Origin of the sequence: Candidatus Thiosymbion oneisti (assembly GCF_004359955.1) — a bacterium.
GTDB classification, from domain to species: domain Bacteria; phylum Pseudomonadota; class Gammaproteobacteria; order Chromatiales; family Chromatiaceae; genus Thiosymbion; species Thiosymbion oneisti.
Window position 1 is genome coordinate 97672 of the sequence record NZ_SMSC01000008.1, and the last position, 44792, is coordinate 142463.

Annotated in this window: 34 protein-coding genes (1 of these 34 running past the window's edge); 19 read left to right on the forward strand and 15 right to left on the reverse strand. The window is 57.6% G+C overall.

The window, feature by feature from the left end; all coding sequences use genetic code 11:
* A protein-coding gene (locus E1958_RS06115) for an IS110 family RNA-guided transposase (protein WP_133511087.1) crosses the window boundary here: on the reverse strand, positions 1 to 609 show its 5' portion. It extends 102 nt beyond the left edge of the window; 609 of the gene's 711 nt are visible here — the first part of the coding sequence; the start codon lies at positions 607 to 609; its stop codon lies off the left edge, out of view.
* A 196-nt stretch (positions 610 to 805) separates the two neighbouring features.
* Here E1958_RS06115 and E1958_RS06120 point away from each other — a divergent pair, with 196 nt between their 5' ends.
* The 4 genes from E1958_RS06120 (at position 806) to E1958_RS06135 (ending at position 6434) form a co-directional block, all read left to right on the forward strand.
* Positions 806 to 1480 (forward strand): molybdopterin molybdotransferase MoeA, encoded by a 675-nt coding sequence (locus tag E1958_RS06120; protein ID WP_133511088.1) that lies wholly within the window; start codon positions 806 to 808, stop codon positions 1478 to 1480.
* Positions 1477 to 1764 (forward strand): molybdopterin converting factor subunit 1, encoded by a 288-nt coding sequence (moaD, locus tag E1958_RS06125; protein WP_133511089.1) that lies wholly within the window; start codon positions 1477 to 1479, stop codon positions 1762 to 1764. Before E1958_RS06120 ends, moaD begins: the two co-directional genes overlap by 4 nt.
* Positions 1765 to 2443: 679 nt before the next feature.
* Positions 2444 to 4195, forward strand: a complete 1752-nt coding sequence (locus tag E1958_RS06130; RefSeq protein ID WP_208108573.1) for a vWA domain-containing protein — start codon at positions 2444 to 2446, stop codon at positions 4193 to 4195.
* Between the two features lie 127 nt (positions 4196 to 4322).
* Positions 4323 to 6434 (forward strand): ATP-binding cassette domain-containing protein, encoded by a 2112-nt coding sequence (locus tag E1958_RS06135; protein ID WP_133511090.1) that lies wholly within the window; start codon positions 4323 to 4325, stop codon positions 6432 to 6434.
* Between the two features lie 442 nt (positions 6435 to 6876).
* Here E1958_RS06135 and E1958_RS06140 read toward each other — a convergent pair whose 3' ends face one another.
* Positions 6877 to 7227, reverse strand: a complete 351-nt coding sequence (locus E1958_RS06140) for a hypothetical protein (RefSeq protein WP_133511091.1) — start codon at positions 7225 to 7227, stop codon at positions 6877 to 6879.
* 124 nt (positions 7228 to 7351) lie between these two features.
* Between E1958_RS06140 and E1958_RS06145 the strand changes: the two genes are divergently transcribed.
* The 5 genes from E1958_RS06145 (at position 7352) to E1958_RS06165 (ending at position 14805) form a co-directional block, all read left to right on the forward strand.
* Complete coding sequence (locus tag E1958_RS06145; RefSeq protein WP_133511092.1) at positions 7352 to 8758, forward strand: hypothetical protein; 1407 nt, start codon at positions 7352 to 7354, stop codon at positions 8756 to 8758.
* Between the two features lie 171 nt (positions 8759 to 8929).
* Positions 8930 to 9460 (forward strand): hypothetical protein, encoded by a 531-nt coding sequence (locus E1958_RS06150; protein WP_133511093.1) that lies wholly within the window; start codon positions 8930 to 8932, stop codon positions 9458 to 9460.
* A 40-nt stretch (positions 9461 to 9500) separates the two neighbouring features.
* Complete coding sequence (locus tag E1958_RS06155) at positions 9501 to 10922, forward strand: hypothetical protein (RefSeq protein WP_133511094.1); 1422 nt, start codon at positions 9501 to 9503, stop codon at positions 10920 to 10922.
* 2 nt (positions 10923 to 10924) lie between these two features.
* On the forward strand, positions 10925 to 13054 hold the full coding sequence (locus E1958_RS06160) for an AAA family ATPase (RefSeq protein ID WP_133511095.1): 2130 nt from the start codon (positions 10925 to 10927) through the stop codon (positions 13052 to 13054).
* Positions 13051 to 14805 (forward strand): TAXI family TRAP transporter solute-binding subunit, encoded by a 1755-nt coding sequence (locus tag E1958_RS06165; protein WP_133511096.1) that lies wholly within the window; start codon positions 13051 to 13053, stop codon positions 14803 to 14805. The genes E1958_RS06160 and E1958_RS06165 overlap by 4 nt, the downstream gene beginning before the upstream one ends.
* Positions 14806 to 14824: 19 nt before the next feature.
* On the opposite strand, the gene E1958_RS06170 is transcribed toward E1958_RS06165, so the two are convergent.
* From E1958_RS06170 to E1958_RS06185, 4 genes are all read right to left on the reverse strand, one after another.
* Positions 14825 to 16135: a hypothetical protein gene (locus E1958_RS06170; protein ID WP_133511097.1), complete on the reverse strand. Its 1311-nt coding sequence runs from the start codon at positions 16133 to 16135 to the stop codon at positions 14825 to 14827.
* Positions 16136 to 16371: 236 nt separating this feature from the next.
* Complete coding sequence (locus tag E1958_RS06175) at positions 16372 to 17640, reverse strand: hypothetical protein (RefSeq protein WP_133511098.1); 1269 nt, start codon at positions 17638 to 17640, stop codon at positions 16372 to 16374.
* 150 nt (positions 17641 to 17790) lie between these two features.
* Complete coding sequence (locus tag E1958_RS20185) at positions 17791 to 18486, reverse strand: tetratricopeptide repeat protein (protein WP_165741845.1); 696 nt, start codon at positions 18484 to 18486, stop codon at positions 17791 to 17793.
* A gap of 610 nt (positions 18487 to 19096) precedes the next feature.
* Positions 19097 to 22300: a toll/interleukin-1 receptor domain-containing protein gene (locus E1958_RS06185; protein ID WP_133511100.1), complete on the reverse strand. Its 3204-nt coding sequence runs from the start codon at positions 22298 to 22300 to the stop codon at positions 19097 to 19099.
* A gap of 1003 nt (positions 22301 to 23303) precedes the next feature.
* Here E1958_RS06185 and E1958_RS06190 point away from each other — a divergent pair.
* Positions 23304 to 23609 (forward strand): GIY-YIG nuclease family protein, encoded by a 306-nt coding sequence (locus tag E1958_RS06190; protein ID WP_133511101.1) that lies wholly within the window; start codon positions 23304 to 23306, stop codon positions 23607 to 23609.
* Between the two features lie 374 nt (positions 23610 to 23983).
* Here E1958_RS06190 and E1958_RS06195 read toward each other — a convergent pair whose 3' ends face one another.
* The 8 genes from E1958_RS06195 to E1958_RS06235 all read right to left on the reverse strand — a co-directional run bounded on the left by E1958_RS06195 (position 23984) and on the right by E1958_RS06235 (position 36043).
* Positions 23984 to 24442, reverse strand: a complete 459-nt coding sequence (locus tag E1958_RS06195) for an SPOR domain-containing protein (protein ID WP_165742405.1) — start codon at positions 24440 to 24442, stop codon at positions 23984 to 23986.
* Positions 24443 to 24908: 466 nt separating this feature from the next.
* Positions 24909 to 27317: an ATP-binding cassette domain-containing protein gene (locus E1958_RS06200; protein ID WP_165742172.1), complete on the reverse strand. Its 2409-nt coding sequence runs from the start codon at positions 27315 to 27317 to the stop codon at positions 24909 to 24911.
* 22 nt (positions 27318 to 27339) lie between these two features.
* The gene (locus E1958_RS06205) at positions 27340 to 27615 is read right to left on the reverse strand and encodes a type II toxin-antitoxin system RelE/ParE family toxin (protein ID WP_133511104.1); all 276 of its coding nucleotides are present in this window, start codon (positions 27613 to 27615) and stop codon (positions 27340 to 27342) included.
* A 3-nt stretch (positions 27616 to 27618) separates the two neighbouring features.
* On the reverse strand, positions 27619 to 27882 hold the full coding sequence (locus E1958_RS06210) for a prevent-host-death protein (protein ID WP_133511105.1): 264 nt from the start codon (positions 27880 to 27882) through the stop codon (positions 27619 to 27621).
* Positions 27883 to 28087: 205 nt separating this feature from the next.
* Positions 28088 to 30547 carry a hypothetical protein gene (locus E1958_RS06215; RefSeq protein WP_133511106.1) on the reverse strand — a complete coding sequence of 820 codons (2460 nt, stop codon included), beginning with the start codon at positions 30545 to 30547 and terminating at the stop codon, positions 28088 to 28090.
* 178 nt (positions 30548 to 30725) lie between these two features.
* Entirely contained in the window at positions 30726 to 33641 is a 2916-nt protein-coding gene (locus tag E1958_RS06220; protein WP_165742167.1) for a hypothetical protein, read from the reverse strand.
* A 221-nt stretch (positions 33642 to 33862) separates the two neighbouring features.
* Positions 33863 to 35014, reverse strand: coding sequence for a hypothetical protein (locus E1958_RS06230; protein WP_165742170.1), 1152 nt, complete (start codon positions 35012 to 35014; stop codon positions 33863 to 33865).
* 102 nt (positions 35015 to 35116) lie between these two features.
* The gene (locus E1958_RS06235; RefSeq protein WP_165742168.1) at positions 35117 to 36043 is read right to left on the reverse strand and encodes an Rpn family recombination-promoting nuclease/putative transposase; all 927 of its coding nucleotides are present in this window, start codon (positions 36041 to 36043) and stop codon (positions 35117 to 35119) included.
* A gap of 438 nt (positions 36044 to 36481) precedes the next feature.
* Between E1958_RS06235 and E1958_RS06240 the strand changes: the two genes are divergently transcribed.
* Together E1958_RS06240 and E1958_RS06245 are read left to right on the forward strand one after the other, a co-directional pair.
* The gene (locus tag E1958_RS06240) at positions 36482 to 37243 is read left to right on the forward strand and encodes a hypothetical protein (RefSeq protein WP_133511111.1); all 762 of its coding nucleotides are present in this window, start codon (positions 36482 to 36484) and stop codon (positions 37241 to 37243) included.
* 37 nt (positions 37244 to 37280) lie between these two features.
* A complete protein-coding gene (locus tag E1958_RS06245) occupies positions 37281 to 37949 on the forward strand; it encodes a hypothetical protein (RefSeq protein WP_133511112.1) in 669 nt (222 codons plus the stop codon).
* A 507-nt stretch (positions 37950 to 38456) separates the two neighbouring features.
* Here the strand turns inward: E1958_RS06245 and E1958_RS06255 are convergent.
* Positions 38457 to 38666, reverse strand: coding sequence for a hypothetical protein (locus tag E1958_RS06255; RefSeq protein WP_133511114.1), 210 nt, complete (start codon positions 38664 to 38666; stop codon positions 38457 to 38459).
* Positions 38667 to 38879: 213 nt separating this feature from the next.
* On the opposite strand from E1958_RS06255, the gene E1958_RS06260 reads away from it, so the two are divergent.
* The 7 genes from E1958_RS06260 (at position 38880) to E1958_RS06290 (ending at position 44616) form a co-directional block, all read left to right on the forward strand.
* Entirely contained in the window at positions 38880 to 39731 is an 852-nt protein-coding gene (locus E1958_RS06260; RefSeq protein ID WP_133511115.1) for a MotA/TolQ/ExbB proton channel family protein, read from the forward strand.
* Between the two features lie 11 nt (positions 39732 to 39742).
* Positions 39743 to 40231, forward strand: a complete 489-nt coding sequence (locus E1958_RS06265; protein ID WP_133511116.1) for a hypothetical protein — start codon at positions 39743 to 39745, stop codon at positions 40229 to 40231.
* Positions 40232 to 40285: 54 nt separating this feature from the next.
* Positions 40286 to 40993: a hypothetical protein gene (locus tag E1958_RS06270; RefSeq protein WP_133511117.1), complete on the forward strand. Its 708-nt coding sequence runs from the start codon at positions 40286 to 40288 to the stop codon at positions 40991 to 40993.
* Positions 40984 to 41994 (forward strand): hypothetical protein, encoded by a 1011-nt coding sequence (locus tag E1958_RS06275; protein WP_133511118.1) that lies wholly within the window; start codon positions 40984 to 40986, stop codon positions 41992 to 41994. The genes E1958_RS06270 and E1958_RS06275 overlap by 10 nt, the downstream gene beginning before the upstream one ends.
* A 17-nt stretch (positions 41995 to 42011) precedes the next feature.
* On the forward strand, positions 42012 to 42539 hold the full coding sequence (locus E1958_RS06280; protein ID WP_133511119.1) for a hypothetical protein: 528 nt from the start codon (positions 42012 to 42014) through the stop codon (positions 42537 to 42539).
* A gap of 186 nt (positions 42540 to 42725) precedes the next feature.
* A complete protein-coding gene (locus E1958_RS06285) occupies positions 42726 to 43853 on the forward strand; it encodes a penicillin-binding protein activator (protein ID WP_133511121.1) in 1128 nt (375 codons plus the stop codon).
* A 406-nt stretch (positions 43854 to 44259) separates the two neighbouring features.
* Positions 44260 to 44616, forward strand: a complete 357-nt coding sequence (locus tag E1958_RS06290) for a DUF4124 domain-containing protein (RefSeq protein WP_166664606.1) — start codon at positions 44260 to 44262, stop codon at positions 44614 to 44616.
* Positions 44617 to 44792 lie beyond the last annotated feature (176 nt).

A 44792-nucleotide genomic window follows, 5' to 3' on the forward strand; every position in this document is an offset into this window, starting at 1 on the left:
CCGGACCAGGCGCTTGATCCAACGACTCCGGGCGTCTGACTTGTCTTTGCTCATCACTGCTTGAACCACCGAACGCGCCCCGTGGACCAGCAAGGTACGCAGATGCCGATTACCCCGTTTGCTGATCTCCAACCGCCGCACTTTGCCGCCGGTCCCGGGTTGGCGCAGCACCCGCCCCAGGGCCACGGCAAATTGCCGCTCGTCGGGGAACTGATGCCCATCACCGAAGGTGCCGACTAAGGCGGTAGCAGTCAGGGGACCGATGCCTTCGATTGCCGCGATCCGTTGGCACGCCTCCGGCTGCTCGAACACGGCGTTGAGCTGCGCATCGTAGCCCTGGATGCGTGCATCGAGCACCAGCAGTTGCTCGGAGACCTGGGCCAACAGCGGCCGTAGCAGCGCCGAGAGTTGGTTCTCGCTGTCTTCGAGCATCTCCGGCAGCGCCCGCCGCCGCGGCCCCACCCCCTTGGGCACCACCAGACCATACTCGCCCAGCAAGCCGCGCATTTGATTGACCACGGCCGTACGCACCTTGACCGCGGCCTGACGCATCCGGTGCAACGCTTGCAAGTCTTGCTGCTCAACCGTCTTGACCGCAACGAAACGCATGTTGGCTCGTCACACCGCCTCGCACATGCCCGCCGCATCCTTGTCGTCGTTCTGGTTGCTCTTGACGTAGCCCGTGACCAATTGCGGTGCCATCAGCCGCACCTCGTATCCTTGCGCGCTCAGCTCGCGCGCCCAATGGTGGGCACCGCCGAGCTGACCGTCCGTCGCCGTCTTCTCCAGCGGCGACGAGTTGGTTATGCCCGGTACTCCTCTGGGACCCGGGCAGATCTACAACTCCAACCGTTTCATCCTGATCGGCTTGCTGGAAGAACTGGGCTGTGAGGTCCGGGATCTGGGTATCGTCAGGGACACACTGGACGCCACTATGGAGGCCCTGGCCGACGCGGCCGAGCACTCTGACCTGATTCTGGCCAGCGGCGGTGTCTCCGTGGGCGAGGAGAACCATGTCAAGCCGGCGGTGGAGCGCCTGGGCAGCCTGGATCTGTGGCAGATTGCCATGCGTCCCGGCAAGCCGTTGGCCTTCGGCCATATCGGTGGCCACATCGACGGGGAGCGGACCCCGTTCATCGGCAGTCCCGGCAATCCCGTCTCCCTGTTCGTCACCTTCTGCCTGTTCGCCCGACCCTTCATCCGGCGCATGCAGGGCATTGCGGGCTCTGTCCGACCCGCTGTGGTGACGGCCGAGGTGGGCTTCACATGGCCGCGACCGGCCAAGCGCCGCGAGTTCCAACGCGCGCGCCTGGAGCCGGATGAGAGTGGTCGGTGCCGGGTAAGTCTCTACCCCAACCCTTCCTCCGCCGTGCTCTCCTCCGTGGCCTGGGCCAATGGTCTGGCCGTCATCCTCGAGGGTCGGTCCTTGCAGGAGGGAGACCCCATCGAGTTCATTCCCTTCAGCGCGCTCACCGGATGATCAAGGTCCTCTACTTCGCCCGCCTACGTGAACAACTGGGGACCGCCGGCGAGGAGCTCCCGGCCGCGGCCGGGCTGGCGACGGTCGGTGACCTCGCGGCCTTGCTGCGAGGACGCGGTGGCGCTTGGTCCGAGCTCCTGGCAGAAGACGAAACCATCCTGGCAGCGGTCAATCAGGAGCTGGCCCGTCCCGAGACGCCAATCAAGGACGGCGACGAAGTGGCTTTCTTCCCGCCGGTTACCGGGGGTAGACCCGGCGCTCAATGTCCGGATCGAATCGGGTAGAGCGTGGGCCGGAGACGCCGGATAGCTACAGCTGGTGGACATCAGCTTTGAACCCAATGTCATTAAGTTAAGCCTCAAAGCCCCTCTCCCGGCGGGAGAGTGTCGTAAAACCGGTGGTGTCAGCTGCCAGTCTGTGAAGTTTAAACCACAGAGAACACAGAGGACGTAGGGAATCGGCCTGTGCCCTTCTCTGCGTTCTCTGTGTCCTCTGTGGTTCGAAAGGACTTTTGCGACACCTTCGGCGGAAGAGGGGTTGGGGAGAGGGCGAATGAAAAACAGCGCTCAACCGATCACAAACGGCGCCGGTGACGCTTAACTTAATGGCATTGGCTTTGAACCTGTGCCGCGTTGAGAAGATTCGGCCGAAGACGCGGTAGGCGTTTGACACTTATAGATGTAAGATATTGCAACAGTGGTATCTTAACGAGACCAAGTCAGGCGCCGTCTCGGCAATGGCCAGAGATCAGGGTATCGAGCGAGTGTTTGTTTTGCCCGTTCAGTCACATAAGGCCCAGTGACGACAGCGATACCGGGGAAACGAGCGGTAAGGGTGCGGCCTCTGTCACATTCAGTATGGGAGATAGAAATGTATCATCGAGTGAGGACCTTAGGGATCGCCGTCGGTTTCATAATAGCAGCAGTTGCGAATAGTTCGGTACTCGCCTGCGAAGCAACCGAGATGGCGACGACTCCGGATGGGTTTATCCATAAGGTTGTCGCAGGCTCCGACAAGATCAAGGTATTCAAGACACCGGCCGGCAAGGAAGAGGCCTATGTGATGGAGCTGCTGCAGCCGTACTTCGTTATCTGCGAAGCTGGTGACTATTTCAAAATTACCGATGTTCCGGCGGATACCGTCGAAGAGGCCATGGCCGGCAACGTAGGCTATGTACCCAAGGGCCAATCGCATCTCTGGCCGACGCGGGAGGCACTCGCATTCAGCGACATCGCATTCCTGGAGGATCGCCCGGAGATCGTTGCCTGGGACGAGGAAGCAGTGCTGAAGAAATTCATGGAATCGGGCAACAAGAAGCTGCATCCCCCGGCCTTTCAAGAAGACTTGAAATCCACCCGTAAGCGTGAGCGGTCGACCCGTCCCTACCCTGTGTTAGGCAGCCAAACCTATAAGTTCCGTAAGGTCGCGGACAAGCGGGTCTATAAGGTACTGTTGCCCGCTGCGCTCCCCGCCGAAGCACGGATTGAGATCAAAAAAGGTGATATAGAGCAGACAAAGAAGGCATTACAGGCCGCCACCATTGTGGTCGTCTTCGATGCCACCGGCTCCATGGCGGCGTTTGCCACCGAGACTGCTCGAACCATTGCTGGTGCGGTAAAGAGCCTGGATCCGGATGTCGTCAAGAAATCCACCATGGGATTCGTCTTCTATCGGGATGTAGGTGACGCAGAGAACTTGGTTGAGCTTTCGCCCTTGCCGATCGAAGATGCTGCCAAGGCCCTGAACGAGGCCGCAGGACTGATGACCGGCGGCGGCGATGCGGCCGAACCCGTGCTGGATGCCATCTACTTCGCCACGCATCTGTACAACTGGGGTCAACACGGGCGTCGCATCCTAATCGGGGTCCTCAACGACGATGCCAAACCGACGACCGAGGGGACACTCGATCCCAAGGGGCGGATTCCGGCCGGTTTGGATGTCAACGCGGTTGCCAAGGGTGTGTTTGAAGCGAATATCCCGGTTATTACCGTTCAGGCCGGGCCGAACTTCGGCCCCAATCTCGAAACCGTGATGCAGCCCCTGGCGGACAACACCGGTGGTAAGTTTATTCGCTGGGATTCAGGTGCGACACAGAAAAGCATCGCCTTGGCAGTCACTAACAAGATGAGTGAGGCAGCCACCTCGTCGGTTGCCGAGGGTAAGGAAACCCTGAGTAAAATGGAATTCGATTACCGTGGCTATGCATCGATCCCGCTGGCGGTATTGGACGGCGAGAAGCTCGACCGGTTGCGTCGTAACGGCGTCGATTTCAACATCGATCTCGGTGCAGGCGGCGTGTTGGTACGCGAAGGCTACATGGTCGAGAACAACGACCTGCTGGAGCCCAAGATCCAGATTGAGAAGGAGACTCTGCAAGGGTTGATCAACCTGTACTCGGTGCTGGGCACCACAGGGGTGGATTCGGAAGCATTCTTGCGCTCGGCCGGCGAGGCAATCGCCGCTATCGCCGGGGAGGACTACGACAAGACTGAGACGATTTCGGAACTCATCCGCAAGAACCTGGGCATCGAGTTCCGCTCGGACCTGTTGAAATTCAAGCTCGAATACCTCGATACCCTAAACCGCGAGGAACGGCTCAAGTACAGCAAACGGATTCAGGATGCAGGCAATATCCTGGCCAAGTATCTCGATGCCAATCTGGCGGAGTTCGATTCCAACCCAGCGGTGTGGATGCCGATTGCAGCCTTGCCCTGATGGTTGAGTGCAGAATGGGCGAGTGACTGGGCGCGGTTCGCTGTCGGCTCAATGCCGGTGTGGCTGAATGCAGCCGGAAAAATCCCGGCTGAGGAACGATGTTAAAGACACGAGGAGCACCCGCGGTATGGACCAGCCGATCATCTCCCTGCGCGGTATTTCCCGTGCCTTCCGTAGTGGCCTTGGCGAGCGCGTCGAGATCCTGACCGATCTCGATCTGGACATCGCCGCCGGCAGTTTCAATGTGATTCGCGGCGAGAGCGGTTCCGGCAAGACTACCCTATTGCGCATACTCGGCATGCTGGATACCGGGTTCAGCGGCGACTACAGCTTTGCCGGCCACGCCGTGCGCGGCAAACCGGACTGGTTTCTGGACGAATTGCGCGCCGAGAACATCGGCTTTATCTTCCAGGAAGGTCGCCTGTTCAACCACCTGACCCTGCGCAAGAACATCGAGACACCGCTGTTGTTGCAGGGTGATCGGGAACGGCGCCAAGCCGCGCCGCAGATCGTCGAGGACCTGGCACCGCGTTTCTTCGACGATGGACGGCGCGATGAGATCCTGGCCCTACGCCCCGGTCCGGCCTCGGGGGGCCAAAAGCAGCGCGCATCCATCATGCGTGCTATCGTCAATCGTCCCAGCATCATCTTGGCCGACGAGCCGACCGCCAGCCTGCATGGCGATCTCAAGAACTATGTCGTCGAGCACCTCAAGACCCTGTGCGCTGATGGGCACACAGTCATTGTCGTCTCCCACGATTCAGTCTTCTACGACACCGGCCGCCAACTCGAACTGGATAAGGGTAAGCTGCGGGAGCTGACGCCACCCCCCGAGACTCCGAACAACCCGGGCCTACCCGTACAGGGGCCTGCCACCGGTTTGGCCGGGGGCTGGAAGCCACGGGCACCAGTGGGGATTCTGCTCAAGCAGGCGATACGCGAAACCCTATCCAGACCGATCTTTCTGGGGCTGATCCTGATCTCGCTCATTGTTGGGGTCTGTCAGGTCAGCGTATTTGCATCGGTGATCATCGGCGCCCAGGAATTCGTCGACGATGCCATGACCAAGGGCTCACGCCTGAACCGGGTGGAGATCAAGCCCCGGCGAGCGGATCGTGGCCAAGACGATCGCTTTCCCGGGCGTGGAGAGATCGCCGCGTGGGAGGCAGTAGACAAGGTGGTTCCCCGGCGAGTCACATTGGCATCCCTGGTCAATAGGGACGGCAGCACGACGACCTACAGCGCCATGGGTCTGCACGCCGGGGATCCGGAATACGGTCTGCTAGATTTCGTCGCCGGCGGCCCGTTCAGCGGCGGTCATGATCAGCTCCAGGTCATCGTCACGGCCAGCCTGCTGGGTGAGCTGTTCGATATCACCGGCCTCGAGGTCGGTACCGAGGACTATGACGATTTCATCGGGCGCCAGGTAACCATCCGGCTCGGCCAGTACACACCGAGCGGCAACCTGCGCGGTGAGACATCGATCAAGCTGAGGGTGCAGGGCATCATTTTGTACGCCGAGGGCGGCCGGCAGCTTTACCTGCCCAATACCACTCACCTGGCCTTCGACCGCTTCAAGCGCGATCGCCGCGACGAGTTCCCCTTGCCTCTCAACGAGGCGGCCGACGCCTGGACCGACACCGGAGCCGTCGCCCACATGGCGGATTTCCCCTGGGAAGACTCCCTACAGATCTATGCCCGTGGGATGCGTGACGTCATACCCGTGATCAAGCAAGTGGCCAAACAGGGCTACAAACCCAGATCCGACATCTGGCGTTTCAAATGGGCGCTGGACGTGCAGGACACCGCCTGGACCATCTTCATTCCACTCCTGGCACTGATTGTCCTGGCCGTGGCCATCACAGTTGCGGCCAACATCTTCACCAGCGCCAAGCTCCGCGAAACCGAGCTGGCCCTGTGGCGGGTACTCGGCATGCGCCGCGGCGATCTGGTATTGACCCAAGTGCTGGCGACGGCCTTTTCCGTCACGGTCGGCACCGTACTTGGACTCACGCTCGGGGCAGTCCTTGTGGATCAGAGCAAGGCGTTGCTTGCCCAACGCGGCGCCGATGCCGCCGTGCAAGACGGAGATCCGCAGACCTTCGACGCCATCTTCGCCCCGGTCAGTGAGTTCTATGTACCGATCCTCCTGTTTGCGCTGGTCCTCGGCATTGTCGCCGCCCTGTATCCGGCCTTCAGGACCGCCAACACCGACCCGGCAAAGGTGTTGCAATCTTGAACCGGCCCTTTCGTATCTTACTGGTTGCGTCCGCAATCACATTGGCGCCCTTATCCTCCGGTGGTGCTGACAGCCCTCTGGACCTTCGAGCATGCAAGCACTGGCAGGCTGGGGATATCCTCAAGGACGAGGAGATCGTGTCGATCCGCATGATAGGGACCGTCCCCCTAATGCGTCCTCTTTACGGATCGGATAAGCGGAGGGGTGAGAGCAGGATAAGGTTCCTGCCACAAAAAAAGGACAGTAATCCCGGATTCGCTCATTTGGCCCTTCTCGATATTGGTCCCCGAAGACTTTGGCGCTTCCTAACAAGGGTATCAAGTACCGCTCAGCTGATCCTCCCATCCCCGTATGGTCCTGCCGGACTAGCGAGCTATCGTGACATAAACAGTGGCTACTTGTTTGACTTACGTCTGATAGAAAAGGGCATTATAGAGCCTCTTCAATGCCAAAAAGTAGCGTCGAGTAAGTCGCTGGTATCCGTCGGCGATGCCAAACCGCCCGTTTCTGCTGTAAAGGGGCGCGCGCCGAGGACGGGTACCACCAAAGCACCGGTGGAAGAACGATCTGTAGGCAAGAAACCGAGCTTAGGTGCAATCGCAAGAAAGGCCAAATCATCCGTCAAGCCGGATGCAGCAGCATCCGCCACCACGGATAGCGATGGGTCGTATTCAAAGGTAAGCGATGGCAAGGACACGGCTAGCGGTGGACTGACGGCCTTGGCTTCCCGCCATAAAGCTGAGGCATCGAGTAGCCCTGTTCCAAAGAGATTCTTGCGGGATCTGGAAGCCAAAAAAACCGCTCCTGCCCCATCGAAAACTGCATCGGTGGATGCGAGAACAGGCGCCCCCGCAGTATCGACATCTCCGCCGGCTCCCGCGGTCAAGATCTGCCGGACAGATGGTTCCGAGCTGGAGTTGTTTGAGGCAAACGGTCTCGCAGACATTGTCCTCGTCGGTCGGCGCAACGACACTGGTATCGTACCGGGCTATTGGTTCGATCCAGGTGTCGCTGTGCTTGACCGACAACCCTATCACCTGGACCTGTCGGAAAGCCGGGGTCGCCTGCTGCCGGTCGAGTTGCCTGTTACGGAATGGCAAAGGTTGTCGACAAAAGAATCCGAGATTTCCCCAGACACATCGGAGAAATCCGTGTTGCCGGTTCGTTTTCCGGGGTTGGACCGGGTACCGAGGGTCGTGCCGGGGAGCGATAACGCCGATACTGCACCCAATCGCATCAATATCCTGGTGATCGGCGATGCCCCAACGGTAGAGATTTCCGGCTTAGCAGTCGTTGAGGATGCCCTGCGTGAAGAGAACCCGGACTTCACCTGGGGTGTATTCTGGCACGATGTAGCAGCGGACGGTAGCGTCGCCGAACCCGAGTCATTCAAATCCCTCATGGCGCTAATGATGTACGTGCAGGGGCTTGCGGCTGAGAAGCGATCACCGGCACTGCTTCGTGACCCTATGGATTTCAAACGCTTCCTCGACGGCATGCGTAACGCCATTGTCGGTTCCAGCCGCACCCTCGACTATGTCTTTTGGGTCAAGCAGGGTTATCCCGTCCCACTCGATGCACCGAGTCGGCTCAAGACCCTGATCGATGAGGTACATCGGAAAGCGCCTATCCCTCACTTTCCTGACGGTAGACCGCGTAAGTGGTTACGTATCATCAGCGGTTACACACCGGGGGACAGCAAGGCCCTGATCACCGAGACCATCGCCAGATCCAAGCACCATCCCGGATATTACGAAGAAGAGCAGGACACTAGCGGCATACCTCGACAGCTACTCGGTGCCGATCGCGTCGATTCCGTCGTCATAAGCCTCGTGGGTATTGGCCGCGCCAAGCTGGAGGGATCGACGGAGGCAGGTTACTCGGCCGAGGGTCTGCATCTGGATGCGGCGGACAGCTTCTCAGAACTCTCTTTCCTGGTCTCAAGCGCTTCCCTACAAGAATTGCGTAAGTCTCTAAGTGCCGCGATAACCGCGATTAAACAGCTGGCTGATGGCGGGAACCCCGAGGAAATAGCCGCAGATTTCGACGCCAAGTACGACGTGACCAAGTTGCTTAAGTTACCACGCTCGAATGCCGATGGTCGGGTGCGGGGGATAACCTATGACGCGAAAAGAGATTCGGATCGTCTGTCAAACCGCCTGAAAGCAATGGAACCGGCGCAGCAAGACGCCGCAATCGGCTTGCTGACCCGACTCAAAACCGGACTCGAGGCCGCGTTGAAAACCAAAGAACGTGGCGGCTGTACACACATCTTGTTGCCCGACGAGGGGTTAGGCTATATGGCTCATTTACCTAAAGAGTGACTGGGTTGCACTCGATGTTACGTCTTTGGTTTGTGCTGATCGGACCGTTCCTCAACGTATCAGGTCTGCGTATGCTACCGGTCGGTATCCATACCCTACTTCCGCTTTGACTCCTGCTTGCGAGAAGGGTGAAAAGTTGAGAGAGGCTGACACACACGATTGGAGTAAAACATGTCACGTGAACAGATAGCTGAAGTACTCGATAATCTTGTTCTCGACGGACTGGTGGACTCGGACGCCGACACCTTACAGAGTTGGGCGCAAGACTGTTTGCGAGCGCCGACTAATGCTGGTGTGGGGACAGTCTTAAGTGACGGTAGGGACGAAGAGAGGGGAAATCCATTTTCGAACACATTGGAACAATTGCGTGAAAAATTCTGCAAGGATGGGTCTATGAAAGAACAATATCGCAAGCGCTTTGAAAAAGTAATTGCCTTTCTAGGTGCCTTTACTATTACCGATATCGCTTCCGGCATCGATCCTATTAACGATCTCCAGGCGGTTTACGAACGAGAGAAAGGGTCCATGGCGATGATGGGGCGGGACGAACTTATCATTCTGGGCGAAGAACTCCAGATAATAATCGGCAATAGCATCTCGGCAGCATTAAGTGGAGACCCTCTTCAGACAACACGATATAGTTTGCTTGTCCTTGCGTTCATGGCTAAAAAAGGATTAGATCGGGTGTGTTCGACGGGATAACACACACTATTGCCATTGCTGGATATGAATGAGACAGCCTATGAAATTTTTGCCCGTTGATATCACTTTCGAGGTTGAAGAGGGGAACTGCCTTGTCATCGTTACAGATGACACTGGACATAAACACCCGCATAGCGTTTCGAGCGTTGACAAATTTACTCAAAAGTTTATTGCGTCCGACGCCTTTAAACGGGTACTACGCGGACTCCATTCCGGAAATGAGTATGGAGGTAACCGACCTACCATCGACGCAGCGAAGCACTATACAGAGATATGCGGAAAGGAACTCTACAAAGCATTCTTGTCGGCGGTAGCAGACGACCTGATTGAAAGTGCTGGAGGAAGGTTCTGTCAGTTTGTTCTATCCATACCGCCGTCGTTACAGTGCCTTCCATGGGAGCTGCTTTACAAACCCGATTTCGGCTATTTAGCGATTGAGGGGTCGTTGATTCGAAAACCGATAGAGGTACCGCCGAACCGCGATGCACCCAGAGGCCCCCTACACCTAGTTCACAGTTTCAATGAGGTAAAGCCCGATTGGCTGATCCCTGATATGCCCCCATTTCTCAATACAGTGGTCGAGAACGCAAGCGAGAACGCAAGTCAGCCAGAGAATGTTTGCATTAAAGTGAAGCCCTTTAAAAATGACCCTCTCAAGAAGCATCTTGGTTGGTATTCCTCTCTAGCAACCAATAAATCCCGGAGGCTATCATCTTCTCGATCGGGGAATTTCGCCTGTGGTGTGATGATAATTACACACGGTATAGTTAACCGTGAAGAAAATGGAACAAATTACGAAGGTCGCTTTATCATACGAGACAATCGGAAGAGAGGTGAGCAATTTGGATACGATATCGGCCGGCCCAGGTGTTCATCCCATATTCTCAATTATCTCTTGGATAAGGCAATTGCGGACAGCTCCCGATTTCGGCTGGCGGTCCTGAGCTCCTGTTATAGCGCTGCCGCATTGGGTTGGGATGTGGATAAGAGCCCTAATTTACGGGACTCTATAAGGCCTACCATGGTAAAGTTTCTCGAACGCAGTGATATGTTGATAGGCATGCAGTACAAAGTCAATTTCTGGGCCGTCTATATGCTGCATGCAATCATCTTGGATATCATTACGCACTGTAATGATCCAGGCTATTTGTGCGGCCCTTATCCGTATTCATATGCAGATCTTCATAACCATTTTGATGTTGTGATGACACTAGCCCGGCGTTGTATCAAGGATCCGGATGAAGCGCACTCACATCTACCAACATGTATCAGGGTCGGTGAAAACGACGACGAGCCTGGACAATACTACAATGAGCATTGTCACTTGCATTGGTGGGTGCCGACGCTTTACGCAAACGGGAACGAAGATTTGGCACTGTTTTCACTCCGCCCGTCCGCAGATAAACCATCGTTCCTAGATCGGTATAAAGCTTTGTTCCGCACGATGGGCAGGAGGCTCTGAATATGGCTGCCAAGATCATTGCAATCGTAAGCCCAAAGGGTGGTACGGGTAAGACCATCATCGGGGTACACCTGGCAGCCATGTTACTGGCATCAGGGCGTCGGGTGCTCATGGTTGATTGCGACGTGGCGACCGCAGGACTCTCAGTCTACCTTCGGCCAACGTCGGCGACCCGGTTTGTCAGCCCGTTGCGTCACTGCATCATCGACGCATTCGACGCAACCATATCTCCGAGAGACACAGAAAAAGGTAACACCGGTGAACCACTCCAAAAAACAGATTCTCCGGTGATAATGCTTCGACCTCGGATGATATCGCCACGGGTATTCGAGGATGTAGAGAAATACTTGCCTACGCGGTGTCGATCCGCAGGTTCGGGTGAGATCTCCTCGACGATTGGTATACTCTATCCTTGTGCTCAGCTTTGGGGGCAGGAGCCTTTTCAAAGTAATGCGACCAAAAAACAGTTCTCCAAATTCTTTTGCTTGCAGGTCGTTCGGATTGCAGACTCGGACGAGTTCGACTTCATTATCGTCGATACCCGTGGTGGAGCGGATTTCATTAGCCTAGTGGTCGCGGCGCACGCAAACCATCTGGTGTTCGTATCCGAGTATAACCCAACGTCTGAGAACCAGTTTCATAACCTGGCGCAACAGATCATCAGCACACGACCGCTGGTCGACAAGCACTGTACCATGGATCACGACAAAAAACCGGTTTGGCCAAAAGAAGTTACAGTAGTAGTGAACAAGGCCCTATTGACACGAGCTGCACGGGGTTGGGCACAGCGATTGATCAAGGATGTTTTGCCGCAGAACGACCCACAGGGCAAAACGCTGTTTCTACCGGCAGATTCCTATGTCATTGCCTTGGAGGACTCGGTCGTCGAGTCCTATTACTCCAACGGCTTGATCAGTCAGGTTTCTCCTGGTTCGCACTTCGCACTTCAAATAGCAAACATCTCTAAGCGTGTTTTTGATTTAGAGAATTGGCCTAAAGGAACGGACTCGGAGGAGGATCAGAAGCAACGTTTTACGTGTTTGATGTCGGATGCCAATAAGCAATATAAGCGACAACGATGGCTACGCCGGGTATTAGACATCAGCCCCTTCATTACGATCGGTCTGAGTACCTTTCTATTGATTCTCTTCTTCCTAATTAATCGCTCTGGTGATGTGCTGAAGCCTTTTGGCGTACTGCTATGGGAAGCGATTCTCTGGATGATTCTCACGGCTGTTGTGATTCCCGGAGTCCTCGCATTGCTGAGAATCTTTACCACGTTGAAGATGGCGATTTCTCGCCATCGGAATATGGCATTCAAGCCCCCTGCGCGCCGGTGGCTGGTGGTGTTCTCTATTCTTGTTTTGATATTTGCCTTAGTGGTTGGTCCGCCGAGCATGCAATCGCCCACACTCGTATCAGAAGTGCGGGAGCATGAGGAAAAGAAGAAAAAGCTGGAGCAGCGTTTAAAAGAATTGACTGAGGAGAAGGATAAAAATTGGTCCGGTACGGCAATGGGGTTATTTGAAGCGGCACCAATACTTGGACTTGGGGTGGAGGCTAAACCGACGCGGATTATCGAACGTCTGCTCAGCAGGGAATTGAGGGCACAGGGGTATCCGTATTTTTATCGAGACCTGGTCCCGTCGCCGGGAAATACCCAATCGGACTGTCGGTCACCTCGTACTGCTGAGGGAGATGGGGTAGGTCCGGATGTGTCGGAGATCGCTATTACCGATGCTACTCGTCGTCTGCGGGATTTGGGGGAGGGTGCGTTCGAGTCCGGGCATTACCAGTGGGCCAGGAAATTCCTTGAAGCAGCATGGCGGGATAGGGAGAGATGTCAGTGGGTGATTCCTGAGCACATGGACGCAAGCATCGTTTATTTGGTTGCCTGCTATTTGCGGATTGGTCAAGAGGACGATGCAAAATCGTTAATTGAGGCTGCCGACCGGAAATGGAAATCCACGACAGACGATACTGCTGGTATTGCGGCGAAGGCCCGCTTGCAAGCTGAAGAATTTAAGATTCTGGCTACTAAGGCAAAAGAAGGTTTGAACGACGGTGCGCAATCTGAGTTGGATGATCTATTGATACCCATCAGGTCTGTATTTGGGGAGAAATTTCAATGAGAATTACTGTAGGCACTGTTTTTTTGTTGGGCCTGATCTCATCCATTTTAGTCCCCGAGTCGGTTGCACAGCCGCAGTCACTAGATAAGCACAATATCGGGCAAAAGTCGTCGGTACCCCAAGGGATAACCGTTCAGTCCCCTCCTTTAGATCCTGACCTTAAAACCGAGAAATCAAAGGATCATGTCCACATTGAGCGGAAATCCGGAGAAGGGACTAAGCGGTTATCCCAAGAGTCGGACTCGCAAGAGAAACCAAAGTCAAAAATTCCGAAAGAGATACAAACTGAGATTGACCGGTTGAGAAAGTTGGCAGAGGCGAATCTTGGAGAAAAGAGTCAAGAGGCAGCCTATAAACTGGGTTTGATCTTTGATCGATTATTTAAAATCCTTCAGCAAAACGAATTGCGGGACTGTAAACAGGCGGTTGACTGGTATAGGCGTGCTTTTCGGGCACCAGGCGGTCATGTTGGGGCGTGCGAGCGACTATCAGCACTTCAATATCGAGACGATTGCGGGCTTGGTGCCCCCTCGGCTGATGCGGATAACAATAAGTTCAATTGCACCAAGGCACCTTATTGGCAAGAGACACGTCTGCAACATGTCATCAGGCAGAACGAGACGATCGAGATATTGCTCCCGGAGGTATTGATCGGCGGTCGAATGCCGTATCCTGAAGAGCAAATCAGTATCAAGCCCTACGATCTACCGTCTTGGTTGGAGTGGAAGGAGGATGAGAAGAAAATAACGGGTATCAGCAAGTTTCCCAAGGAAACAACGGTTTCCTTCGTGGCAGAATATATGGGACAGAAATCCAGTAAGCTGCAGGTGGCTTTGGTAGTGCCTGATTCTGTTAATATTGGACTTAGTGACGATCCGGCTATTTATGACAACCATAGTCGTCTGTCTGACGTGTTGCGTGAGCATGGACTCAATCCAGTGGGTAAGGAAAATCAAAAATCTGCTTTAAGGGCAATTCTGACAAAGGAAGATCTCCCCGGTGCGATTGTGTATGCGGACCTATTATCTGAAGAGAGCGTCAAAGAACGCTATTCGAATAGGATAGAGGTTGCCGCACCATTGTATGATGTCTTGTTGCATCTCATTATCCGTAGCGATGATTCTTTATCGGAAATACATGACAGCGGGGAATTGGCGTTGACGAAGCAATTCGGGGTATTAGGGAGGAGGGGTGGGAGCGAGATCCGCGTGCTCAAAAAGGCGTTGCCGATACAATCAACCGATCTCTCCGGTAATGTCAGACATCAAGATAACCTAGATGAATTGATAGGATTGCTATCCAAGGGAGATATCGATGTCGCAGTGGTTCTATCAGGCTATCCTGCTCAGGGACTCAACAGGTTACTCCACAACCAGGAAAATGAGCATAGCCACTTTAAGGCCCTCGACCTAAAGCTACGACATTTCTCGCTTAAGAAGGCAACAATGGATCCGCAGGATTATCCATGGCTGGATGCCCCAGTGGACACAGTGGCAACGACTGCTGTTATGGTGCAATTCGAGTTCAGCCAGCTACGAACCGACGAAATTGTCGGAAGGGGTCTTGCCCGATGCCGGCGATTCGTTTCATTGCCGGAAAAGTTGGGGGTTTTGCGTCCGCCTGGTACAAAGTCCTATCTAGTCACGCAGGGAAATAGTGGTAGCCACCGTGATTATTTAGAATTAGAAAATATATTAGATGGATGGAGGCAGGCAGATTGTGGTGAACGCTGGAAAAGGAATACACCATAGGAGTGCTTTTATAGTTCAGTCAGGGTTTCGATTGTTCCATTTGGAGCAACAACCCATCGATGACGACCCACAAGGGCACGGCAAACCATTCCGCGTCGTCTAATGCAAAGGCCGGCGGGATTGCGAGCTCGGGGGTATCCGCGAGGTCCGGCAAGAGCGTGATAAAACCGTAGTCGTTCGTAAGCCTCACGAGATAGTCATGATCGCTCGGTGAGGGCTTTGGGGGTCGGGTCCTTGTATCCGGTTCAGCGGCGAGAGATATCCCTAGCGCAGGGCTGGATGGGTGGGAGGCATTCACAAGCTCGATGCCGAGACGTGTCGCGGACTGGCCAAGTTCCGGTTCCAGCTCAGGTGTGAGTTGTACCAGCGTCAGCTTGTCGATCTTGGTCCATGATGCCGGATCCAGGGAGACATCGCCTCCGGCGGCCACGACCACGGGCACTCCGTTTGTGTTTCCCCGAATGCGTGTTACCGCCGAGTCGAATCCCACATTGATGAGGTTGTGGTTGGATTCGACTGGACCAGGACGGTGTTGCCAAGTGTGGGTGGCCAACTTTGATAGGGTCGAGAGCTCTGCTGCCCGGTGGCGCCCATCGCCGTCTATACCGATGATCAGGACTCGCGGTTTGGATTTGCGCGATGCCGCCACAGCCTCGAGCCGGCGCATGAGCGGCCTGACGAAGCCTGCGGTCGATCCACTCAGATCCAGCAACAGGATCAGGTCCGCCTGCTGCTGCAGGCGGAGACGCCGGTAGTCTTCCACCGCCGCGTTCAGAAAGGGTACCAACACGCTGGCGACGCGCAGTTGGACAGTATTCAGGGACGTTTGCAGCACATCCTGGTGGGATACCGGCAGGCGAATCTTTCCGAACTCTCGGCGCGAGATGACCTCCTCATAATCGGGCGGCGCCTTGGCGGCGGAATCCTCCGATAGATGCGCGTTGAGATCCTGTTGGCTGCGCCAAAACCGGATCCTGGGGCGCTCCGCCGCCTTGGTATCTTCCTGTGCTACCACCCAGCTCGGGGTGTCGGTCAACAGAACCTGGGAGCGTCTGGCCCAGTGCGGAACATGGTCGATACAGAGCCGCACCGCCTGGTCTTCGACGGCGAGTACCGGGTACTTGTTGCCGAACTTCACCTCGGTATTGCGGCCCGCTTGCAACCTGTCGGTAGCGAAGGTCTCCATGGGACCGACCCGCGCGAAGGCATAGCGGTCGCCGTAAAACCTGCCACAGTCGTTTGCCGCAGGGGCCACGGACGGTAGGACGCAGAAGATCAGACGGATGGCGAGCTGAGCGGAAACGGCCGCTTTCCGGAGCATCGAAGTCATCGCGGTACCTAGTACAGCAGTGCCGAAGTACCGATAACATCGGTTCGGTTCTTTGATGGGGAATTTTTTTGCCGCAAATGAACGCGAATGAACGCAAATCGGTCGTAATCGGCTCGCCATCCTCGACGGTTCTTAATCTCATTGCATTTATTTGCGTCCATTTGCGTTGATTTGCGGCTAATTTTTCCGTGAAGAGCTTGCCTGCTCAATGTTGTCGATAGTTGAGAGCATCCGTACTAGTCGGCAGGCGTCGGCAGCAAGAGGAATCCGGTGTAGCTACCGCCCCGATCGACGCGTAGCTCCCACTGTTCGCCGAAGGCCTCGCGTCGGCAGATACCCATGTTTGTGTCCCTGCGGCACCAGACCAATGGGGTCTGGCCGGGCGCGAAGTAGGGGCCGAGTGTCGGATGTTCGGCCGCAACGGCATTGATGTCCCCGAGACTGCCCACCTCCGGCAGCGATGCGATATCGACCAGTTCCGTCGGATTGCCGATCCGTGCGACCTTTCCCTCGGCATTGGGCACCATGTCCCAGGTATCGGACAAGGGCGTGCGGCAATCGCCTCCGGGTTGCCGCTCGATATCGAATGTCAGTTTCGGGAGCGAATCCCTTAGGGTCTCGAGGCGAGTGGACATGGCCCTCGCGGAAGGCTCGGAGCTTGCGATCACGCTGGCCTTCAACCCGCCGTCCCCGGTCGAGAGGATATCGACCCGCTCGCATGGACCCGGCTCGACGACTGCTCGAATCAATACCTTTATTTGCTCCGACGCCAATCCACCGCGCAGCTTTTCAGCCGCCTTGGCACGGCGTAACTCCAGCGCCTGGGCCCGGCGTTGCAGGTTGGCGAACCGTTCACCGATCGCGGCTCGCCGCAGAGGTTGTTCCAGTGACAGCAGGGCGGAGGCAAGGTTGTCGGACACGGTTGTCCCTCTGACTCCTGGCGCTTGACTTGCGAGCAATGCGTGGGCTGCGGATCGAATATCCGCCAAGGCCGCGCGCGCTGGTCCGCCCGAGCATCTCGCGATTGTGCGTTGAAGTTGAGCATGCTCTTTTTTACAGGAGACCAAAAATTTTTGGACATAGCGGTACCCTTCGATCAGGGCCACATGCCTGCGTTCGTCACAATTCTCCTCTGGTATACCGATTGCCGGTTGCCGAGCACAGGTTGCGCCAAGTTGGTCCAGGATGCTCAGGATGTCGAACCCATCGTAGCGCGATGTGGCATAACCACCACCCGGAATCGCCGTCGTCAGGTGGACCCTGGGCTGCTGGTCTACAACAAGCCAGTCCTGTATTTGGAGCAGCTCGAGCACGGAACGCACATGAACCCCGGAAAAGGGCAAACGGCGGTCATTGACGACCAGCTGCACCTCGCTGTCGGCATAGGTGCCGACAACACCGATGGACAAACGGTTGCCATCGGCAAGCCCGAAACGAAAACGCAGTGGCTCGATACCGCCACGATAGGCATCCGGCTGAACGGAAATTCCACATGCCGATCCCACGCTGGGATCCCGAGCATCTGTTGCGGCTTCACAGGAGACAACACCGATCAATAAACCCAGGATCGCTGCTCCAGCCAGGATGAATGGATACCTGGGGACATAGAACATGGGTCTGGGATTTTGGTAGGCGGCCAAAGCGTGGCGCCAAGCTCAGTCGGCCTTCGCCGGTGGGTGATGCTCGAACGGACCTGGTTCCGTCTCAGGTTCCTTCGATCCGGGCTTCGTGGTGCCGGCCGATGGTGGCGGCGGTGCCTTTGGCGATACGGCGGGTGGCTTTGGTTTTGGAGCTGGTTTTGGGGGTGTACTGGGTCGCCGGCCTCGGCTCCCGCTCTTTTTGTGCTTATTACTTTTCTCGTGTTTCTTCTTTTCCTTTCTTTTCTTTTTCTTGGGTTTTTTGACCGGGGTCTCTTCCCGCTCGCGGCACTTATCGAGCCTGGAACTGGTAAGGAGCGATCGGTTAAAACGGTCATCGGGATCGAGTTTCACTGCCTGCTCATAAGCCGCCGTAGCCCCTCGGCAGTTGTTTGCCAAGAACTCTGCCAGTCCCAAATAGCGGTACGCAGGTGCGGAACTCGGGTTTCGGCCCAATAAGGCCCGAATCTGTGTCTTCGCCATGTTGGGCCGCTGGCGACGCAGGTAGATACGAATCAGGTCGAGTCGAGCCTGTTCATCATCCGGGTTGAAATTCAAGTATTCCAAATAGGTCTTCTGCGCTGCCGCCAGATCGCCCGCCTTGTAATAGGACTGGGCAACACAGCGCTTGGTCGTCAATTTCTGCCGGTGCCGATCCGTAATGATAAGTGCACATTCCCGCAACACTCGGGGATCATCGATCGCGGTGATCACTAACCGCTCGAGATCGGATGGCGTGGTGACGCAGCCCGTCAATACTGCCAGTAACAGGGTGACACCAATCGCCCAGATGCCGGGGAAACACCGGCAAGTTGCTCCCTCTGGGCGGGCTTGCCGTAAGCTTCGAGCCGACCCGGCGCGGTTATCGAATCCGCCGGGCCTTCTACCTCGCCTGCCGATCCAAAACCGGAGAGTGCCTAGTGCTTCGTACATGCCGGATGGTTGAATGTCACAATTGGCCGGGTTCGACATGTCTGTTGATTGTGATGTCGGGCTAGCACCATATTTCATATAATTTTTCTGGTTGTCGTTTCGAGCGCAGCGAGAAATCCTTGTCCCGACGGAGGAGGGATCTTGTAACTTCAGGGGTTGCTTTGTCGCTGAAGATCTCTCCCTTCGGTCGAGATGACAGAAACTGGTTTTACCAGAGAATGTTGGTGAAATAGTGCCGTAGGCTGGGTCGAACCAGGGACGGTGAAGCCCAGCATTGGCCGCTGGGTTTTGGCCATCCCTGGCCGCAACCCAGCCTACATTGGTCGTCCCTGGTCGCGACCTAAGCCTACAGGCTTGATTTTTGGAATGATTCGGCTTATTGAGAACGCCCCTAGAGCACATAGTCCAACGGGATGTAGTAGTAGTGAATGCCATGCTCGGTACCCCAGATCCAATTGAATTTCCGGGCGCGCCCTTCCTTCGCCTGCCAGACGTGCAGACGCTTGCCGAATATGATGTCTTCGGTCCCGCCATCTACGCGCTGTCCTCTCTGGGCCATACGCAGCAAGGCGGATTTCTTGCAGATCCGCTCGCTGAATCCGTTCCGTTCCCCGTGATCGGCGTGCTTGAACCAGTCCACGAAGCCGTCGATGTCCTTTGCCAGCAATTCGGAGAACTGCTCTTTAGGCACATGCAGGCGTTTGGAGAGGAAGTCACGGATATTGGTCTCGTCCTGGCGTCCGGCCAGCTTGGGTACATCGCCGGTCACGCTGCGCAGGGTGGCCATCATGGCGTCCTTTATCCGGTTGAAATCCGGCGCAGTATCCGACAGTGTCTCGCACAGGTTCTCCGCGGCCGCGACGATCTCCGCCATCTCGTCCGGTTTTACCGAGAGCCAGTAGGCCCAATCCGGATCCTGTGGATCTTGCCGAATCCAGCCCTCGCGCCATAATGGACCACGGCTGAAGACCGTGCGAATGTCCTGGTCGTCCATCCCCAGGCGCTCTTTTACGTACTTCTCTTCCAGGATCGCACTGGGCCCGGCGTCGGGCGGCACGATCTCGTCCAGATCCTCGCCGGCCCCGACCCTGGCCAAGACCTCCGGTATCTTCTTGCCGGCAGCAAGAATGGCGAACAGGTTGTCCTTGACCGATTCGGTGATCTGCGCCAGGGTCTCGTCCCTGGTGGCCGCATCGTAGGCACGTCGGGGCGGGATCCCCCACCCGCCGGTCAGCGTGAGGATCTGCTCCGCCTGCTCCATGAACAGATCATTGTAGGGCGCCTGGTAGTTGCCCCGGACATTGATGGCCGTCCACACGCTCTGCTTGCTGTGTTTCTTCAGGGCCGCGACGACATCACGCTCGGTGTAGGCCGGGGGACGGTTACCGGTCATCCCTGGGCCGCGGTTGGGGTGGTCACCGATCCAGATCACCAGGTGCCAACCGGCCGTGTCGTGCCAGGCGGCCTCTTTCACGGCCTTGACTAAGGCGGCGAAGGCTGCATCCGGCAGATCGGACATATTGTCGATAAAGCTCCCGGCACGCGTCAGATACTCCAGCTGTTCTTCGTTCTTGGTGCTACCGAAGGGGATTACCCGCGCGAATTGAAAGCCCCTGCCGCCGCTGCTGCGTTTGAGGAAATCGCCATAGACGACCACCGAGAAGCGTAGCTTGATGCGGTCGCCGGGATCGGTCTCCCGTAGGAAGGCACGGATGCCCTTGACCACCGGCCCGAAGTATTTACCCATGCTCTCGGTGGCATCGATGACGAACAGGAAATCGATATTCTCGGCCTTCCAGAGCTCGTCGCCCAGCTCGGCGCGTTTCAGGGCAGTGGCCTGGGCCGAGATGCAATGCCCGCTGCTGTCGCAGGCCGTGCTTGGAAAGGCGATCTGGTGCAATATCACAGGCGGCTGTCCCTGGACGATGGTATCTAATAATGGAAAGCGCCGGATGTTTCGATCCGGCGGCTCCACCCCATCGCCCTTCTTGGCGAACCAATCGCGCCCCCGTTCGGCCTCGCTGTTGTTTTCGTAGATATGGATATCGTCCTTGCCCGGCATGTAATACACATTGACCAGGCTGCTCCAGGGGATCACCTCGTCGGCGCGTACCCAACCATACAGGTATTGCTTGACACCGCCGTCCGCGGTGGCGCGCTCACCACCGACGAAGAACCAGACCTCACCGTGGTGCTCGGCATAGTCGAACACATTCAATACATTGAAGATACGCAGAGTGCTGTAGGGTTCGGCGTCGGTATAGCGGTAATAGACCCGGGCCCCGGTAGTGGTATCGGCATCCGGGTCGTCTTTGTCGAAGCGGTTGCGTATCAGCACCTTGGCATCCAGGGTAGAGCCACGTCCCGTAAAGCCACCGATCCCGTCGGCGCGCAGGGTTTCGATGGGGAGCGGCTGGTTGCGGTCTACGGGCAGCAGAGCGTTCTTCTCGATCCAGCCGCAACGGGGGCCGCGCTCCGTGGTGAACTTGACCAGATGGCTGTTCAAACGGCCCTGGTTCCAACGCAGCACCGTCACCTCGCTCTGGAAGCGGAGCGACAGCCCGGACAGGGCCTTGGTGAGCTCGTCGTCCGCGAATATCTGGATCTCCGGCAAGATCACCTGCCGCGCGGCCGAGCTGCGCAGCTCCGCGCGATACTCGCGAAAGGTACGCCGTTCGCCACCGGATGTAATCTCCGAGCAGGCGCCGTCCGTCGCGATATGTGGTGGCAGATCGGTGTCTTTCGTTTCGATAGCGGGTGGAGATGAAGGCAAAGTGGGCTCTTTTGCCGGAGAAAGGGAAGTTTGAGGCCGTGGTTCGGTTGGTGCTGACTTGGAGGTTGAGTGGGTACCGCCGGAAGGCTTTTTTATACCAGGCGGTGCGGCAGGGGTGTTGCCATCGGTTTCTTCCTTTTCTTCACTATGGGTCACCGTCGAATACGGCCCCAGATTGCCGATCCTATACATCAACATTGCGACCAGGGCACTGACACCGAGGAACACAGATAGGCCTATGACCCGACCCTTTTGCCATGGTGTCCTTGTACGCCTCCCTGAGTCGTCCCGAACCGACCTCGGCGGTCGAGACGAAACGGGCGGCGGCGAGGATGGGCTGGCAACCTCAGAAACGTCCGTCAAGGGTTCTCGAGGGGCGTTTAGTCCAGGTGCCGGGTCCAGTAGTGACGGATCAGGTAGTGACGAGGACGGCCTACCAATCTTGGAGATGTCCGCCAGCAGGGCTTGAAATGCGGCGGTGTCCCGTGAACCCTCCCAACCCGCCAGGCTGGGGGTGTGGATCTGATAGAAACGCAGGGGGAGATCGATCTCCTCGTCGATCCGAATGGAAATGAGCTTTTCGTGGTTCTGCGCCCAAGCCGCTTCCGCACGTACCCAATGTGAGATAACCGAGTCTCGCGACCAAACGACGATGACACACCATACCTGTTTCAGCGCGGCCTCGATGCGTTGGTCGACGTGCTCACCGGCGCGGACCTCCGGATCCCACCAGATCCGGTAGCCCTCAGCGGTCAGCGCATCTACGAGGGGCTTGACCCGTGGGTAGTCCTGTTGGGAATAGCTGATGAAGATGTCGACCATGTCCTGACGTGCCCGTCTCGTGGTCCTCTTGTCTGGTAGACGCGGAGCGCAATACCATTAAGATTCCTTGAGGGACCCGAATCTTTACAAATGAGTCGAGCTTGTGCAATGCAGAAAAGTCGAGTGCGGGATAGTTTCGGCCGCCCTCTCCTCTGCTTTAAAATGAGAGGTTAGCAAAGGGCTGGGTTTGTCCCGACGGAGGAGGGAGCTTGACCCGTGCCCAACACCGTTGTTGGGCACGTCCACCGTCCATCGATGCGGTTCGGCCATCCCTGGTCTCACCAGCATCCTACGGGCTTTGCCCAACCTTGGACGGTTCTCAGGGTAGCCTTTTCCACCACACTGTCATTCCGGGTGGGACCCCACAATTCAGTCGTCCAGGGATGGCAAACCGGCGGCACCGCACAGGCGCCGAGTCTTTTCTCGGTGTAACAGGAAATGAGCGCCGGTGCCTGGAGCAAACCTCGGCGGTTCCTGCAACTTGCCATCCCTGGCACCTGGATTCCGGCGTCCCAGCCGGAACGACGGTCTGATGTTCTGGAGTGCGCCGATAGAGCGGTGCAATATGCTCGGTCCCAATCCAAAGCGGCATCGGGTCCGTGAAGATCGAGGGTCTCACTCTTCACTGTCATTCCGGGTGGGGACCCCACAATCCAGTCGTCCAGGGACGGCAAACCGGCGGCACCGCACAGGCGCCGAGTCTTTTCTCGGTGTAACAGGAAATGAGCGCCGGTGCCTGGAGCAAACCTCGGCGGTTCCTGCAACTTGCCATCCCTGGCACCTGGATTCCGGCGTCCCAGCCGGAACGACGGTCTGATGTTCTGGAGTGCGCCGATAGAGCGGTGCAATATGCTCGGTCCCAATCCAAAGCGGCATCGGGTCCGTGAAGATCGAGGGTCTCACTCCTCACTGTCATTCCGAGTGGGGACCCCACAATCCAGTCGTCCAGGGATGGCGACTCGAACATTACAACCGACTTTCGTTTTTCTTCCGGTCCTATCAAGTGGAAAAACTGCCTGCTGTATACATCCTCGCCAGCCGTCAGAACGGCACCCTCTACATCGGCGTGACCAGCAATCTGGTCAAGCGAGTATGGGAGCACAAGAATAATCTGGTGGCCGGGTTCACAAAACGCCACCGGGTGCATATGCTGGTTTACTACGAGCGGTTCGATACCATGCTCGATGCAATCGCTTACGAAAAACAGATCAAAGGTTGGCAAAGATCTTGGAAGCTGGAATTGATCGAAGCGAAGAATCCAGACTGGCAAGACCTGTGGGAAGATATCTTGCCGGGAGCTGAACATTGATGCCTACGTCAGATGTTGGAGAGCTCCGCAACTTGCCATCCCTGGCACCTGGATTCCGGCGTCCCAGCCGGAATGACGGCCTGAGGTTTTGGCGTGTGCGGGCAAAGCTGGCGCGGCATGGTCGGATTGGAGCGGTATGTGGTGCCACCGATCTTTTGCCGGAGGACAGGCATTATGTTCCACACGCGGCACGGCGACGGGGCTGTGGTCTTTCTCCGGCTCTCACGCGAGAGCGCGCGGCAACGAGCTAAAAATTCACGACTCGTCGGTCTGAGGCAGAGCCTCGCTAGGTTTTGCGCGCAGCTTTCGGAGTCGATCCATAATGCAACTGATTCACTCTGCCACCTGAAAAATTACCACTACCCGGACATGAATTACTCCGTAATCAACATGGGTTGAGAGGGGATGAAGGGGCTCGATTGCAGGCACAAGGCGAACAGCTCCTGGGCATGGGCGTCCGACGAGACGCTGGTGCGGACGCGGTACAGCAGGGTTTGGTCTCGGGTGATCTCGGTGATTTCGGTCCGGAAGCCGCAGGTGTCCACGGACTCCACCACGCGACGGGCGCGTGTCCGGTCCCGGAAGGCGCCGATCTGGTAGGTGAGGGGTGCCGCCCGTTGCTCCCGAATGTTCACGGACCAGCAACCCACAGTATCTTTGTACAGGATCCGGCTATCGAGCCCTTGTGCCACGAGCCGCTCTAGCTGTGCCCGCGCCTTGGTCTCGGTGCCGTAGCAGACTACTTGCTTATAGCCGGGAATGGGTTGGTCCCAACGCTGTCCCTGCGCAACTGTCGGCAAGCCGAGCGACAGCAAGAGTGCAGCGCCGGTCATAGTCCAGCTCGAGCTTCTAATCGGTCGCTCCATGTAATTTTGTTGGTTGTCATTTTGACCGGGTTGTCATTTCGACCGAAGGGAGAAATCTTATGTGCCGGAAGCCTTTGCCAAGCCAAAGATCTCTCCCTTCGGTCGAGATGACAGGACTGGTTTTACCATAACATTTTGACGAAGCAAGGCACGACTCTTCGCCTCAATCGGGCGAAAATCTACCTTAAGAGGCTGTCTAAAAACCAACCCATTGATTTTGCATGATATGAAGTGACTGAGGATCGAAATAAAGCCCTTGATCCCCCCTCTCCCCAGCCCTCTCCCCCAAGGAGGGTGTCGCAAAAGCCCCTCTCCCGCCGGGAGAGGGGTTGGGGAGAGGGGGTCAAAGGGCGAAGATCGATACCTTTTGCGACACCCTCCCAAGGGGGCGAGAGAGCGAGCCGAGCATTACTTGCGATCTGGTTGTCATCGCCTATCCTGCTTTCAAGACCTCGGCAACATAGCGATTCTGCCGCCACCAGAGCAGCGTGAGCACCAGACTCACGCCTACCGACAGCAGCCAGACCGCCGCTGCCGACAAGAGGAAGGGTCGCCACAGCGTCTGCGCCGAGAGTATGAGGTCATTGAACCGCCACCAGACATCGCCGCCGAGGAGATCCGCCAGCAGCAACGCCGTTCCGATACTGGCCACCGCCAGCAGCCAGCCGACGCCGATTTCCACCAGCAAGATGCCGAACATAAAGCGTCGGCTCATACCGAAGGCCTTCAACAACGCGAAGGACTGGGCATTGGCGCTGAGATAGTGCAACACCGACATGGCAGTGAGCATGGTCAACAGCAAGCTGATCAGCGCGAGAAACCCGCTGACGATGCCCTTGAAGATACCGGCGGTCTCGACTAGGCGGCCGATCTTCTGCAGGTTCTCGGCGACGAAGATGTAGCCTTGGTCGATAAGAAAAGCGCGCAATGACTCGGCCTGGTCGCTGGAGAAATAGAGCGCGATGTGGGTCGGATCACGTACCAGCCCGGCGCCGCGGCCCAGGGCCAGCTGGAAGGCGTCGTAGGTATAGTTGGGAATAAAACCCGCGAAGCGGTTGCGCTCCCAGTTGGGCACCTCGTCCAGTACGCCGTAGACCTTGAGCTCGATCGGTTCCGGCCAGCCGGCCTCGAACAGGCATAGGGTCTGGTCCACTACCTGGTCCATCTCGTCGATGCCGAGCGCCTGTACCTGCTCGGCGGCGAGGAAGATCTGATCGTTATAGACCGCCTGCTGGGCGTCGATGAACCCCGCCAGCGACTCCCCACCTCGCCCGCCGCTGCCTGCCAGCAGCCGGACCTGCGACCAGATCGGCTCGCGCTGGTCGGCGGTCAACAGCAGCACGCTATTGGTAGCGCGCTTCGGACACCGGCCGTTGTCCGCCAAGGCAATGTTCCAGCCGCGGGCATAGATACGGCCATAGGCCGCATCACCGGCCTCGCAGCTGGCCCGCGGAGGGACGCCGACAGCTGGGGTATCGAAGTTGTCCCAACCGTCCTCGCCTACGGGTTCGGGCAGCGATGTCGCGGCCGACACGGGCGCCGCCGACCAGGGCCGCTGGGAAAGGCACTCGAGATCGCCGTAACAGGCGCCACGGCCACTGCCGCGGCTGGTCTTGATGATGACATGGCAGTTGCGCGGATCATTCACCGAACGCTCGAAATGGGCATCGACCAGGTCGAAGATGGCCAGGCCGGAGGCCCCCAGGATGGTGATCAGGATCAGTGCCAGCACGGCGCTGCGCTGGCCGAAGCTCGCCAGCCAGCCGTAGGCCGTGCGCAAAGGGCGACCGCGGGCGGGCACGCCGCCCACCGACAACACCGGGTTCACCTGCTCGCGAACCGCTGCGATCTTCTGGGCCGGATGGCGCGAGAACACCTCCGACAGGCCCACTTTGAGGACGGTACCGAGCCGCACCGCGGTACCCTGCCAGCGACCGGCCTCGGCGGGCTCCCCGGGTACGCCGGCGCCGGTGGCGAGTCCGGCGAACGGCGGCGGCGCATCCGCAGCCATGGCCGCTTTGTCGTAGGTCCAACGCTCTAGGGTCTCGACCCGGTGCTCCAGATCGGACTCCGGATCGCCGGGCAGACACACCGGATGTAGCGGCGCATCGTTGTCACGGTGCAGTACCAGCACGGCGTCGGCGATGGCCGCGGCCAGACGCAGGGCGTGGGTGATCCAGAGCACGGTCCGGCCCGGATGCGCCGGGTCGCGCACCCAAGTCCGCAGCTGCTGCATGATACTCACAGCGTTGCGGTAGTCCACATTGCTGGTGGGTTCGTCCGCAAATATCAGCTGGGGGTCGTGGGCCAGGGCGCGCACGAAGGCGATACGCTGCGCCTCGCCGCCGGAGAACTTCCAGGCCCGTTCCTCCAGCTCGCCGCCATCGATACCCACCGCAGCGAGCCTGTGGACCAGCTCCTCGCGTCGCGTGGGTCGGCCCTGCTGGGCCGAGGGCAGGGCCAGGTTGAGCGCGGCGCCGGCATTATTCAGCAAAAAGCCGGATTGAAAGACGAAGCCGACCCGCGCGCGCGGAAAGGCGCCGGGGTGCTCGGCGATGTCGATGGGGGGGCCGCCGAGATCGAGCCGGATGTTCGGGGGCGTCGCCAGTCCGGTTTGATGCGGGGTCCGATCCGGGGCGTCCAGGCCCGACAGCAAATTGAACAGGGTAGTCTTTCCCGTGCCCGACTCGCCCACCAGCGCAAGGATACCGCCGCGGGGGATGGTGATGGGCCCGAACCGGACGCCGTGGCGGCTAACGCCGACCGCCGTTGGCTCGTCATCGCGATAAGACTTGGCCAGTGCGCTGGTCCTGAACAAAAACGCTTGGTCTGCATAGTCCATCGAAACACCCCTCACTCGCTTCCTAGCGATACACCTCATCATGACTGCCAATGTCCAACAGAACGATCTCTTGTTCCGTGCTTTCAATCGTCAGGATGATCCGATGGCTGTAGGTGACGCTAACTGCCTGGAAGCCTTTCAACCTGCCCCTGAGGGAGTGATACTTCAGGTGCGGTTGGAACGGATCGCTTTCCAGATCCCGCAGGACGGCGGCCAGCTTCATGCGCAGATCGGGATACCGTTGCACGAATTTCTCCGCCGCGCGCGCAAATGCGGGCGTCCAGACCAGGGTATACATACCTCAGTCTTCCAGGTTCAGCTCCTGGATCAGGTCTTCGGCGGTACCGCGCTTCACGCGGCCGGCCTTGAGGTCTTCCAAGGATGCACGGAGGTGGACCACCAGGGCCTCCTCCTGGGCTGCGAGCAGTTCCTCATAGCGTTTCTGCGGCAGCACCACATATTGCGGCTGATTGTTGCGGATGATATAGAGATCCCCCATGGCAATCCGCTCGTCCACCGCGGCGATGCCGCGACGCTTGATCTCCTGGGCTGGAATGCTGTTCATGGCTCACTCCTCTCGGTACTGAATTTGGTGCTCAGGACAATACTAGAATAAGCACTTCCGGTCAGGTTGTCGATGATAGGTTGAGCAAAGGCGTAGGATGCGGTGAGCGCCTGCTGTGCAGGGACCTGTCTGCCGTCCCAGGGACGGGACAGGGAGGCGCACAGCAGGCCGCGAACCGCATCAATGCCCGTGCCTAACACCCTTGCTAGAGCACGTAATCCAACGGGATGTAGTAATAATAGACGCCATGCTCGGTACCCCAGATCCAATTGAATTTCCGGGCGCGCCCTTCCTTTGCTTGCCAAGTGCGCAGACGCTTGTTGAACCGGATGTCATCGGTACCGCGATCCACCCGCTGTCCCCGCTCGGCCATACGCAGCAAGGCGGATTTCTTGCAGATCTGCCCGGTAAAACCATTCCGCTCGCCGGGATCGGCATTCTTGAACCACTTCACGAAGCCGTCGATGTCCTTTTCCAGCAGCTCGGAGAACTGCTCTTTGGGCACATGCAGGCGTTTGGAGAGGAAAAGACGGATATTGGTCTCGTCCTGGCGTCCTACCAGCTTGGGCACATCGCCGGTCACGCTGCGCAGGGTGGCCACCATGGCGTCCTTTATCCGGTTGAAATCCGGCGCAGTATCCGACAGTGTCTCGCACAGGTTCTCCGCGGCCGCGACGATCTCCGCCATCTCGTCCGGCTTTACCGAGACCCAGTACCGGAAATCCGGGTCGCTCGGCACTTGTCGCACCCAGCCCTCGCGCACCAACTGGCTGCGTTTGAAGAAGGCGCGAATGTCCTCGTCGTCCATCCCCAGGCGCTCTTCCACATACTTCTTGGCCAGGATCGCGCTAGGTCCGGCATCGGGTGGCACGATCTCATCCAGATCCTCGCCGGCCCCAATTCTGGCCAAGACCTCCGGTATCTTCTTGCCGGCAGCAAGAATGGCGAACAGGCTGTCCTTGACAGAGTCCCTGATCTGCGCCGGGGTCTCGTCCCTGGTGGCCGCATCGTAGGCACGTCGGGGCGGGATCCCCCAGCCGCCGGTCAGCGCGAGGATCTGCTCCGCCTGCTCGACGAACCGGTTATTGTAGGGCGCCTGGTAATTGCCCCGGACATTGATGGCCGTCCACACGCCCTTTTTGCTGTCCTTCAGGGCCGTGGCGACGTCACGTTCGGTATAGGCCAGACGGCGCTTACCGGTCATCCCTGGGCCGCGGTTGGGGTGGTCGCCGATCCAGATCACCATGTGCCAACCGGCCGTGTCGCGCCAACTGGCCTCTTTTACGGCCTTGGTCAAGGCGGCGAAGGCCGCCTCCGGCAGGTCTTTCATATTGTCGGTAAAGCCCTTGGCACGGGTCAGATAATCCAACTGTTTCTCGTTGTTGGGGCTACCGAAGTGGATCACCCGTGCGAATTGAAAACCCTTGCCGCCGCTGCCGCGTTTGAGGAAATCGCCGTAGACGACCACCGAGAAGCGTAGCTTGATGCGGTCGCCGGGATCGGCCTCCTTCAAGAAGGCGCGGATACCTTTGACCACTGGCCCGAAGTATTTACCCATGCTCTCGGTGGCATCGATAACGAACAGGAAATCGATATTCTCGGCCTTCCAGAGCTCGTCGCCCAGCTCGGCACGTTTCAGGGCAGCGGCCTGGGCCGAGATGCAGTCGCCCTTGCTGTCGCAGGCCGTGCCCGGAAAGGCGATTCGGTGCACTGTCACGGCCGGCTGTCCCTGGGTGAGGGTATCCAACAAGGGAAAACGCGGGATGTTGCGATCCGTCGGCTCCGCCTCGTCCCCCTTCTTGGCAAACCAATCGCCTCCGCGTTCGGCCTCGCTGTTGTTTTCGTAGATACGGATATCGTCCTTGCCCGGCGTGTAATACACATTAACCAGGCTGCTCCAGGGGATCACCTCGTCGGCGCGTACCCAACCATACAGGTATTGCTTGACGCCGCCGTCCGCGGTGGCGCGCTCACCGCCGACGAAGAACCAGAGCTCGCCGCCGTGCTCGGCATAGTCGAACACATTCAACACATTGAAGATACGCAGAGTGCTGTAGGGTTTGGCGTCGGTATAGCGATAATAGACCCGGGCCCCGGTAGTGGTATCGGCATCCGGGTCGCCTTTGTCGAAGCGGTTGCGTATCAGCACCTTGGCATCCAGGGTGGAGCCACGCCCCGTAAAGCCACCGATGCCATCGGCCCGCAATGTCTCGATGGGGAGTGGCTGGTTGCGGTCTACGGGCAGCAGAGCCGCCTGCGCGATCCAGCCGCAACGGGGACCGCGCTCCGTGACGAACTTGACCAGATGACTATCCAAACGGCCCTGGTTCCAACGCAGCACCGTCACCTCGCTCTGGAAACGGAGCGACAGCCCGGACAGGGCCTTGGTAAGCTCGTCGTCCGCGAATATCCGGATCTCCGGTAAGATCACCTGCCGCGCGGCCGAGCTGCGCATCATCTCTTCAAGTTCGGAAAAGGAACGCTCCGTGCCGTCGGATTTGGTCTCCGGGCAAGCACCATCCACTGCGATGCGCGGCGGCAGGTCGGTGCCCTTTGTTCCGATGGTGCCGGGACGCCGCTGGGCATCGGCATCGGCGGTGATGCAAACCAATGCCGACGCCGTGAGTATACTCAATAGCAGATTAGAGGCTCTGGTGCCGGACATACTGGTTTTCCCCTGATGTATCCCCACAAAATCAACCCTGGAATCAGCCGCTTACGCCTCTAGGCATGGCCTGACCCATACCTACACATTGGTTTTTTCTTTAACTGATTGATTTAAAAAGCTATTTTGTGGGGATACCTCAGAGTTTTCCCCCTCTTCCCGGTGGCTGCACAACTCATCATTCGACGCCGTCGCGGCGGAACCGGAGCAGGACGTCTTTGAATGCTTTGAGATATTTCTTTTCCGACGCGGCCCGCATGCCACCTGTATCTTCGATAAACACGATCAGCTCGCTTTTTGCTGGCCCGCCGAAGGTTGCTCGGTTGCAGACGAATAGGCCGTCAAAGCCCGCCTTCTTGGAGTAGGGCTGCAGAGCTTTCTCTAGCTCCTCCGGTCTAGCAGATGTGATGGCGGATCTGGATGCTAAATCCCTAGCGGGTGCGTCCTCTCCCCCGCCATCGCCTTCCTCAGGTGTCGACTCAGACTCCGACGCGGTCCATCCGGTATCACTGATATTCAGCGTAGGCCAAAGCGCCAGCACCCGTACCGGGTGCTTGGCCTCGGCCAGGGAAGTAGCTACTTCGCCAAACCGGTGGCAGGACTGTCCCGCGCTGAATGTCGGATCTCCCTGAATCCATACCAGCGTGTGGTAACGATCTTTCAAAGTCGGGTAGTTCTGTCCTGCAAATCCCTTAACGGCCTCTTCCAAGTCACGCAACGGCAGAGGTCCTGCACCTGTTCCTTCATAACGGCTGGCGCGGGCCGGGGTCAAGACCAAGAGATCGGTCTGTTCCGGAGTTATTTTGAACAGGGAATCGGCCTTGTCCTGTTCCGCCTCGGCAGTCGTCTTGGGGCCGCCCAAGACCAACTTTGCCTTACCGCCGGCCGAGCCTTCGACCATCTGCGCGAACAGCCAGTCGAATGCCTTTTTTGCACCGGTCTTCCAGCGTACCTCCGTGAGTGCGGACCGGGTCTCAAACCAGAACCGGTGGCGTCTCGCCCGTTGCACATCATCGCTGAACTTCGAGTCATTCGGAAAATCCGCCGAAGTGGCGACCACCAGCATCCAGGGTTGCGGATGACGGATCGGGATCTTCACCACCCTATCGGCACCGTAATCAACCAGCGGAACCGGGGTTTCGGATACCGATTGCGGGCAGTGTCCAGCCCACTTGCCCGGCTTTGGCTTCACGATCAACCGGAAGCTAGTTTTGTCATTCACCGGGATTTCAAGACCGTCACCCTTGGGTCTCAGTCGAAATGCCGTGTCCTTACGCTCGAGATCCAACTCGACAGTCTTTGGCTCTGAACCCGGTTCAGTCGTTACCTCGACGCGATATTCACAGTTCTTTTGCGCCAGCAAGGCATCCGCGCTGACAGGCTTGCCGAGCAGTCGGAAGCTTAGCGCGAAACGCAGATCCGCCAGGGTGGGGATCTTGGACAGCGTGACCTCCTTTATTCTGGATTTTCCACCCTTCTCCAACGGTTTAAGCGGTTGACCGGCTTTCTTATATCCCTCGGCCTCGACCATCACATGCAGTTCCATGCTATCCGGCAACTTGCTAAAAGGTATCTCCACTCGGCCGCTGCCGAGATTGGTTTCCGTGAACAACGGCTCATCTTCTTTGTCCCTGGCAAGGATACGAAGCTCACCGGAAAGACCGGGTAGCAGCCGACCGGTATCGTCCTGCAGTTCAACGACCAGGGTCGCTGGCAGTGGCTTAGTGTCAGGCTTTTTACCTCGCTTCTCCCAAATGTCGAGATCCACAGTCACGAGGCGCTTCTCGGACTCGTGCTTAATCCAGCTTCTCTGACACTTCGGCTCGAAGCGGGATGCGTACACATGAGACCAACCCGATCCGTCATCGAGTGCTTCGACCGTCATCGAGACCCCGTATCCATCGAGACAGCGGGCGAAGGGGTGTTCAGCCCGCAACTTCTCCAACTGAGCGTGGTCGGTGATTTTCCAGCCGCCTTCCTTGAAATCGATCTTGATCTCTTCAGGCTCGGATTCAGGCCCCGTCGCCGGTGACCCCAGGTGTGTCTCCGACAAGCCGGCGAGCCAGTGGTCATCGCACTTGCCGTCACAGACCAGCATCGCAAAGCTGACGATGTGCTTGGGATCGTCGATCAGGCGTTGTTCGATCTCCCCGAGTGGTTTCACGCCTGATTCTGTCGACTCGCGGATATCGAACTCGATAGCTCGAAGGGGGATTTCCTGATAACTCCCCTCCTTATTCTCTACTTTGTTCGGTTCGGTTTTGACGGTTGGTGGCGAAAACGCCATATTCCGAAAGCGCTTACCGACAAAATAGATCGGCAGTTTCAGCGGGACGTCGGGAGTATCCGTTTTATAGCTGAACTCGTAGATGTGCTCTTTACGCGGAGCGGGCCTTTCATCGGTAGCAGGCTCTTTATCGGTAGTAGGTTCTTTACTGGCTATGTCGTAGAAGGGATGCGTCTTACCCTTAGGGGTCTGGGGTGTCGTGAAATCACTGACGAAACGCGTCACGATCCAGCGAACGTTGTGGGCATCATCCGGCTCGGACATAGAAGACATGAACTCCGCCCTTACTGTGACACTCAAATATTTGCCAGCCCAACGCAGCTTCTTGTCCACTGCCGGGTTATCGGACAGGTTCGGTGACGAGAGCAGCTGCTTCAGCAAGCTGTCCTCAGATGCTTCATCGCCTGATTTCCTACTCGTTACGCTGTCGCCGGCGTCCCCAGCCGCGATGTTGCTCGCGGAAATATGTGTGAACGGTCCGGTGGAAATCCCCTCCGGTAGAAGCTCTGGATCAGGCCGAACCGGGGATGGTTTGGGCTTAGGCTTGGGCTTGGGTCTAGGTTTGGGTTTGGGTTTGGGTTTGGGCTTAGGTTTGGGTTTCGTCTGTGGTGGCCTGCTTGACTTGGATCCTGGGCGGCTACCGTCGAAAAGTTCGTTTAAAGTATCCCCCGCGACGACGATCTCGTCACCGGTTTTTCTGTCGTGGGCTACCGGCGAATACGACAAATACGGCCCACTATTGCCGTTCACAACCATCAGTATCGTTGCGACTAAGACACCGACAGTAGCGATCGCAGATAGCTTCATAACGAGATCCTTAGGCCTTTGTCGTGGTGTTTTTTTCCGACCTCCATGGCCCCGTTTAACACGCTTTCTGCCTGGATAAGAATTTTTCCCATGGGATCCCTGTGTGGACATGACTGGTGCTTCTTGTCGTGACAATCCCAAAAACTAATCCTGCCTCGGCAGTTGTCAAGTGACAGATCGAAGGACAGACTCATGGGTGCACGGGGCAGCTGGGGTGTCCGCTACTCCCCGGCAACCCGCAGGATCGGAAACGCCATATAGCCGCGCCCGCCGGTCCCCAGATAGTCCCAGTACTTGGAGTAGGCGCCGCGCTTGCAGACCCCGATGTCCGCGTCGGATGTCTCGTTGCGGCGGCACCAGACGAGTGGTGTCTGTCCAGGCGCGAAGTCGGGGCCGAGCTGGGCGTGCTCCGCGGCATGGAAATCTAACGCTTCGCACTGGACCGGCGTCGGCAGCTGTGCCGCCAGTGCTTCGAGCTCGCGGCTGAAACCGACACGGTCAATGTCACTACCGGTAGCGGGCAAGGCCGCCCAGCCGCCGCCGATGCCGATGTTGCAGGTACCGCCCGGTTGTAGCTCCAGCGCCAGGCGGCTTCCCGGTAGGGCGGCGGCGAGGAGATCGAAGCGTTGGCGTAGCTCGGCGCGCACGGCTTCGGAGGCGACGATACCGCCGACGCTGACGGCACCCTTCTCAGCCACGGCGACGGTAATCTCATCGCATTCGCCGGGCCGCAGCAGGGTTTTCGCTAGAGTTTGGAGCTGCGCCTTATCGATCAGCGGGGTCGGGGCCGGTGTGGACTCCAACCGCTCCACTTCGGCGGCAAGCCGCTGGTTGTCGCGTTCCAAGTCGGCGATGCGCCGTTCGGCTGCGGCCAAGGCGATTGCGTTCGGTGATTCCTCCAGTGCTTCGCTGGCCGGTGGGCTTGCCTCCGATGACACAGTGGGGCTCGGAAAGGTAGGGGCAGAATCGGAGGCAGCAGATGCGGCACGTTCGAGGGTGGCCTGGATGGCGTTCAATGCAGCAATGGGGTCGAAGTCGTCAGCGGATGGGGCCATACCGGTGCGGATTTGCTCCAGGTGGCGGATCGCGCCGACCAGGCGTTCCCGCGCCGGGTCGGGCACCGTGACTTGGCAATCTTGTTGTCGGTGCTTGAGCTCTTCGGTTTCCCGGTGACATTCGCGCAGCATCGACGTGACCTGGGCCGCTCCTTCCCGCCGGGCCTGTTCGATCTGCTCGGTGCAGGCCGCCTCCGGAGAGACTTCCGCTTGGGCATGTGCGAGAGGTCCGGTACCCGCAATCACGGCAAGTAGACCGCACAGCAATCTTTGCCACTTTGCCGCTGGCCTTGGGTGTTTGTGGGTGGTTCTTGTCATCGTTCAGGTGTTTTTAACGACTTGGCCGGTTCCCTAGTGCTGGGTTTCGCTGTCCCTGGCCACAACCCAGCCTACGGGCTATGAAATGAACGAAGGACTCCATCATCCATCATTGAGCAACCGGCGTATCGCGGGTTCCGAGAGTCCGACGGATACGGCAATCACTTCAATGGCCACCCCATTCTCATACAGAGATCTGATGAGGATTTTCCTTTCCTTCTCATGTCGTTGCCGTTCTTCCTCGCGTCCTTCCCGGCGTCCTTCTTCGCGCCCTTCCTCTAACCCTTCCTGTCTAGCACCTTCGACCATTCCCCATTCCGATCTGATCCGATTCATATGGGCCTCGAACCTGCGCCGCTCCCCTTCGTTCATCTTCAGGTAGTCGAGCTTCTCCTTCAAGGCGCCGATACCGGGGGCGGTAAATTCGTCCAAGACCTCGTTGTTCTTGAAGGCATAGACCCACTGGTCCAGATCGTCCCGGACCACGTCCGTAAAGCGTTTCAGGGGAATCAGATAGTATTCGGGAAAGACATTGGTCTCACCGATACGGACCTGATCGCCCACCAGGGATTTTTTCAAGGTCACGGCATGGTGGGTATGCAGACCCGTAAATTCGGTCTTGCCGTGGTAGATGTAGTCGTCGCCGTCTTCGGTAGCATCGAAATAGAGGAGGCTGATGGAGTAGACCTTCTCGAGGTTGCTGTAGGGCTCGCCCAGCCCGAGGGTCTCGACGATAGTCTTGGCGGTACCGTAGGCCAGGCGCCTGAGGTAGGCCATTTCCGTGAGGTATTGTACCTCGATGATGATCCGCTCACCGTCGCAGGTCTTGGCCAGCAGATCCACGTGATTGTATTTGTCGGTGTCGTCGCGTCGATTACTCTCACTCTCCAGCAGGTCGAGGATGACAATCGGCCGTTTGAACAGGGCCGTTAAAAAACCCTCCAGGACGTCGAAGTTGGCCTTGTCGCGCAGAACGGTCTTGATGGCCCAGTCGAAGGTGATGATCTTGCGGCCAGTTTCTCTTTTCATGATGTCGTCCTTTTTCGCTGCCGGACGATTGTCTATGTTTGCGAGGCATGTTTCAATGCGCCTGCAGTAGGGGCAGGTAGGCAGCGGATAGGTAAGCCGGGGAGCGACCGGATTCCGCCTGGGCATATTCCAAGACGTAGGACGCAGCGATGGATGAATCAGCTCGGCACAAAGCCAGAATACAAAGTGGCGGAAGTGCTTGGTGGTATGCCCAGCAGACTGAGGTCGACCGGCTTCTTCCCACCTGGCGGTCCTGTTGGCTGTTGTTGCATTAGGTACGGGACGCAAGAGATGGAGATATTCAGCCGCGGGAACCTAACCGTTTTTCGTGCCCGTCTTTCTGTGGGTATGAGGTTTCGGGCCAGTTCTCCCTTGTATTTGCTGGTGCTACTTTTTCTTCTCCTCCCACCGCTTGCGGCCCAAGAAGAGGTTGCGACCATGGATCAACGCTGCGTGGATGATAATTTCGCCGAGCGTTGTGCCGGGTTGTGCGGTGTCTGGTGCAAGCGGGATCGCGCCTATTTTCTCGCCCACGAGGCCTTCTGTCTGAGCCAGCCGGTCTTCGCCGGTACGGCCGTAGACAGCGACCCCGTCTGCGCTACGGAGAATGAATCGACGGCCAGCAGCCTCCGGCTTTGTCTACAAGAGGCCCGTAGCAACGCGCGCTCCCTGGAGCAAAAGCTCAGTACGCTCGAAGACGCACCGGACATCGTTGCCGGTCTCCGGGAGTTTATCGAAGGCGTCCCGGATTGTGCACCGGATGCCCCCAGCCTGCTCCGAATGTTCGACTGCCTGAAGGCGGAAGGTGGTCTGATCTCCACGGAATTCACCCAGCTGGACGAAAAGGGTTATACGACGCTGACGGATTTCGAGCAGCTGTGCGAGATCCCACGGCAGGAGATGAGTACGGACGTGAAGCTGGCCAAGGGCCTGAAGGGTCGGGCCGAGCAGCTGCAGAATGAATTTAACCACACCAACGCCTGCAAGGAGAACTATGAGACTTGGGCGAACGACCTCTCCGATAAAGATGCAAGGCGTTCCGGTGGGGGGTTGCTGCAGCAATGGATCGAGAAGACGCGGGCAGATCTGAAGCCGGCCGAGGAGACCGCCCGTAATCTCGACCATCAGCTCAGTGCCATCAACACGCAGATGACGTCCATCCTCAAGTCGATCCAATACGGCTTGGTGCTGTGTCCCTAGTGTTTCGATGCGTGATTCAACGATAGGAGATGAAGAGATGAAGAAGATAAATTTCGCTGTATGGTTGCCCCTAGTCGGGTTGATTGCCGTCTGTTGTGTGGTGCCCCTGTCGTGGGCGGAGGACCCCGCTAAGCCGGCAGACAAGGGCGTTTCGGTGAAGGTCGACGATGAGCTGCCGCCGATCGAGATCCCGCCCGAGATCCTCGACCAGCTCAACGGCATGGCAAGCGAATCGTCCCAGGCGATGGCCGAAGTGACCCGGATGTTGTCGGAGAATATCGCCGACATCAAGGATGCGGAGGCCATCTTCGATCGCATGATCCAGACCATCCGCAAGGCCGCCGCCAACGGCGCGCCGGACAGCCAGTTCGTGACCAAGATCGAAAAACTGGCGGCGCTGGCCCGCACCGATGCCGCCGAGGCCCGCCAACTGGGGAACATGGAGAAGTTGGCCGAGTGGTTTACCAAGCAGGCGGCGGACTTCGAAGAGGCGAAGGGCGAGGCAATCGCCATCTACACCAGCAGCTTCAAGAAGATTCGCGAGATCGAACGCGAGAAGCAACGCTTTGTACTCGCCATGAAGGTCAAGCAGTATGGCCTGGCGAGGCAGAATATCAATAAGGGTTTGGAAGTATTGAGAAGCTTGGATGAGCAGATCGGGGTCGTATACGACAAGTTACCGGCACCGGAGGCCGAGATGCAATAGGCTGGTACGTCGGTGTTCGGCTGCGGTTCAGGCCGGGGTAGTAGTAAATTTTTAAATGGTCGAATTTGACCCCCTCTCCCCAACCCCGAGGGTGTCGCAAAAGCCCCGCTCCCGGTCTCTGGTTCCCACGCAGCGCCTGGGAACGAGAACACTCAGCCTGACTGATGACCATTTGGACCGGCAATTCGGCATTCAGGTTTTACCCGATAGCCGAAAGGGCCAACGAAATATCGGTAGTCTCGGGAGCTGACAGAATGTCGGTGATCCCAGGGACCGACAGAATGTCGGCGGTCCCAGGGGCCGACAAGATGTCGGCGGTTCCGGGCCGGCTGGGACCGCCGTCTTTCAGACGGCTTACGGACCCCATCACCAGCTGGCGGCAACGCTCAGAGCAGACGCCCTCTGGGCCGCACCGGATAACAACGCCGGACAGTCGGCAGGTTTGATTCCCGTGTCTATACCCGTCACCCGTGAATATTTCGCCGCAATGCACGCCCCTCGCACCCGCTAGCCGCGTTGCGACTCGTCGCCATAGGGCCTGGCTATTCCTCCTCGCCGCGCCTTGCGCTCGGGCACGATCGGCACCCCTCGCTTACCGAAATATTCACGCGCGACGGGTATCCGAATGCCGGACACTGGCCTGATGCTCTCCGCGGCGCGGAGCTTCCACCTTCCCACGCAGCGCGTGGGAACGAGAATGACCGCGTCGGGCCTCATCTTTTACGACATCCTTCCGGCGGGAGAGGGGCTTCTACAACACCTTCGGTGGGAGAGGGCCGAAGCTCGTAGCCTAACAAATCATTTAAATATTAACCACTACCCAGGTCGGTAGTGTTCTAATGTTGTCTGGCTAAAATCGAAACAACGCCTTCGTTTTGGACCCTTTTCACTCCGATCCATTTTAACCAGACAGCTTCTTAGGTTTCAGCCATGACCGAGGCGCCGATACCGAAGCCCGACGGCTACCGTGCCAATCGCTTGCTGGTGATCTTGGTACTGATCACGGTGGGTATCTATGCCCTGATCTGGGATTTGAGACCGCTTGGTGTACCCGATATCGGTGATTGGAGTGCCGAATGGCTCTCGCTGCTCGGGGTGGATCGGCTCGCAGAGCCGATCGGTCGCTTTACGGATAGCGCCTTCAAACAAGGGATGCTGGCCGCCCTGGTGGTGCTTACCGTCTATGGCGTGCTGCAGGCCTGGGGGGCGGCGGCAGACGGGCGTTGCCTCAGCCGATTAGACACCGGTAGGGGCATCGGCTGCGACGATGCAGGTCTGTGGGCATTGTTCACGGCTCGACCCCGCGGACTGCATGCCCATCTGGGACGGACATCGGTGTTGTCGATGCACTTCGGTTTCGGCCGGCGACATCTGTTGGAACCGCTGCGCCTGGGGCTGTGGGCGTTTCCTGTGGTGGGTTTTATCGGCACCGTGCTAGGCATTTCTCAGGCGGTAAAGGAGCTGCCGCTGGCGATGAAGGAGGAGACCGCCCTCCAGGGTGTGCTCGACAGTTTGCACCTGGCCTTCGATACCACCTTCATCGGCTTGGTTGCATCGGTGATCGTCATGTCGCAGCTCTATCTCCTCGATGCCCGTTGGACCCTGAATCAGGAACAGGCGGCTTCACTCAGCGAGGCAGGATCGGCGAACGACGGCAAGGGTACGGGAGCCACTGATACCTCCGCGGCAGAATCGCGTGATGCGCAGCCCGGTCCGGTAGCAGCGTCCAAATCCGGCGGACCGACGCCGGTTGTCGGACAGACCAGTCAAGGTATCGACTAAGGCGGGGAAGCATGGGTGGCCAGCGATTCGAGGGCAGTATTTCCCGGCCCGCGATTCCTTTTCTGACCTTGGCCGATGTCTTTATCGGGGCGGTGAGCATCGTCTTTGTTCTGTTGCTGTTGGCAGACCCGGAGCGCGTTCGGGTACAGCATCCACCCCAGGCGGATTACCGGCTGGTCTGTAGCAAGGATGGCGTGCGTTTGGTGACAGAAGGTGAGGTCGATGGAACACGCCCAGAGGTTGCTGCATTGGCGCCGGACAGCCCTGCCCTGCGCACGCAATTATCTTTGTTGGAGGTGCCCACGGCGCTGTCGGTGCGTGTATTGATCCGGACTCCGCCGGCATTGATCCACTGTGCGGAACAGGTTGCGGACGTCATTGCCGAGTTGAACAAAAGTCTGTCCGAGCGCTTGATGCAAGGAGGACAGGGTTCCTATCTACTATACGATATGGAGGTTGTGGGGGATGTGCATGGCATAGAGGCGGTACCTGGACCCTAGCATATGGTTTCATTAATTTTCTGTGGTAAGAATTTCCGGTAGGGAACGGCCTCTGTGCCGTTCCAAAGAAACAGCGATCCGCGGGTACGTCGGTTGAAGCAGCGCATGAAGAAAGTCGAGCCGGTGACCAATGGCTGGGGATCGGATGCGTACCAGGTGGACGTGGTCGTCGCCTTATTCGCGATCCTATTAATCCTCTTACTGATCAGCGTAGCCCGAATCAAAAGTGAGCCGATCCGCGACAGTCGTAGCGAGTATCGGCCCAGCGATGACCCCACCACGGGGTTCCAGCTGCGTTCCATGGCGCCTACCTATCCCTATCGGTCGATCTGGGTGGCGAAGGATGGCCTCCTGACCCGGATTGATCTCCGTGCCATCGCCGAGCGTTATGCATCGAGTGACGGGCGCAAGTACAGGGAAATTCTGCTGCCGGTGGAATTGACCGTAGAACCGGACGAGGATGCAGTGGATGCCTTTGCGTTGGCTATTGACTTTTTAGGGGAGGGATTTCCCGAGCGATTGGCGGCCTCGACACTGTCGCTGGCAGACCCGGAGACTGCCGCAAACGCGCTCTCCGCACTCGGCCGGGGCGCGCTGATCTTTGTTTGGGAGGGACAACTCACAGGCCTGCAGCCGGTGTTGGCGCGCCTGCGTGCTACCGGTGTCTGTCATAAGCTGAATATCGAGCTGCGGAAGGATACGGTGTCATTGGTACGCAACTATGCGAGTTTTCTCGAGCACAGGGTGTTGCGATGCTACTGAGCCGTTCCCGTGTGCGGTCGGTCTTTGTCGCGGGCACGCTGCTGACGGTGGCACTCGCTTGGATCACTGCCCATGCGACGGATCGTGCACGCTTTCTGATCGACATCAATCCACGTAAGCCACAGGATCAACCAAGAGCCGAAACCAACGGCGGTGGTGGTACCGGATTCGCGGCCGTAGCAGCCGAGCAGCTGCGCCTCGGCTGCGACCCGAGGGCCCAGGCCAGCGCAGGGAGAAACCCGTTTGCCGATACTGTGATCGGGCGTTTGAATCCGGCCATCGACGCAAGCCCGGAGCAGCGTCGGGCAGTGATTGCGGCCACGATATCTCAGGATTTCGACTATGCCTTCGAACAGACCGCCGCGTTACGCACATCTCCCGATCCCGGCATAGGTTACCTGGGCTGGCTGGTCCCGGCCTATGTGTTGGTCAAGGCACAACCGTCGAATTATGTCCAAGAATTGAAGCGGTTACTACCGGAGCTTGAGAAGACGGGCTCAGTGGCGACTTTTTCGTCCGCCGATCTGCACTACCTTGCAGCGGTCATGATGGCTGCCGAGGGCCGCACAGAGCAGGCACGCTCGCGCATCGAGACGGCGTTGGAGCAGGAGCCGACCTTTTATAATGCCATCCTGTTCGGCCTGCGGCTGAGGTTACTGTCCATGCACAGTGTCTTGGGGAACTACCGGAACTGTAAAGCAGGGTTTGACGAGCTGTTCGAAGACCTGCTCGCATTGGTCGGGCTTACCCGTTGCCCATTGCAGGCGTCGCAGTCGGAGGTCTATCTGCGCCGGTTCCTCGGCGACCCAATGCGGCATCCGGCATTTCTCGCGGCGCAGGTCTATCTAGGTCTTATAGCGCGCAAGCCCAGACATGCCAATAACGCATTGGCCCGTTTCGATGCGTTGCCGGCCTTTTCTTGCCGAGCATCGGTCTCACGCGAGCTGCATCGGTTGCTGGAGCAAGGGCGGGCCATGTTGGTCGAGGAACAGAAGCGATGAGGGGTCTGGTGCTATCCATGGGTGGTCTGTTGCCGCTTGGGTTGTTCGCATTGTTACTAATGTATAAGTCGGCCTTGTCCACCGTGCCCTTCACGTCCGCGTTGCATGGGACCTTCCTTATACCCTTGTTGGCGCTGTTTGGTGTCTTTTCGATGAGCGTAAGGTTGCGAGCGAATGTCAAAACGGCGTTGGTGCTTGCCGCGGGCGCAATCGCCTTGTTGGCGGTGATCAATGAGGGGATGATGCTGTTGCTCGGGCTCGTGCCGATCGCGTACCCTGTGCAGGGCATACTGGGGCCGGCACTTGCGGTTTTGGCGTTCCTCTTGGTCGAGCGCGTCACGGCAACAATCGGTGGTCAGTCGTTGATCCGTGCCTTACTTGCCGGTTCGTTGCTGGTGCCATTGTTGGCCTTGGCGCAGCGTTTGGAAGGGGGGGTGGAGGGAGCCATATACAGCATCGATAATCGGTTGTTGTGGACACCGCTCATTGTACCCGTAGGGGCTTTGTTTGCTTGGTTGCGGAGGCAACAAAGCGGGGCTGGTTAAGCGTATTCGGTCAGGTTGGCGCGTAGCATCTATCAGCTCGGTTTTGCCGCTGATCGGCGGCGGACAATGGAGCAGCCCTGCCGTGCACAGTAGGTTTTTCCGGCACGGGTTGTTGCGAGTGCATTCCAGCAGATACGCAGAGGCGATTGGTTTGGTTGTCAACTAAGTAAAACGGGAAACACGAACATGAATACACACGCATTAAGGTACTGGATCATCGTAGTCGTGGCATTGTCGGTACTATCTGCCGGGTGCTCCAAAGTGAAGGAGTGGACTAGGCAGCAACACAAGGATGGAGATCGAATTGACGGGTTGCAGTACCAGGATGGGGATCGAGTCGGCGTGTTACTGCCTACTGGGAATGATAAATACCGGGAGCCTGCACTCGCGATTATGGCAGGCATTGAGGATGCCCGTAAGGACTCCAACATAAAGACAAAAATAATTATCGAGAAAAGTAGATCCAATGTTGAAGAACAGTATCGTTCTTTAGCTGCTCAAAAACCAAAAGTGATCATCGGGCCATTATTGCCGGACAACGTCGATAAGGTTGCTGGGAAGATCGGCTTGGTACCGACGCTGCTGCTGAATAAAACTGATATCAATGGGAAATTCTATCAGTTTGCACTCTCGCCCAAAGATGAGGCTGCAACCGTCGCACAACTCTTTAGCGGTGTGGCAAAGAACCCGATAGTGGTCTATCCGGAAAGGCCGGGCTGGGAAACCCGTCTCGCGAAAAAGTTTGAGTCTGAGTTTAAGTCTAAGTTTGGCCGGACGAAGAGTACTAAAGTTAGGAAAGTCAAGTATGACGATAAGCGCCGGATTGTCCCAAGTCTGCAATACATCAAGGAGGCCGATGCCGTCTTCCTGATTGCCGATGCGGATAACGCGCCGCACATCTATAAGAGGTTATTAAAGAAGGTTCCTGAGAATACTCCTATCGTTGCAACATCCCATGTGACGGATAAGAAGCAGGGGTCATATGATCCTGAGCTGAAAGATTTGTATTTCGTGGAAACCCCCTGGTTGCTGGACGAGAAAATGCGCGAGGCATTCAAAGGGGAAAAGACCAGGAAATATTCTTCTGGGGATCTCGCGCGCCTGTATGCAATGGGTATCGACGCTTACCACCTGGGTCCCGGAGTTGTCGCAGGCAAGAGCCCTGTCAGGTTAAAGGACGGTAAAACCGGAAACATTGAGCTCCGTAAAGGCAGCATTAAACGTCGGCTCGCATTCGGTAGATTCAAAAAGAAAGGAAAGCGGGTCGGGCCCGTGCGCGTAAGGTCTGAGAAACTCGAAGAGGCGATCCGCTGAACGGTCAGGCCGAAGCGCAAGCATGACAATAAATAGCAGTCGGCAGAGTTACCCTATACCCTACCGTGATGCGGGCAGCACGTCTCGCGGTAATGTCTGACATGATGGGGCGGAAGTCAGCAGATATGTTGGTTCGGCTGAAATTCGGAGTGTTGCCCTGTCGTTGCTAAGCACCTAGTTTTAGTCTATTTTTCCTGTATAGGGCTGATGGGTACATTAGATTTTCGCGTCTTACTGACCCTTGGGATGTAAAATAGGCTGCAACTAGGTATTCGCTACCTGGCGTCATTTATCGGTATGAGCGTTACCCAATGACGGCGGGGACTGACGCTTTTGGAGAAGGAGTTGTTTCGGCATGGCACAAGGGTTGAGTTCGGCAGAGACCGGCCACCGATCGCAGCGCGCGATGGCTGCGTGCTTGCCGTTGATCCTGCTATTCGCCGCAACCGCCGACGCCGAAACCAATGTTTACCGCTGCATCTCCTCCAACGGCAATCTCGAGTTTCGCCAAACACCCTGCACCGGTGGTACCGAGGGGCAGGAGCTGCGGATCGAGGACCGCAGAATAGGTTGGAAACCGGCACGAGCCAAGCTCACGCGGAAACCCAAAGGCCCACCCGTCGCCGCCACTCGCAAGCGCGAAGCCGAGAAAAGAACCCCTCGGCACTCGCCCGACAAGGGGAAACATGCTGGAAAAGTCGCCGACTGGTGGAAACGATTAATCGGCAGCTCAGACGCGGCTACAAGCCCGCCGCAGGTATAAAGTTGCGGCACGAACGGCGGATTCACGAGGAGTACATGCGTCGGTTCTGTAAATAACATACCCAATGAATTAGCCGCAAATAAACGCAAATGGCCGCAAATCAACATCAATGGACCAAGAACCGTCGATGATAGCGAACCGATCTCGACTAATTTGCGTTCATTGCTTCAATGACT

Bases quoted from the DNA above. Each gene is read 5' to 3' on its own strand.
- E1958_RS06215 (WP_133511106.1), bottom strand. From the start codon at position 30,547: ATGTCCGGCACCAGAGCCTCTAATCTGCTATTGAGTATACTCACGGCG.
- E1958_RS06240 (WP_133511111.1), top strand. From the start codon at position 36,482: ATGGATCAACGCTGCGTGGATGATAATTTCGCCGAGCGTTGTGCCGGG.
- E1958_RS06130 (WP_208108573.1), top strand. From the start codon at position 2,444: ATGGCGACGACTCCGGATGGGTTTATCCATAAGGTTGTCGCAGGCTCC.
- E1958_RS06150 (WP_133511093.1), top strand. From the start codon at position 8,930: ATGTCACGTGAACAGATAGCTGAAGTACTCGATAATCTTGTTCTCGAC.
- E1958_RS06245 (WP_133511112.1), top strand. From the start codon at position 37,281: ATGAAGAAGATAAATTTCGCTGTATGGTTGCCCCTAGTCGGGTTGATT.
- moaD (WP_133511089.1), top strand. From the start codon at position 1,477: ATGATCAAGGTCCTCTACTTCGCCCGCCTACGTGAACAACTGGGGACC.
- E1958_RS06280 (WP_133511119.1), top strand. From the start codon at position 42,012: ATGGGTGGTCTGTTGCCGCTTGGGTTGTTCGCATTGTTACTAATGTAT.
- E1958_RS06195 (WP_165742405.1), bottom strand. From the start codon at position 24,442: ATGACCGGCGCTGCACTCTTGCTGTCGCTCGGCTTGCCGACAGTTGCG.
- E1958_RS06135 (WP_133511090.1), top strand. From the start codon at position 4,323: ATGGACCAGCCGATCATCTCCCTGCGCGGTATTTCCCGTGCCTTCCGT.
- E1958_RS06200 (WP_165742172.1), bottom strand. From the start codon at position 27,317: ATGGACTATGCAGACCAAGCGTTTTTGTTCAGGACCAGCGCACTGGCC.
- E1958_RS06275 (WP_133511118.1), top strand. From the start codon at position 40,984: ATGCTACTGAGCCGTTCCCGTGTGCGGTCGGTCTTTGTCGCGGGCACG.
- E1958_RS06235 (WP_165742168.1), bottom strand. From the start codon at position 36,043: ATGAAAAGAGAAACTGGCCGCAAGATCATCACCTTCGACTGGGCCATC.
- E1958_RS06220 (WP_165742167.1), bottom strand. From the start codon at position 33,641: ATGAAGCTATCTGCGATCGCTACTGTCGGTGTCTTAGTCGCAACGATA.
- E1958_RS06155 (WP_133511094.1), top strand. From the start codon at position 9,501: ATGAAATTTTTGCCCGTTGATATCACTTTCGAGGTTGAAGAGGGGAAC.
- E1958_RS06120 (WP_133511088.1), top strand. From the start codon at position 806: ATGCCCGGTACTCCTCTGGGACCCGGGCAGATCTACAACTCCAACCGT.
- E1958_RS06265 (WP_133511116.1), top strand. From the start codon at position 39,743: ATGGGTGGCCAGCGATTCGAGGGCAGTATTTCCCGGCCCGCGATTCCT.
- E1958_RS06230 (WP_165742170.1), bottom strand. From the start codon at position 35,014: ATGACAAGAACCACCCACAAACACCCAAGGCCAGCGGCAAAGTGGCAA.
- E1958_RS06170 (WP_133511097.1), bottom strand. From the start codon at position 16,135: ATGACTTCGATGCTCCGGAAAGCGGCCGTTTCCGCTCAGCTCGCCATC.
- E1958_RS06185 (WP_133511100.1), bottom strand. From the start codon at position 22,300: ATGGTCGACATCTTCATCAGCTATTCCCAACAGGACTACCCACGGGTC.
- E1958_RS06255 (WP_133511114.1), bottom strand. From the start codon at position 38,666: ATGAGGCCCGACGCGGTCATTCTCGTTCCCACGCGCTGCGTGGGAAGG.
- E1958_RS06260 (WP_133511115.1), top strand. From the start codon at position 38,880: ATGACCGAGGCGCCGATACCGAAGCCCGACGGCTACCGTGCCAATCGC.
- E1958_RS06290 (WP_166664606.1), top strand. From the start codon at position 44,260: ATGGCTGCGTGCTTGCCGTTGATCCTGCTATTCGCCGCAACCGCCGAC.
- E1958_RS06160 (WP_133511095.1), top strand. From the start codon at position 10,925: ATGGCTGCCAAGATCATTGCAATCGTAAGCCCAAAGGGTGGTACGGGT.
- E1958_RS06205 (WP_133511104.1), bottom strand. From the start codon at position 27,615: ATGTATACCCTGGTCTGGACGCCCGCATTTGCGCGCGCGGCGGAGAAA.
- E1958_RS06165 (WP_133511096.1), top strand. From the start codon at position 13,051: ATGAGAATTACTGTAGGCACTGTTTTTTTGTTGGGCCTGATCTCATCC.
- E1958_RS06210 (WP_133511105.1), bottom strand. From the start codon at position 27,882: ATGAACAGCATTCCAGCCCAGGAGATCAAGCGTCGCGGCATCGCCGCG.
- E1958_RS06285 (WP_133511121.1), top strand. From the start codon at position 42,726: ATGAATACACACGCATTAAGGTACTGGATCATCGTAGTCGTGGCATTG.